At 73.9% G+C, this 55386-nt stretch carries 53 protein-coding genes (2 of these 53 cut by a window edge); 18 read left to right on the top strand and 35 right to left on the bottom strand.

The features are described 5' to 3' along the window. Together ACF1BN_RS24350 and ACF1BN_RS24345 are read left to right on the top strand one after the other, a co-directional pair. Positions 1-159: the final stretch of a DUF885 domain-containing protein gene (locus ACF1BN_RS24350; RefSeq protein WP_392333708.1), read on the top strand. It extends 1542 nt beyond the left edge of the window; the window shows 159 of its 1701 coding nt (coding positions 1543-1701); its start codon lies beyond the left edge, outside the window; its stop codon occupies positions 157-159. A gap of 83 nt (positions 160-242) precedes the next feature. After that, positions 243-689, top strand: coding sequence for an Lrp/AsnC family transcriptional regulator (locus tag ACF1BN_RS24345; protein WP_392333773.1), 447 nt, complete (start codon positions 243-245; stop codon positions 687-689). Between the two features lie 158 nt (positions 690-847). On the opposite strand, the gene ACF1BN_RS24340 is transcribed toward ACF1BN_RS24345, so the two are convergent. The 4 genes from ACF1BN_RS24340 to ACF1BN_RS24325 all read right to left on the bottom strand — a co-directional run bounded on the left by ACF1BN_RS24340 (position 848) and on the right by ACF1BN_RS24325 (position 7498). After that, positions 848-3892 (bottom strand): AAA family ATPase, encoded by a 3045-nt coding sequence (locus tag ACF1BN_RS24340; RefSeq protein WP_392333707.1) that lies wholly within the window; start codon positions 3890-3892, stop codon positions 848-850. Continuing rightward, positions 3889-5064, bottom strand: coding sequence for an exonuclease SbcCD subunit D (locus tag ACF1BN_RS24335; protein WP_392333706.1), 1176 nt, complete (start codon positions 5062-5064; stop codon positions 3889-3891). Before ACF1BN_RS24335 ends, ACF1BN_RS24340 begins: the two co-directional genes overlap by 4 nt. A gap of 346 nt (positions 5065-5410) precedes the next feature. Further along, positions 5411-6037: a YigZ family protein gene (locus tag ACF1BN_RS24330; protein ID WP_392333705.1), complete on the bottom strand. Its 627-nt coding sequence runs from the start codon at positions 6035-6037 to the stop codon at positions 5411-5413. Between the two features lie 9 nt (positions 6038-6046). After that, on the bottom strand, positions 6047-7498 hold the full coding sequence (locus ACF1BN_RS24325; RefSeq protein ID WP_392333704.1) for a PucR family transcriptional regulator: 1452 nt from the start codon (positions 7496-7498) through the stop codon (positions 6047-6049). 186 nt (positions 7499-7684) lie between these two features. On the opposite strand from ACF1BN_RS24325, the gene ACF1BN_RS24320 reads away from it, so the two are divergent. The 3 genes from ACF1BN_RS24320 to ACF1BN_RS24310 all read left to right on the top strand — a co-directional run bounded on the left by ACF1BN_RS24320 (position 7685) and on the right by ACF1BN_RS24310 (position 11548). Next, a complete protein-coding gene (locus ACF1BN_RS24320; protein ID WP_392333703.1) occupies positions 7685-9175 on the top strand; it encodes a long-chain fatty acid--CoA ligase in 1491 nt (496 codons plus the stop codon). 78 nt (positions 9176-9253) lie between these two features. Continuing rightward, a complete protein-coding gene (locus ACF1BN_RS24315; RefSeq protein ID WP_392333702.1) occupies positions 9254-10945 on the top strand; it encodes a carboxylesterase/lipase family protein in 1692 nt (563 codons plus the stop codon). 162 nt (positions 10946-11107) lie between these two features. Further along, positions 11108-11548 (top strand): CoA-binding protein, encoded by a 441-nt coding sequence (locus ACF1BN_RS24310; RefSeq protein WP_392333701.1) that lies wholly within the window; start codon positions 11108-11110, stop codon positions 11546-11548. Positions 11549-11566: 18 nt separating this feature from the next. Here ACF1BN_RS24310 and ACF1BN_RS24305 read toward each other — a convergent pair whose 3' ends face one another. Together ACF1BN_RS24305 and ACF1BN_RS24300 are read right to left on the bottom strand one after the other, a co-directional pair. Further along, complete coding sequence (locus ACF1BN_RS24305; RefSeq protein WP_392333700.1) at positions 11567-12130, bottom strand: YbaK/EbsC family protein; 564 nt, start codon at positions 12128-12130, stop codon at positions 11567-11569. A 191-nt stretch (positions 12131-12321) separates the two neighbouring features. Beyond that, complete coding sequence (locus tag ACF1BN_RS24300) at positions 12322-12894, bottom strand: helix-turn-helix domain-containing protein (protein WP_392333699.1); 573 nt, start codon at positions 12892-12894, stop codon at positions 12322-12324. Positions 12895-13087: 193 nt separating this feature from the next. Here ACF1BN_RS24300 and ACF1BN_RS24295 point away from each other — a divergent pair, with 193 nt between their 5' ends. Beyond that, entirely contained in the window at positions 13088-13951 is an 864-nt protein-coding gene (locus ACF1BN_RS24295) for an EamA family transporter (protein ID WP_392333698.1), read from the top strand. On the opposite strand, the gene ACF1BN_RS24290 is transcribed toward ACF1BN_RS24295, so the two are convergent. Continuing rightward, the gene (locus tag ACF1BN_RS24290; protein ID WP_392333697.1) at positions 13935-14798 is read right to left on the bottom strand and encodes an acyltransferase; all 864 of its coding nucleotides are present in this window, start codon (positions 14796-14798) and stop codon (positions 13935-13937) included. The genes ACF1BN_RS24295 and ACF1BN_RS24290 overlap by 17 nt on opposite strands. 170 nt (positions 14799-14968) lie before the next feature. Here ACF1BN_RS24290 and ACF1BN_RS24285 point away from each other — a divergent pair, with 170 nt between their 5' ends. Then, on the top strand, positions 14969-15496 hold the full coding sequence (locus tag ACF1BN_RS24285; RefSeq protein ID WP_392333696.1) for a gamma carbonic anhydrase family protein: 528 nt from the start codon (positions 14969-14971) through the stop codon (positions 15494-15496). A gap of 188 nt (positions 15497-15684) precedes the next feature. Here ACF1BN_RS24285 and ACF1BN_RS24280 read toward each other — a convergent pair whose 3' ends face one another. Both ACF1BN_RS24280 and ACF1BN_RS24275 read right to left on the bottom strand, forming a co-directional pair. After that, positions 15685-16350 carry a DedA family protein gene (locus tag ACF1BN_RS24280; protein WP_392333695.1) on the bottom strand — a complete coding sequence of 222 codons (666 nt, stop codon included), beginning with the start codon at positions 16348-16350 and terminating at the stop codon, positions 15685-15687. Positions 16351-16738: 388 nt separating this feature from the next. Continuing rightward, entirely contained in the window at positions 16739-17191 is a 453-nt protein-coding gene (locus ACF1BN_RS24275; protein ID WP_392333694.1) for a DUF4442 domain-containing protein, read from the bottom strand. 312 nt (positions 17192-17503) lie between these two features. Between ACF1BN_RS24275 and ACF1BN_RS24270 the strand changes: the two genes are divergently transcribed. Beyond that, on the top strand, positions 17504-18634 hold the full coding sequence (locus ACF1BN_RS24270) for a hypothetical protein (RefSeq protein ID WP_392333693.1): 1131 nt from the start codon (positions 17504-17506) through the stop codon (positions 18632-18634). A 64-nt stretch (positions 18635-18698) separates the two neighbouring features. Then, positions 18699-20114 (top strand): MFS transporter, encoded by a 1416-nt coding sequence (locus tag ACF1BN_RS24265; protein WP_392333692.1) that lies wholly within the window; start codon positions 18699-18701, stop codon positions 20112-20114. On the opposite strand, the gene ACF1BN_RS24260 is transcribed toward ACF1BN_RS24265, so the two are convergent. Together ACF1BN_RS24260 and ACF1BN_RS24255 are read right to left on the bottom strand one after the other, a co-directional pair. After that, complete coding sequence (locus ACF1BN_RS24260) at positions 20076-20921, bottom strand: spermidine synthase (RefSeq protein ID WP_392333691.1); 846 nt, start codon at positions 20919-20921, stop codon at positions 20076-20078. The two genes, ACF1BN_RS24265 and ACF1BN_RS24260, sit on opposite strands and share 39 nt — an antisense overlap. Positions 20922-21085: 164 nt before the next feature. Beyond that, positions 21086-21985 carry a DNA alkylation repair protein gene (locus ACF1BN_RS24255; protein WP_392333772.1) on the bottom strand — a complete coding sequence of 300 codons (900 nt, stop codon included), beginning with the start codon at positions 21983-21985 and terminating at the stop codon, positions 21086-21088. Between the two features lie 47 nt (positions 21986-22032). Here ACF1BN_RS24255 and ACF1BN_RS24250 point away from each other — a divergent pair, with 47 nt between their 5' ends. The 4 genes from ACF1BN_RS24250 (at position 22033) to lnt (ending at position 26365) form a co-directional block, all read left to right on the top strand. Continuing rightward, on the top strand, positions 22033-22854 hold the full coding sequence (locus tag ACF1BN_RS24250) for a TVP38/TMEM64 family protein (protein WP_392333690.1): 822 nt from the start codon (positions 22033-22035) through the stop codon (positions 22852-22854). A 149-nt stretch (positions 22855-23003) separates the two neighbouring features. Further along, entirely contained in the window at positions 23004-23879 is an 876-nt protein-coding gene (locus tag ACF1BN_RS24245) for an undecaprenyl-diphosphate phosphatase (protein WP_392333689.1), read from the top strand. Between the two features lie 72 nt (positions 23880-23951). Then, on the top strand, positions 23952-24398 hold the full coding sequence (locus ACF1BN_RS24240) for a nuclear transport factor 2 family protein (protein ID WP_392333688.1): 447 nt from the start codon (positions 23952-23954) through the stop codon (positions 24396-24398). A gap of 269 nt (positions 24399-24667) precedes the next feature. Beyond that, the gene (gene lnt, locus ACF1BN_RS24235) at positions 24668-26365 is read left to right on the top strand and encodes an apolipoprotein N-acyltransferase (protein WP_392333687.1); all 1698 of its coding nucleotides are present in this window, start codon (positions 24668-24670) and stop codon (positions 26363-26365) included. On the opposite strand, the gene ACF1BN_RS24230 is transcribed toward lnt, so the two are convergent. Together ACF1BN_RS24230 and ACF1BN_RS24225 are read right to left on the bottom strand one after the other, a co-directional pair. Continuing rightward, positions 26310-27215, bottom strand: a complete 906-nt coding sequence (locus tag ACF1BN_RS24230) for a Gfo/Idh/MocA family protein (protein ID WP_392333686.1) — start codon at positions 27213-27215, stop codon at positions 26310-26312. The genes lnt and ACF1BN_RS24230 overlap by 56 nt on opposite strands. Positions 27216-27273: 58 nt before the next feature. Further along, complete coding sequence (locus ACF1BN_RS24225; RefSeq protein ID WP_392333685.1) at positions 27274-28467, bottom strand: FAD-dependent monooxygenase; 1194 nt, start codon at positions 28465-28467, stop codon at positions 27274-27276. A 146-nt stretch (positions 28468-28613) separates the two neighbouring features. Between ACF1BN_RS24225 and ACF1BN_RS24220 the strand changes: the two genes are divergently transcribed. From ACF1BN_RS24220 to ACF1BN_RS24210, 3 genes are all read left to right on the top strand, one after another. Beyond that, positions 28614-29231, top strand: coding sequence for a TetR/AcrR family transcriptional regulator (locus ACF1BN_RS24220; RefSeq protein ID WP_392333684.1), 618 nt, complete (start codon positions 28614-28616; stop codon positions 29229-29231). A 41-nt stretch (positions 29232-29272) separates the two neighbouring features. Continuing rightward, positions 29273-29803 (top strand): DinB family protein, encoded by a 531-nt coding sequence (locus ACF1BN_RS24215; protein ID WP_392333683.1) that lies wholly within the window; start codon positions 29273-29275, stop codon positions 29801-29803. A 115-nt stretch (positions 29804-29918) separates the two neighbouring features. Then, positions 29919-30443, top strand: a complete 525-nt coding sequence (locus ACF1BN_RS24210) for a hypothetical protein (protein WP_392333682.1) — start codon at positions 29919-29921, stop codon at positions 30441-30443. 12 nt (positions 30444-30455) lie between these two features. Here ACF1BN_RS24210 and ACF1BN_RS24205 read toward each other — a convergent pair whose 3' ends face one another. The 8 genes from ACF1BN_RS24205 to ACF1BN_RS24170 form a co-directional block, all read right to left on the bottom strand. Next, complete coding sequence (locus tag ACF1BN_RS24205) at positions 30456-30929, bottom strand: hypothetical protein (RefSeq protein ID WP_392333681.1); 474 nt, start codon at positions 30927-30929, stop codon at positions 30456-30458. A 69-nt stretch (positions 30930-30998) separates the two neighbouring features. After that, on the bottom strand, positions 30999-31682 hold the full coding sequence (gene ung / locus ACF1BN_RS24200) for a uracil-DNA glycosylase (RefSeq protein ID WP_392333680.1): 684 nt from the start codon (positions 31680-31682) through the stop codon (positions 30999-31001). A gap of 90 nt (positions 31683-31772) precedes the next feature. Continuing rightward, positions 31773-33353: an ABC transporter substrate-binding protein gene (locus tag ACF1BN_RS24195; RefSeq protein WP_392333679.1), complete on the bottom strand. Its 1581-nt coding sequence runs from the start codon at positions 33351-33353 to the stop codon at positions 31773-31775. A gap of 149 nt (positions 33354-33502) precedes the next feature. Then, positions 33503-34270, bottom strand: a complete 768-nt coding sequence (locus tag ACF1BN_RS24190) for an SDR family oxidoreductase (RefSeq protein ID WP_392333678.1) — start codon at positions 34268-34270, stop codon at positions 33503-33505. A gap of 36 nt (positions 34271-34306) precedes the next feature. Next, positions 34307-35068 (bottom strand): 3-oxoacyl-ACP reductase FabG, encoded by a 762-nt coding sequence (gene fabG / locus ACF1BN_RS24185; RefSeq protein WP_392333677.1) that lies wholly within the window; start codon positions 35066-35068, stop codon positions 34307-34309. Between the two features lie 176 nt (positions 35069-35244). Continuing rightward, entirely contained in the window at positions 35245-35628 is a 384-nt protein-coding gene (locus ACF1BN_RS24180) for a DUF3037 domain-containing protein (RefSeq protein ID WP_392333676.1), read from the bottom strand. Beyond that, entirely contained in the window at positions 35625-36473 is an 849-nt protein-coding gene (locus ACF1BN_RS24175; protein WP_392333675.1) for a HipA family kinase, read from the bottom strand. The genes ACF1BN_RS24180 and ACF1BN_RS24175 overlap by 4 nt, the downstream gene beginning before the upstream one ends. A 262-nt stretch (positions 36474-36735) precedes the next feature. Beyond that, positions 36736-37887 carry a nuclear transport factor 2 family protein gene (locus ACF1BN_RS24170; protein ID WP_392333674.1) on the bottom strand — a complete coding sequence of 384 codons (1152 nt, stop codon included), beginning with the start codon at positions 37885-37887 and terminating at the stop codon, positions 36736-36738. A 94-nt stretch (positions 37888-37981) separates the two neighbouring features. On the opposite strand from ACF1BN_RS24170, the gene ACF1BN_RS24165 reads away from it, so the two are divergent. Then, positions 37982-38875 carry a LysR family transcriptional regulator gene (locus tag ACF1BN_RS24165; RefSeq protein WP_392333673.1) on the top strand — a complete coding sequence of 298 codons (894 nt, stop codon included), beginning with the start codon at positions 37982-37984 and terminating at the stop codon, positions 38873-38875. Positions 38876-39017: 142 nt separating this feature from the next. Here ACF1BN_RS24165 and ACF1BN_RS24160 read toward each other — a convergent pair whose 3' ends face one another. After that, entirely contained in the window at positions 39018-39593 is a 576-nt protein-coding gene (locus ACF1BN_RS24160; protein ID WP_392333672.1) for a flavodoxin family protein, read from the bottom strand. 24 nt (positions 39594-39617) lie between these two features. Next, positions 39618-40454, bottom strand: a complete 837-nt coding sequence (locus ACF1BN_RS24155) for a class I SAM-dependent methyltransferase (protein WP_392333671.1) — start codon at positions 40452-40454, stop codon at positions 39618-39620. A 210-nt stretch (positions 40455-40664) separates the two neighbouring features. On the opposite strand from ACF1BN_RS24155, the gene ACF1BN_RS24150 reads away from it, so the two are divergent. Then, positions 40665-41582 carry a helix-turn-helix transcriptional regulator gene (locus ACF1BN_RS24150; RefSeq protein ID WP_392333670.1) on the top strand — a complete coding sequence of 306 codons (918 nt, stop codon included), beginning with the start codon at positions 40665-40667 and terminating at the stop codon, positions 41580-41582. Between the two features lie 147 nt (positions 41583-41729). Here ACF1BN_RS24150 and metK read toward each other — a convergent pair whose 3' ends face one another. The 12 genes in view from metK to ACF1BN_RS24090 are tightly spaced (at most 27 nt apart) and all read right to left on the bottom strand, a layout consistent with a single transcriptional unit that may run on beyond the window. Continuing rightward, positions 41730-42935: a methionine adenosyltransferase gene (gene metK, locus ACF1BN_RS24145; RefSeq protein ID WP_392333669.1), complete on the bottom strand. Its 1206-nt coding sequence runs from the start codon at positions 42933-42935 to the stop codon at positions 41730-41732. Next, entirely contained in the window at positions 42932-43747 is an 816-nt protein-coding gene (locus ACF1BN_RS24140) for a thioesterase II family protein (RefSeq protein WP_392333668.1), read from the bottom strand. The genes metK and ACF1BN_RS24140 overlap by 4 nt, the downstream gene beginning before the upstream one ends. Beyond that, positions 43744-44736 carry a 3-oxoacyl-ACP synthase III family protein gene (locus tag ACF1BN_RS24135; RefSeq protein WP_392333667.1) on the bottom strand — a complete coding sequence of 331 codons (993 nt, stop codon included), beginning with the start codon at positions 44734-44736 and terminating at the stop codon, positions 43744-43746. Before ACF1BN_RS24135 ends, ACF1BN_RS24140 begins: the two co-directional genes overlap by 4 nt. Further along, a complete protein-coding gene (locus tag ACF1BN_RS24130; RefSeq protein WP_392333666.1) occupies positions 44733-45800 on the bottom strand; it encodes a MupA/Atu3671 family FMN-dependent luciferase-like monooxygenase in 1068 nt (355 codons plus the stop codon). Before ACF1BN_RS24130 ends, ACF1BN_RS24135 begins: the two co-directional genes overlap by 4 nt. A gap of 27 nt (positions 45801-45827) precedes the next feature. After that, positions 45828-47072 (bottom strand): MFS transporter, encoded by a 1245-nt coding sequence (locus tag ACF1BN_RS24125; protein WP_392333665.1) that lies wholly within the window; start codon positions 47070-47072, stop codon positions 45828-45830. After that, positions 47056-48684 (bottom strand): amino acid adenylation domain-containing protein, encoded by a 1629-nt coding sequence (locus ACF1BN_RS24120; protein WP_392333664.1) that lies wholly within the window; start codon positions 48682-48684, stop codon positions 47056-47058. Before ACF1BN_RS24120 ends, ACF1BN_RS24125 begins: the two co-directional genes overlap by 17 nt. Next, positions 48677-49792 (bottom strand): HAD-IIIC family phosphatase, encoded by a 1116-nt coding sequence (locus ACF1BN_RS24115; protein WP_392333663.1) that lies wholly within the window; start codon positions 49790-49792, stop codon positions 48677-48679. The genes ACF1BN_RS24120 and ACF1BN_RS24115 overlap by 8 nt, the downstream gene beginning before the upstream one ends. A 2-nt stretch (positions 49793-49794) precedes the next feature. Continuing rightward, positions 49795-50808, bottom strand: a complete 1014-nt coding sequence (locus ACF1BN_RS24110) for a 3-oxoacyl-ACP synthase (RefSeq protein WP_392333662.1) — start codon at positions 50806-50808, stop codon at positions 49795-49797. Next, positions 50805-51932 (bottom strand): acyl-CoA dehydrogenase family protein, encoded by a 1128-nt coding sequence (locus tag ACF1BN_RS24105; protein ID WP_392333661.1) that lies wholly within the window; start codon positions 51930-51932, stop codon positions 50805-50807. The genes ACF1BN_RS24110 and ACF1BN_RS24105 overlap by 4 nt, the downstream gene beginning before the upstream one ends. Then, positions 51925-52191 (bottom strand): acyl carrier protein, encoded by a 267-nt coding sequence (locus tag ACF1BN_RS24100; protein ID WP_376601718.1) that lies wholly within the window; start codon positions 52189-52191, stop codon positions 51925-51927. Before ACF1BN_RS24100 ends, ACF1BN_RS24105 begins: the two co-directional genes overlap by 8 nt. Then, a complete protein-coding gene (locus ACF1BN_RS24095; RefSeq protein ID WP_392333660.1) occupies positions 52188-53084 on the bottom strand; it encodes a 3-hydroxyacyl-CoA dehydrogenase family protein in 897 nt (298 codons plus the stop codon). Before ACF1BN_RS24095 ends, ACF1BN_RS24100 begins: the two co-directional genes overlap by 4 nt. After that, positions 53081-55386, bottom strand: partial view of a thioester reductase domain-containing protein gene (locus tag ACF1BN_RS24090; protein WP_392333659.1) — the 3' portion only. 1180 nt of this gene lie beyond the right edge of the window; the window shows 2306 of its 3486 coding nt (coding positions 1181-3486); its start codon lies beyond the right edge, outside the window — the gene reads right to left on this strand; its stop codon occupies positions 53081-53083. Before ACF1BN_RS24090 ends, ACF1BN_RS24095 begins: the two co-directional genes overlap by 4 nt.

Genomic DNA, 55386 nt, shown 5'->3' with positions numbered 1-55386 from the left:
ATCGGCTACAAGCTGGGTGAGCGGGCCTGGCTGCTCGGCCGCGAGCAGGCCCGCGCGGCGCACGGCGACGCCTTCGACGCGAAGGCCTGGCACATGGCGGCGCTGAGCCAGGGACCGCTGGGTCTCGACGATCTCGTGGACGAGATCTCCCGCCTCTGATCGCACCGCGCGACGGCTTTCCCCGGCGGACCGCTTGATCCGCCGGGGAAATCCCTGTTGGCTCTGGTCCCATGAACGGTCCTCTGAACGACTACGCCCCGGACGCCACCGACTGGCGGATCCTCGACGCCCTCCAGGCGCAGGGCCGGGCCAGCTACGCGGAGCTCGCCCGCACCGTGTCGATGTCGCCCTCGGCGGTGACCGAGCGGGTGCGGCGCCTGGAGGAGGCCGGGGTGATCACCGGGTACACCGCCGTGGTGGATCACGAGCGGCTCGGGCTGCCGATCCTCGCCTTCGTGCGGCTCCGCTACCCCACCGGCAACTACAAGCCCTTCCACGATCTGGTCGCCGTCACCCCCGAGGTGCTGGAGGCGCACCACGTCACCGGCGACGACTGCTTCGTCATCAAGGTCGCCGCCCGCTCGATGCGCCACCTGGAGGAGATCGCCGGCAAGATCGGCACGCTCGGGTCGGTGACGACGAGCATCGTGTACTCGTCGCCGCTCCCCCGCCGGGCCGTCAGCCGCTGAGACCGCGAGCCGCGAGCCCGTCGTCCGTTGAAGCCGCGGCCGCCGAGGCCGCGGCATGCGAGGCCGTCGCCCCCGGTTCCGCCCTCCTCCGGATCCGTCGCCCTCCGGATCCGTGAGCCAGGGAGTCGTGAGTTGCGGATCCGTGAGCTGCGGAGTCGTCAGCCGCCGATGCCTTCTCCGCCGGTGCGGAGGCGTACGGCCGAGCCGTGGCGGGACTTGGTGACCTCCAGCTGGGCCGGGATGCGGCGGCGCAGGTCGCCGACGTGGCTCACGATCCCCACGCTGCGGTCCCGTTCACGGAGCGAGTCGAGGACGTCGAGGACCTCGTCGAGGGTCTGGTCGTCGAGGCTGCCGAAGCCCTCGTCGATGAAGAGGGTGTCGAGGCGGACGCCGCCGGCCTCGTCGGTGACGACGTCGGCGAGGCCCAGGGCGAGCGCGAGCGAGGCGAAGAAGGTCTCGCCGCCGGAGAGGGTGGCGGTGTCGCGTTCGTTGCCGGTCCAGGCGTCGACGACGTGCAGGCCGAGGCCGCTGCGCCGGGCTCCGGAGCGTACGTCGGAGTGGACGAGGGTGTAGCGGCCGGAGGACATCCGCTGGAGGCGCGCGGAGGCGGCCGCGGCGACCTGTTCGAGCCGGGCGGCGAGGACGTACGCCTCCAGGCGCATGCGGCGTTCGTTGTCGGCCGAGGTGCCGGCGGTGAGGCCGGCGAGGCGCGCGACCCGGTCGTGTTCGGTACGCAGCGGGCCGAGGCGCCGTACCTCCGTCCCGGCCTGGCGGGCGAGTCCGGCGAGTCCGGTGACGCGTTCGCGCGCGGCGGCGAGTCCCGCTCCGGCGGCGCGCAGGGTGCGCTCGGCGGCCGTGTGGACGGCGTCGGCGGTGTCCGGGTCGGCGGGCGGGAGGGCGGCGGCCTCCTCGATGCCGGGTTCGGCGAGCCGGTCGGCGACGGCGGCGGCCTCGGCCTGCCAGACATCGACGCGGTGCTGGCGCGAGCGGCGGCCGTGGTCGTCGAGGAGGGCCGCGGCCGCTTCGGCGGGGGTGGTGAACCCGGCTCGGTAGGCGGCGTCGGCGAGTTGGGCATCTGCCTTCTTGAGGCGGTCGGCAGCGAGCTCCTCGGCCCGTACGGCTCCGGCGGCGTCGACCAGAAGGGCGATACGGCGCTCCAGACGGTCGGCGTGCTCGGCCACGCTGGCGAACGCGCCGCGTCCCCGGGTCAGCTCCTCGGCGAGTTCGGCCCGCTGCCGGTCGATCCCTTCGCGGTGCGAGGTACGGGCGGCGACGCGCCGCTCAGCCTCACGTTGGGCAGTTGCCCTCTCTTCGTGCTCGCGCTCCGCGCGCGCCAGTGCTTCGCGCGCGGCATGGGTCTGGGCGGCGCGTGCGTGCGCCTCGGCGTGGCGGGCGGTCAGCTCCTCCGTCACTTCAGTGAGTTCCGCGACCGTGGGCTGGGGGTCGGTGTGCTCGGCGGAGGCGAGTGCCCTGACCTCGTCGCAGGCCGCGGCGAGGGCTTCGCGGGTGCCGGCGAGTTCGCGTTCGGCGGCGCGGCTGGTCTCGTCGGCCCGGGTGTAGCGGGCGTACGCGGTCTCCTCGGCGGCCCGGTCGACGTGGTCGGCGGTGGTGGGCGTCGGAGCGGGGTGGCTGGTGGAGCCGCAGACCTGGCAGGGGTCGCCGTCGGTGAGGGTGGCGGCGAGTTCGGCGGCGATGCCCCGCAGACGGCGGGACTTGAGGTCGAGCCAGGTCTCGTGCGCCGCGTTGCGGCGCTCGCGGGCGGCGGCGTACCGCTCCTCGGCCTCGGTCAGCGTACGGGCGAGTCCGTCGCGGCGGCGGGCGGCGGCGAGCCGGTGGCGGAGGGGTTCGAGCCGGCCGGCGAGCTGTTCGGTGCGGGCGGCCGCCTCCTGCGCCGTGTCGATGCGCTGCTGGAGGGCGGCGCGGCGGGGTTCCCAGTCGGCGAGCCAGTCGGCGGCCTCCTGGAGGGCGTCCTCGTCGGCCCGGGCCTCGCGTTCGAGGAGGGTCCGTTCCTCGGCGAGCGCGGCGGCTCGGGTCTCGGCGCGGCGGGCGGCGGCCAGGCCGCCGAGGTCCTCGCGGAGCCGGTTCTCCAGGGTGGACAGCTGCTCGGCCGGGGCCTCCGCGAGGTCGGGCGGCAGCAGGGAACGGGCCGATGCGCGGGCGGCCAGCGCGTCGGCGTGCTCGCGTTCCGACGCGCGGCGCAGGTCGAGGGCGGGGGCGACCCGGTCGGCCTTGAGGGCTTGGGCCAGGGCGTGCTGGTCGCGGTCACGGTCGGGGATCCGGGCGGTGAGCGTCTCGCGCCGGCGCAGGGCCTCGGCGTGGCGCGCCTGGCGGGCGGCGAGGTCCCGGGCGTGTCCCGCCGCGGCGCGGGCACGGGCCTCGGCGTGTTCGGCGGCGGCGAGGCGTACGCCGGCGATGTCGGCGGCCTCGCGGGCCTCGGTGCGGGCGACGGCCGCCCAGCCGAGGACGGCTTCGGCGAGGCCGGGCTCGCCGGGCTTCCCGTCGACGGGGGTGCGCGCGGCGGGGAGTCCGTCGGCGGCCTGGGCCATGCGGTGGGCCAGGGCGAGGAGCCGGGCGTCGCCCTCCTCGACCCGGTGGGCGGCGGCCCGCCGCAGTTCGGCGAGGCGTTCCTCGACGGCGGCGAAGCGCCGGGTGTCGAACAGGCGGCCGAGGAGCTTGCCGCGCGCCTCGGCGTCGGCGCGCAGGAAGCGGGCGAAGTCGCCCTGCGGCAGCAGGACGACCTGGCAGAACTGCTCCCGGCTCATTCCCAGGAGCTGGGTGATCTCCTCGCCGATCTCCTGGTGGGACTTGCTGAGACCGGTCCACGCGCGCGTGGCGGGATCGTACTCGCGCAGGGTGCTCTGCGCCTTCTCGGTGGTGAAACCTCCTCCGCGCTTCTTGGGGCGGAGCTGGGCGGGGCTGCGCCTGATCTCCAGGCGGCGCCCGCCGACGGTGAGGTCGAGCAGCACCTCGGTGAGCGTGCCCGCGGCCGCGTGGTCGCTGCGGAGGGTGGTGCCGGGGGCCTGGCGGGCGCCGGGCACGCTGCCGTACAGGGCGAAGCAGACGGCGTCGAGGACGGACGTCTTGCCGGCGCCGGTGGGGCCGTGGAGGAGGAAGAGCCCGGCGGTGGACAGGGCGTCGAAGTCGACGGTCTGGGTGGCCCCGAAGGGACCGAAGGCGGTGACCTCCAGCCGGTGCAGCCTCATCGGCCCGCCTCCCGCTCGGTGCTGGCGGCGTCGACGCGGACGTCGTCGAAGGCGCCGTACAGCACGATCCGCTCCGCGGCGTCGAGTCCGCCGCCGGCGCGCACATGGCTGACGAAGTCCTCGGCGATCTGCTGGTCGCTGCGACCGCGGAGACGCTGGGCGTAGGAGGCGAGGGAGTCGGTGTCGGCGCGCTCGGGCTCGAAGACGAGGTTGAGGGTGTGCGGGAACCTTTCCGTGAGCCGGGCCATCGGGTCGTGGGGGCGCACCGGGTCGGTGAGGGTGGCCTCGATCCAGGACTCCTGGTGCCGGTCGTGCGCGGGGTCGGCGAGGAGGTCCTCCAGCCGGCCGCGGAGCCGGGCCAGGGGGCGGGGCACCGGGCAGTCGACGCGTTCGGCGGCGGTGACGGCGCCGTCGGCGCCGAGGTCGATCAGCCACGTCGTCTTGCGGTGGTCGGCCTCGGAGAAGGAGTAGGCGAGCGGGGAACCGGAGTACCGCACGCGCGGGGTGAGGGTCTGGGAACCGTGGAGGTGGCCGAGGGCCACGTAGTCGACGCCGTCGAAGACGGTGGTGGGGACGGCGGCGACGCCGCCGACGGTGATGTCGCGCTCGCTGTCGCTGGGCGCGCCGCCGGCGACGAAGGCGTGCGCGAGGACGACGGACCGGGTGCCGGCCGGCCGGGCGGCGAGGTCGGCCCGGACCCGGCCCATGGCGGCGGAGAGCACCGACGCGTGGCCGGACTTCTCGGCGCCGAGCTGCTCGCGTACGAGCGCGGGCTCCAGGTACGGCAGGCCGTAGAGCGCCACCTCGCCGTGGGCGTCGGCGAGGACGACGGGGGTGCCGATGCCGGCGGGGTCGGTACGGAGGTGGATGCCGGCACGGCCGAGGAGTCCGGCACCGACCCCGAGGCGCCGGGCTGAGTCGTGGTTGCCGGAGATCATGACGGTGGGCACTCCGGCCTCGGCGAGGCGATGGAGCGCGCGGTCGAACAGCTCGACGGCGGGCAGCGGCGGTACGGCGCGGTCGTAGACGTCGCCCGCGACCAGGACGGCGTCCACCTCGCGGTCGCGGACGGTGGCGACGAGGTGGTCGAGGAAGGCGGCCTGGGCGTCGAGGAGGCCGACGCGGTGGAAGGACCGGCCGAGGTGCCAGTCCGAGGTGTGCAGGAACCTCACGTCGTCGTCCCACCCCGCATGCGCGTGCCGCTCCTCGCCCCTGGTGTCCGAATCCCCGTGCCGCGCCCACGGCGCGTGCGTGCGCCGCGTACGGGCGCACCGCGTGCGCGCTGCTCGGGCGCGCTGCTGATGCACTGCTTGTGCGTGTGCACTGGGTCCGGGTCTGTTCGTGTGTGTCCACCACGCTAACCCGGCGGGGGTGGTGGGCGGGGCCACACCGGTGAGATACGGGTGGGCGGGGGTGGGTGGACCGGGGGCCTGGAGCGTGGCGGGCGGCCCTGGGCGCCATCGGGTGGCTTCGGGCGGGGTCGGGTCGTGTCGAGGTTGTCCCGTGCGGGGCTGCGGGTCACGCGTCGCCGTACGCCTCGCCGCCGAGTTCCATGGTGGCGGTGCCGGCGGTCACGTCGGCGAGCCAGTCCTGGAAGGCGGGCACGTCGGCGTCGGGGAGACCGATCTCGATGGTGACGGCTTCGGCGTACCGCACGTCCCGCACGGCGCGGCCGGTGGAGCGCAGGTCGTTCTCCAGCTTTCCGGCGCGCTGGTGGTCGACGGTGACGGTGGCGACCCGGTATCGCTGCCTGGTGATGGTGCCGAGCTCGTCGAGCGCTTCGCCGACGACGCCGCCGTACGCGCGGATGAGGCCGCCGGCTCCGAGCTTCACGCCGCCGTAGTAGCGGGTGACGACGGCGGCGACGTACCGCATGTCGCGGCGCAGCAGCATCTGGAGCATGGGGACGCCGGCGGTGCCGCCCGGCTCGCCGTCGTCGCTCGCCTTCTGGACGGACGCGTCGGCGCCGAGGACGTACGCGAAGCAGTTGTGGCTGGCCGTGGGGTGCTCGCGGCGGATCCGTGCCACGAACTCCTGTGCCTCGCGCTCGTCGGCGACCGGTGCGAGTGCACAGAGGAAGCGCGAACGGTTGATCTCGGTCTCGTGGACGCCCTCGCGGGCCGCCGTGCGGTACTGCTCCTGCATTCCGCCAGCCTACGTGCCGTACGCGTCCCACTCCGCGCCGCCCGGGCCGGACGGCTCCGTCACGGTGGAGGCGGGCCCCGGGGCGTCGGGGAGGCCGACGTAAGCGAGCGCGCGGAGGGCAAGTGCCCAACCGAGGCGCGCCTCGCCGGATTCGCTGGAGCGACCCGTGAGCTCGGCGACGCGGCCGATCCGGTTGAGCACGGTGTTGCGATGGCAGTAGAGGAGCTCCGCCGCGCGGGAGGCGGAGCAGCCGTGGTCGAGCCAGACGCGAAGGGTGGCCAGGAGCGCGGCGCGTTCGCCGCCGGTGACGAGGACGGGACCGAGGTTGACGGTGACGATCCTCTCCGCGATGTCGGGACGTCCGCTGAGCAGGACCTCGGCGAGCCGCACGTCGAAGACGGCGGCCTCGCCGCTGCCGGCGGGGAGGGTACGGAGGGTCTGCTCGGCGAGCCGGAGGGCACGGCCCGCCTGGTCGAGGCGTTCGAACTCGGGCGAGACGCCGGCGGTGGCGCCGGTGCGTTCGCGGAGCGTGTCCAGGAGGCGGAGCAGCGGCGGATCGAGCAGGGCGCCGGGCGGGGGCGGCGTCCGGCCGGCGGTCGTGTCACGGCGCGGAAGGCGGACGAGGCCGGCGTACCGCCCGGAACGCGGGCGCCAGAACGACCACAGCCCCTGGGCCTCCAGGACGGGCGCCGGGTGCGGCGGCGCGGCCGGGTCCTGGGTGGCGACCACGACGACGTAGCGGTCCTGGGCGGGCACGCCCAGTGCGGCGGCCGCGGCGGTGGCGACGGCGGGGTCGTCGGCGCGACCTTCGAGCAGCGCCTCGAAGAGCGCGGCGCGGCGGGTGTCCTGGCGGTTCTGGAGTTCCAGCTGTCCGAGTCGGTAGGCGTCGGCCATCGCGACCGAGTAGCGGTCGATGGTCTCCCAGACGGCGCCGGCCATGTCGAGTTCCAGGTCGCGGTTGTCCGTCTCGCGGCCGGCCCGGGTGCGCAGGTGCTCGGCCATGACCTGCCACAGGATCCGTCCGCCGCGCCGGTACGCCTGGAGGACCGTGTCGAGCGGGACGCCCTGCTCGGCCCGGCGGCGGCCGGTCTCGCGGGCCGCGCCCTCGAAGTCGCCGCCGGTGGGGGCGAGCCCGCCGAAGTCCTCCAGGGCCCGCAGCAGGTTGTCGCGGCAGATCGCCCACAGGTCCTCGCGGGTGACGGGGTCGCCCGAGGCGTACGCACCGGAGTGGGCGCGGATGTCGTCGACGGCCCGGTCGGTGAGCCGGTCGACATCGGCGAGGAGCGCGGACGCGAGGGCGCGGCGCAAGGCGCCGGAGTCGCCGGAGTCGCCGGAGTCGCCGGCCGATCCGAGCGGAGTGTGTGTACGGGGCGTGCCCGACGCGTCGGACGGGGGGCGCGACGAGGCGCCGTTCCGAGGATCGGACGAGGGGTCGGGAGCGCCGGGCGGGCGGGGCGTCATGGCTGGCACCGTAGCGCCGTGCTTTGGCGTTTGCCACGGGCCTGAGGCGGCGGAGGGGCTGATGCACAGCCCCAGGACCCACATGATGGGCGTCTGCACATGGCCTCGGGGTGCTTCCACGATCGATTCTGTGCCGTGTCACGGAATGTTGACACGGCCGTCAACACCACGACTCTGGAGCGTGTCATGTCACTGAGCGTCGCCGGCGTGCTGGGCGAGTCCGCCCGTCACTTCCCCGACCGGATCGCCGTCGTCGAGGGCGCGAGCCGGTTCACCTACCGCGAGCTGTGGGACGCGGCGCTGCGCTGCGCCGCCGGGCTGCGCGAGGCGGGGGTGAAGCCGGGCGACCGGGTGGCGGTGCTGCTGCCGAACACGACGGAGTTCCTGCGCGTCTACTACGGCGCGCTCGCCGTCGGCGCGACGGTCGTTCCGGTGCACGCGCTCCTCGTCGCCGACGAGGTGCGTTTTGTGCTGGAGCACAGTGGCGCGGTCGCGATCGTGAGCGGCGGCCCGCTGTGGGCGGTCGCCGACGAGGCGGCGCGGGCGGCCGGGGTGCGGGCCTTCCAGGGCGCGCCGTCGGCGCCGGAGCCACTGGCCGCCGCGGAGCCGGCGGAGCCCTCCGACACGGCGGTGATCCTCTACACGAGCGGCACCACCGGGCGCCCCAAGGGGGCACGGCTGACGCACCTCAACATCGTGATGAACGCCGCCGTGACCTCGCAGGATCTGCTCGGCCTCGGCACGGACGACGTCGTCCTCGGATGTCTGCCGCTCTTCCACAGCTACGGTCAGACGTGCGCGATGAACGGGACGCTGCGCCAGGGAGCCACGCTTGTGCTGATGCCCAGGTTCAGCGGGCCGGCGGCGCTGGAGGTGCTGGCCGACGAGGGCGTGACGGTGTTCATGGGCGTGCCGACGATGTACCACGCCCTGGTGGAGGCGGCGGGGGTGTCCAAGCGGCGTCCCGCGGCGCTGCGCGCGGCGGTCTCCGGTGGCGCGGCGCTGCCGGTCGCGGTGCTGGAGCGCTTCGAGGAGACGTTCCGGACGCAGATCCTGGAGGGGTACGGCCTGACGGAGACCTCGCCGGTGGCGACGTTCAACCAGCCGCACCTCGGGCGTCGCCCCGGCACGGTGGGGCATCCCGTGTGGGGCGTCGAGATCGGGGTGGCGGACGCGGCGCTCGACGGCGCGATCCGGCTGCTGCCTGACGGCGAGGTCGGGGAGGTGGTGGTGCGGGGGCACAACGTCTTCGCCGGGTACCTCGACGACCCGGAGGCGACGGCCGCGGCCGTCGTGGACGGCTGGTTCCGCACGGGCGATCTGGGCACGCGTGACGAGGACGGTTTCCTGCGGATCGTGGACCGGAAGAAGGATCTGGTGATCCGCGGCGGCTTCAACATCTATCCGCGCGAGGTCGAGGAGGTCCTGGTCCGGCACCCCTCGGTGTCCGAGGTCGCCGTGATCGGCGTGCCGGACGACGCGAAGGGCGAGGAGGTGTGCGCGGTGGTCGTACGCCGCGAGGGCCTCGCCCCCGTCACGGAGGACGAGCTCGTCGACTGGGCGCGCGAGCGCCTCGGCCGTCACAAGTACCCGCGGATCGTCCGATTCGTCGACGCGCTGCCGCTGGGCCCGACCGGCAAGATCCTCAAGCGCGCTCTCGTGGCACCGGCCGTCTGATCCCCCTGGCCGACCCGGCCGGCCGCGCCTGCGCGCGGGCCGGGACGCTCGACCCACCCGACGCGGAAGGACACAGCCATGACGACGCGGGACCAGGAACAGGACGGGGAGCGGGACGCCCGGTACGCGCCGGGGGCGGCGCCCGAGGCGGTGCTCGTCGCGGGGCGGGTGAGCGGTGCGTATGTGGGTGACGGGGTGGCCGGCTTCCTCGGCGTGCCGTACGCGCGGGCGCCGTTCGGGCCGCTCCGATTCCGGGCGCCCGAGCCGGTGGCGCCGTGGGAGGGTGTACGGAAGGCCACGGAGTTCGGGGCGACCGCGCCCAAGCGGCCCTACTCTCCGCCCCTGGACACACTGCTGCCGGACCCGACCGTCGAGGGCGACGACTGCCTCAACGTCAACGTCTGGGCGCCGTGGGGTCCCGGCGGTCCCCCGGCCGGTTCCGGCGGCGGAGGGCAGGGCGACCGCGGCAGGCCGGTCATGGTGTGGATCCACGGCGGATCGCTGATCCACGGGTCGAACGCCGTGCCCCTGTACGACGGTGCCGCCTTCGCGCGCGACGGCGTGGTCCTCGTCTCCCTCAACTACCGTCTCGGCGTCGAAGGGTTCGGCGTCTTCCCCGACGCACCCGCCAACCTCGGGCTGCGCGACCAGATCGCCGCGCTCGAGTGGGTGCGGGAGAACGCCGCGGCCTTCGGCGGCGATCCGGGACGGGTCACGGTCTTCGGGGAGTCGGCCGGTGCGATCTCGATCGCCGCGCTGCTCGCCTCGCCGCTCGCGCGCGGATTGTTCCGGCGCGCGATCGTGCAGAGCGGGGCCCCGATGGCACTGCCCCTGGAGCGGGCGCGCCGGACGACGGAGGCGATGGCGAAACGGCTGGGGATCCCCGCGACGGCGGAGGCGTTCGCGGCGGTGGACCGGGAGCGGTTGCTCGCGGCGCAGACCGAAGTGACGGCGAAGGGCTCGCCGTTGACGGGCGGCGGGCACACGTTCCAGATCGCCGTGGACGGGGAGGTCGTACCGCGCGATCCGGCGGAGGCGCTGACGGCCGGGGGGTCGCGTCCGGGCGTGGGGGCCGGCGCCGGAGCCCGGGCCGGAGCCGTGGCCGGCCCGGGGGTGGGACGTGGGCGAGAGGCCGCTGGGCAGCTGCACAAGGGCGGCACCTCCGCGCAGGCGTTCGCAGACACCAGCGTGGAGGCGGGTGAGGTGGACCTGCTGATGGGGACGACCTCGGAGGAGTACCGGCTCTGGTTCGTACCGAGTGGGCTCGTCGAGCGGTTGTCGCCGCTGATGTTGCGGCTGGCCCTGTGGAAGACGCGGGTGCCGTCGCGTACGGCGCGCGTCTATCGGGCGAACCGGCCCGGGGCGCGGCCCGGCGAGGTGCTGGGGGCGCTCGCGACCGACAAGTTGCTGCGGGTGCCGTTGAACCGCGTCGCCGACGCGCGGCTGCGATCGGGGGCGGCGGCGGGTCGGACGTATCTGTACGAGTTCGGGTGGCCGTCGCCGGTACTCGGACTGGGCGCCTGCCACGCGCTGGAACTCGGGTTCGTCTTCGACACCCTGGACACGCCGGAGGCGGAGGCGATGACGGGTCCGGGCGCGCCGCGCGAGCTGGCGGCCTCGATGCACGCGGCCTGGGTGGCCTTCGCGGCGGACGGCGATCCCGGGTGGCGGGCGTGGGACGCCGAACGGCCCGTGATGGCCTTCGGCCCGGGCCGCCCGGCCCTCGTCCTGGCCCCGCGGGAGGACGAACGGCACGCCTGGGACGCCTGATCCGGCCCCCGGGCCCCCGCCCCGGCCGCCGCGCCCCGGCCCCGTCCGCCGGGCCCAGGCCATTCGCCGCGCCCCGGCCGGCCGTCGGAACGGGAAGGATCCTGGACCGCGGCGGGTTCCTATCGGTGAAGGCAGCGGACGGAACGAAGGAAGGCACCAGGGATGAGCGTCGACACCACGACCACCGAAGCGACGGAGCGTTCCGAGGAGGAGACCGTCCGCCGGATCCTGACGGGCACGGGTGACACCTGGGCGATCGTGGGTCTCTCCTCGAACCGGGCGCGTGCCGCGTACGGGGTGGCGGCCGTGCTCCAGCGCTTCGGCAAGCGGATCGTGCCGGTCCACCCGAAGGCGGAGACGGTCCACGGTGAGCCCGGTTACGCCTCCCTGGCCGACATCCCCTTCCCGGTCGACGTCGTGGACGTCTTCGTCAACAGCGACCTCGCCGGCTCGGTGGCCGACGAGGCGCGGGAGATCGGCGCGAAGGCGGTCTGGTTCCAGCTAGGCGTCGTGGACGAGGACGCCTACGCCCGCACCACGGACGCCGGACTGGACATGGTGATGGACCGCTGCCCCGCCATCGAGATCCCGCGTCTGGGCTGATGCCCAGGGTCCCGCTCGTCAGGACGCGGGACGGCCCAGGTCCTCCAGCACCACGGCGTTCGGGAGTTGGGCGAACGCCTTGCCCGGCATGATGATCTTGCCTCGGCGGCGGCCGCTGCCGATCAGGACCCAGGGGGTGTCGACGACGGCGGCGTCGACGAGGAGGTTCCAGTCGGCGGGGAGGCCGAGGGGCGTGATGCCGCCGTACTCCATGCCGCTGTCTCCGGTCGCCGTTTCCATCGAGGCGAAGCGCGCCTTGCGCACCCCGAGGTGCTTGCGTACGACGCCGTTGACGTCGACCCGCGTCGCCGACTTCACCACACAGGCGGCGAGGGTCGTCGTCTCGCCCCGCTTGCCCGCGACGACCACGCAGTTGGCGGACTGGTCGAGCAGGTCCGGGCCGTAGTGCTCGACGAAGACGGCCGTGTCGGCGATGGCCGGGTCGGTGTCGACGTACAGGATCTGGTCGGCCGGGACCGGGCCGGTCCAGGCGCGGACGGCCGCGGCGACGGGCGCGGTGAGGAGGTCGAGGCTGTCGGGGGCGGGCAGGGCGTCGTCGAAGTCTCCGATGGGTGCGCGCATGCCGTCACGCTAGCCGCTCCCGCCCGCCGCACGGCCGGGCGTCTCAGCGTGCGGGCGACTCGACGCGTGGGTGACGGGTGACGGGTGACGGGCGATAGGCGGCAGGCGACTCACCGTACGGGGCGACTGAGCGCACGAGCCACTCAGCGTACGAGCCACTCAGCACACGGGCGGCTCAGCGCACGGGCGGCTCAGCGCACGGGCGGGATCGAGACGGCCATCGTCATCTCGACCGTCTCGTCACCGTCGTTGCGGTAGGTGTGCGGCGCCGCTGCCTCGAAGGCGACGGAGGTGCCGGCCGGGACGGTGTGCTCGACGCCGTCGACGACCAGGGTGAGCACGCCCGCGACGACGTGGAGCAGCTCGGTGGTGCCCTGCGGGTGCGGGTCGGAGGCGCTGCCCTCGCCCGGCACGAGGGACCAGGACCAGAGTTCGAGGGGGCCGCGGGCCTCGGTGCCGACGAGCAGGGTGGTGTGGCTGCCGGCCGGGGTGGACCACATGCGGACGGCCTGCTCCGGCGGGACGAGCCGGACATGGGGGCCCTGCTCGTGGTCGAGGAGGGTGGTGATGGAGACGCCGAGGGCGTCGGCCAGCTTCACCGTGGTGCCGACGCTGGGGTTGGTCCTGGCCTGCTCGATCTGAATGATCATGCCGCGGCTGACCCCGGAACGGGCGGCGAGCGCGTCCAGGGTGAAGCCTCGTTCGTTGCGCCAGCGCTTCAGGTTACGGGCGAGCGACTGGGTCAGCTGGTCGAGGTCCGACACATTCCGTCCAATATCCTGGATGACATAGTTCAACAGACTGCACTACGGTGGGGTGTACCCGACTGTGCACTGCACTGTACTGCCCCACTCCGCCCCGAACCGGCCCTCTGCCTGCTGCTCGTCCGCCCTACCTGCCTGCCTGTCTGCCTGTCTGCCTGTCTGCCTGTCTGCCTGTCTGCCTGCGAGGAACCCCATGACCGCCGTGTTCGCCCTGGCCACCGCCCTCCTCTGGGGCTTCGCCGACTTCGGGGGTGGACTGCTCACGCGACGCATCCCGGCCCTCACCGTCGTCGTGGTCTCGCAGTGCATCGCGGTCGTGGTCCTCGGCACGGTCGTCGTCGCCACTTCGGCGTGGACCGAGGCCGGGCCCGGGCTCTGGTATGCGGTCGGCGCCGGCGTCGTCGGCCCCGCCGCCATGCTCGCCTTCTACAAGGCCCTCGCGCTCGGCCCGATGGGCGTCGTCTCGCCGCTCGGTTCGCTCGGCGTCGTCGTCCCGGTCAGCGTCGGCCTGATGCTCGGCGACCGGCCCGGCCTGTTCCAGATCGGCGGCATCCTCGCGGCCGTGGTCGGCATCGTCCTCGCGGGCGGGCCCGAACTGCGCGGCGCGCCCGTGCAGCGACAGGCCGTCCTGCTCACCCTCTTCGCCGCGTTCGGGTTCGGCGCCGTCATGGCGCTCATCGCCGAGGCGTCCACTACGGTCACCGGCCTGTTCCTCGCGCTCTTCGTGCAGCGCGTCACCAATGTGGCCGTCGGCGGCGGCGCGCTCTACCTCTCCGTACGGCGCGGCGGCCGCGCGCTGCCGGCGGAGGGCTTCGGAGTGATCCGCGGCGCGCTCCCGGCGCTCGCCTTCGTGGGCCTCGCCGACGTCGCCGCCAACGGTACGTACGCGCTGGCCGCGCAGCGCGGGCCGGTCATCGTCGCCGCCGTGCTCGCCAGCCTCTACCCGGTGGTGACCGCGCTCGCCGCCTTCGGCGTGCTCCGCGAACGCCTGCGCGCGATCCAGGCGGCGGGCGCGGGCCTCGCCCTCGTCGGCACGGTCCTCATCGCGGGCGGCTGACCCGCACCGCCGCCTCCACCACTTCCGCGACTTCCGCCGTGCCCACGGTTCCCACCACTCCTGCGGCCTCCACTGTTCCCGCCGCTTCCCTCGCTTCCGCCGCCTCCGCCTGCTCGACCTCCCAGGCCGCCAGCGCCGCCAACTGCTCGGGCGTGACGTGCTCGGGGATCGGCTTCGGTGCGGGGGTGCGCAGCGGCGGCTGCCAGCCCTGCTCGGGATCCCAGCGCCGTACGACCCTGGCCGGTGCGCCCGCCACCACCGAGTGGTCCGGCACCTCGCCGCGCACCACCGCGCCGGCCGCGACCACGACGTTGCGGCCGATCCGCGCACCCGGCAGGATCACCGCCCCCGTTCCCAGCCAGCAGCCGGGGCCGATCGAGACCGGCTCGGAGCGGGGCCACTGGCGGCCGATGGGCTCGTGGGGGTCGTCGTAGCTGTGATTGGTCGACGTGATGTAGACGTACGGCCCGCAGTACGTGTCCGAGCCGATGGTGATGGTCGTGTCGGCGATGACGTGGCTGCCGCGGCCGAGCACGACGCCGTCGCCGAGGGTGAGGACCGTCTCCGTGCCGAGGTCGAGTCCGGGCAGCATCCCGGCGGTGAGGGTGACCTGCTCGGCGATGATGCAGCACTCGCCGATCTCGATCCACGGCTCGCCGAAGACCGTGGCCTGCGGGAAGGCCAGCCGGGTGCCCGCCCCGAGCCGTCGGAACCGGAGGCGTCCGGGGTGCTCCGCCGTGACCGCGCCCGCCTGCTGCGCCCAGCGCCAGCCGCCCTGGAGGGCGTGGGCGACGACCCGGCGCCGCCAGGCGGCGAGCGATGAGAACGTGTTTCCGTTTCTGGGCACCCCGATACCGTAGTCGGCGGCTTCGTGGCTGATCAGTGCGGTCCCCTGTGATGTCCGTCATGGGGTCGGCATAGGGTGCGGGCAGACAACCGGAAGGCGCGACACCGTCACGGTCGCGCGGGCCGTGCACCACGGCCCGCGCGCGCCGTAGAGACCCTCAGGAGTGACCCATGGCAGAGGCGTTGATCCAGGCCGTCGGCGGCAAGGAGCCGGCCGTCGACCCGACCGCCTTCACGGCCCCGACCTCGGTGGTGCTGGGCGACGTCACGCTCGGCGCGCGCGCCGGCATCTGGTACCACGCGGTGCTGCGCGCCGACTGCGGCCCCATCACCGTCGGCGAGGACTCCAACATCCAGGACAACTGCACCGTCCACGTCGACCCCGGTTTCCCCGTCTCCATCGGTGACCGGGTGACGATCGGGCACAACGCGACCGTGCACGGCTGTGTCATCGAGGACGACGTCCTCGTCGGCATGGGCGCGACGGTGCTCAACGGGGCCCGGATCGGCGCCGGATCGCTGATCGCGGCGCAGGCGCTGGTACCGCAGGGCATGGAGGTGCCGCCCGGTTCACTCGTCGCCGGCGTCCCCGCCAAGGTGCGCCGGGAGCTGACGGAGGAGGAGCAGGCCGGCATCCGGCTGAACGCCGAGATGTACCTCCACCTGGCCAAGAGCCACGCCGAGGCGTACGAGGGCTGACCGCCGGCGGACGGCGGTACGTGAGAGAGGGCGGCACCCGGACTTCCCGGGCGCCGCGTGACGGAGGGCGGCACCCGGAACGGCTCCCGGGCGCCGTGTGACAGAGGGCGGCACCCGGAACGACTCCCGGGCGCCGTCCTCCTTCGCGTACGGCCGACGGCTCGGGCGCGCTTGCGCCAGGTCGTCGCTCAGTCCGCCGCGACCGGCTCCAGCGGGGCCTCCGTGCGGTGCTGCGCCTGCTGCGCCTCCGCCGCGGCCTTCTTGGCGCGGTTCTTGATGATGAGCATCGAGGCGACGCCGATGAGGACGGCGAGCACCAGGCCCAGCCAGGAGAACCGCTTCAGCCACGCCTCGGCGACGATGCCGACCGAGTAGATGACGGCGGTCGTGCCGCCCGCCCACAGGATGCCGCCGAAGACGTTGGCGACGAGGAACTTCCAGTACGGCATCTGGAGGACGCCCGCGAGCGGCCCGGCGAAGATCCGGAGCAGGGCGATGAATCGGCCGAAGAAGACCGCCCACATGCCCCACTTCTGGAAGGAGCGCTCGGCGAGCGCGATGTTCGCCTCGCTGAAGTGCTTCGGGAATCTGCCGCCGAGCCAGGCGAGCAGCGGACGGCCGCCCCTGCGGCCGATCGCGTACCCGATCGAGTCTCCGATGATCGCGCCGGCGGTGGCACAGCCACCGAGCACGTACGGGTTGATGTCGCCGTGCTGCGAGGCGAGCAGGGCCGAGCTGACGAGGACGATCTCGCCGGGGAGCGGGATGCCGAGACTCTCCAGGCCGATCACCACCCCCACCAGGGCGTAGATGGCGACGGGCGGGATGGTCTCCAGCCACTCCTGGACGTGCAACGCGGGTTCCTCCCGTTGTGCGGGCGCGGCCCCGGTCACGGGTCGCTGCGACGGCGCGCCCCGCGTCGGGCACGCCGCCGAACAACCTACCTGCTCGATTCGACCGGACCCCGCCCCAGAGGCGAGGGGAGGAAAGGGGGTGACAAAGGGGTGGCAAAGGGGTGGCAAAGTCGATCGGCCGACCTTCGCCCGCCGGACGGGAAGCGCCGCGGAAACGGCCGCAGGAACGGCTGCGGAAGCGGCCTTGAAAACGACGGTCGGGGAGCGCCGCGTACACGGCACTCCCCGACCCGGCCCCGCCCCATCCGATCCGCTACGACCCCGATCCGACCCGATCCGTTTCGACTCGGCCTGATCTCATCCGATCCGATCCGATCCGATGCGGAAGCTACGCGTTCGGCCTCAGGGTCCACAGGACCGTCATCTCGCCGGTGACGGCGCCGTCCTCGCGGGTGATGTCGATGCGGACCGGGAACTCGGGGCGCTGCCCGGCGTCGAGGTCGGCGACGACATCGGCGATCGGGCGGCCGAGCGTGGCGGTCGCGGTGACGACGCCCATGGCCAGCTTCTTGTACGCGATCTCGGCGTTGACGGCGAGCGGTACGGCCCGGCCGAGCTGGTCACCGAAGGCGGCGAGGACGATGGCGCCGCTGGCGGACTCGGCGAGGGTGAACATGGCGCCGGCGTGCGGGCCGCCCACGTGGTTGTGGTAGGCGGGCTGGTCGGGCAGGCGCACGACGGCGCGCTCGGCGGTGGTCTCCAGGAACTCCAGGTTGAGGGTTCCGGCCATGGGGACCGTGGCGGCGAGCATGTCGCCGATGGACTTCTGGTCTGCGCTCATGGCCCGGGATGTTACCCGTGAGTAGATGTCTTGGCCATGCCCTCTGCCCTGCCGATCCCTCCCCGGACTCCCCCGGGACTTCCCCGGGACTTCCCCAGGGCTTCCCCAGTGAACGCGCGAGGACTTCCCCGAGGCCTCCCCCTTCCTCCCCCTCCCCCAGCCCTTCCCTGACAGATCCCCTGACGGATCCCCCGAGTCATCCCGCAGACTCCCTCGTGGACCACCGAGTCCCCTCGACGACTCCCCCACCGCCTCACGGGAGCAGGGGCCGGGCATGGCCGGGCCATCCGCACCCCTCTATCGTTACGGCCCATGTGGCCAGGACAGCAGCCGCCCGGAGGCGAGCAGAACCCGCAGGACCAGAATCAGAACCCGTACCAGCAGCCGGGGTACCAGCAGCCGAACCCGTACCAGCAGCCGACACAGCCGGGGTACCCGCAGCAGGGCGGTTGGCAGCAGCAGCCGCAGCAGCAGCCGGGCTACCCGCCGCAGGGGTACCCGCAGGGACAGCCGCAGCACGGATACGCGCAGCCGAACCCGTACCAGCAGCCGACCGTGCCGCAGTACCAGGTGCCCGGGCCCACCCCGCCGCAGGGCTCCGGCGGCGGAGGCGGCCGGAAGACGCTGATCGCGATCGCGGCGGCCACCGCCGTCGTCGTCGCGGCGGGCGTGACCACCTTCCTCGTCCTGGGCGACGACGAGAAGAACGTCGCCGACAAGCCGGGTACGACCACGTCCGCCCCGCCCACCGGCACGGAGTCGACGGGCTCGACCGCGCCGGCGGAGCCGACCGACGGCGCCACGACCGAGCTGGACAACCCGCGCGACGGCAAGACCTTCGAGCCCACGATCCCCGGCTGGAAGGTCGTCCACAATCCGACGTACGGCACCCTGTTCGACGTCCCGCCGGAGTGGGAGGTCCTCAAGCCCACCATGAGCAGGGGCTACAGCGACGCCAAGAAGGGCGACGGCTCCCCGCTCGTCGTGATGTCGGGCTCCACCGACTTCAAGAGCGAGTGGTGCTCCTTCGACAAGGACAAGAGCGGCTCCCCGGACACCTGGGGCCTCGCCTCCGCCGGGTCGAAGGGCCTCCAGGGCGCGAAGGACACCGCCTCCGCCGCGCGCAACCAGGCCGGGGTGTGGGTGTGGGCGGCGTTCGCCCAGCACATGCCCGAGAAGAGCATCCAGATCACCAAGGCCGTCCCGTACACCACGGCTTCCGGGCTCCAGGGCAGCCTGGCCACGGCCACGGCCCCGAAGGTGACGAAGCGGAACAAGTGCGAGACCGACGGCAAGTCGGTCGCCTTCGCCTTCAAGAACGCCGCGAACGACTACGCGGCCTTCGTGCTCTACGGGGTCGACGGCGTGAAGGACGAGCTCCCGGACGTGACGATCAAGAAGATCCTCTCCACGGTGCGGCTCACCGAGGAGCCCGCGTCCTGATCCCGCCCGGCGCCGTCCGGTTATCGGTTTGGCAGGAAGGGGAGGAGGCGGGGATAGTCCCGGGGTGACGAAACGCTCCGCCTCCTCCCCCGGCACCCGCCGCCCCGAATGGGCCGGGCGCAACTACGTGCTGCTCACCGCCGCCACCATCGTGACCAGCCTCGGCGCGAACGGCGCCCTGATCGCCACCACCTGGGCCGTCTTCGAGGCCGGCGGCGACGCCGGCGACGTGGGCCTGGTCGCGATGGCGCGCTTCCTGCCGCTCGTCGTCTTCCTGCTCATCGGCGGCGCCGTGGCGGACCGCATACCCCGGCACCGGGTGATGGTCGCGGCCAACACCGTCAACTTCGTCTCCCAGGCGGTCTTCGCCGTCCTCGTGCTCTCCGGCACCGCCGAACTCTGGCAGATGATGGTGCTCACCGGACTCTGCGGCGCCGGGCAGGCGTTCTTCAACCCGGCCGCAGAGGGCATGCTCATGTCCAGCGTCACGGGGGAACAGGCGAGCCGCGCCTTCGCCTTCTACCGGATGGCCATGCACGGGGCGGGCATCGGCGGTGCCGCGCTCGGCGGCGCGCTCGTCGCCTTCGTCGGGGCGGGCTGGGTGCTCGCCATCGACGCCGCCGCGTTCGCCGTGGCGGGCTCCCTGCGGGCCTTCCTCGACGTCAGCGGCATCCCGGAGCGCAAGCCCGGCGGCGGCCTCCTCTCTGATCTGCGTGAGGGCTGGCAGGAGTTCATCGGCCGCCCGTGGCTGTGGTCGATCGTCGCCCAGTTCTCGGTCGTCGTCGCGCTCATCGGCGCGGTGGAGTCGGTGTACGGGCCGCTGGTCGCCCGGGACGAACTCGGCGGCGCCCGCCCCTGGGGCATCGCGCTCGCCGGATACGGCGTCGGAACCGTCGCCGGCGCGATCCTGATGACGCGGTGGAAGCCGCGCCGGCTGCTCCTCGTCGGCACGCTCGGCGTGTTCCCGATCGCGCTGCCCTCGGCCGCGCTCGCCGTCCCGCTGCACCCGGTGGGGCTCACTGCGGTGATGTTCGTCAGCGGCGTGGCGATGGAGATCTTCGGCGTCTCATGGATGACGACGATGCACCAGGAGATCCCGGAGGAGAAGCTGTCCCGGGTCTCCGCCTACGACTGGTTCGGCTCGACCGCGCTGCTGCCGCTGTCGACCGCGCTCGCGGGCCCCGCCGAGGCCGCGTTCGGCCGGAAGGAGTCGCTGTGGGGCGCCGTGGTGCTGATGACCCTCGTCACCGCGCTCGTCCTGCTCGTCCCGGACGTGCGCAACATGACCCGGCGTCCGCACGGTGCACCGGCGGCGAAGGGCGACGGGGGCGGGCAGGCGGACGGTGACGCGAGAGGCGAGGGAGTCGCGGGCCTCGGCGCGCCGGTGGCGCCCGCGGGCGGACCGGTCGGGGCGGCGGGCGCGGTGCCCGCGCCCGGCGTGTCAGCCGATGCCGAAGGCGCCTTCCGGCGGAACGGGTGACCCCACGGCCTCGGCGTCGTCCACCGGGGCCGCGTCCCCGGTGAACCGGGCCAGCGCCTCGCCGTGCTCCACGCGCGCGGGGAAGGCGTCCCCGGCGGCGCGGCGGCTGAGGCCGGGGATGTCCAGGGGCGTGTCGGAGGCGACGAGGATCGCGTTCCCGAACCGACGGCCGCGCAGCACCGCCGGTTCGGCGATCAGCGCCAGCTCGGGGAAGACGGCGGCGAAGGTGGCGAGCTGGCCGCGGAGGAAGCCGAACGGCGCCCCGTCGGCCAGGTTCGCCGCGTAGATCCCGCCCTCGCGCAGCACCCGCCGGACCTCGCGCGCGTACGTGAGGGAGGTCAGGTGCGCCGGGACGCGCGAGCCGCCGAAGACGTCGCCGACGATCAGATCGGCCGAACCGGCGGGCGCCGCCTCCAGCCACGCGCGCGCGTCGTCCTCGTGCACGGCGACACCCGAGCCCTCGGGCAGCGGCAGATGCTCGGCGACCAGCGCGACGAGCCCCCCGTCGGCCTCGACGACGTCCTGGCGGGAACCGGGCCGGGTGACGGCGACGTACCGGGGCAGCGAGAGCGCCCCGCCGCCGAGGTGGAGCACGTCCAGAGGCGCGCCCTCGTCCGCGGCGCCGTCGACCACGTGCCCGAGCCGGCGGGCGTACTCGAACTCCAGGTGCTCCGGGGCGTCGAGGTCCACGTACGACTGCGGGGCACCGTCGACCGTGAGGAGCCAGGCCCGCTCCCGGTCGACGTCGGGCATGAGGCGCGCGGTGCCGTGGTCGACCGCGCGCAGGACGGGGATCTGCTCGTTCACCCCTTCATTGTGCAACCGCACAGAGAATGCTCGCGCCCCTGCCGGTGAGGCCCACCCGCCCCTCGCTGTCGCGCTCCCCCGCTCCCTGAGGCACCGCGCGCACGGGGTTGAGCGCGCGTGCACGGGGTTCAGCGCGTGCACAGGGCTCAGCGCGTGCACAGGGCTCACAGATGCTTGAGCGCCTCGCGGACGGAGAGCGGGGAGAAGAGGGAACGGTTGCCGGCGACGAACGCCCGCACCTCGCCCGGGGCGGTCTTGGCGTATTCGCGCAGGCTCCAGCCGATCGCCTTCCGGAGGAAGAAGTCCGTGTCCGCGGCGCGCCGGAGGCAATAGGCGAAGAGCCGGTCGGCGTCCGTGTCCTCCTTGAACCGCAGCTGGTGGAGGAGGGCGGTGCGGGCGAGCCACAGGTCCTCGTCGTCGATCCAGGCGTCCATCTCCGCGGCGAGCGCGGGATCGGCGGCGACGAGTCCCCCGACGACGTGGGCGGCGAGGTGGTCGACGGTGTCCCACCACGAGACCGTGGTCACGAGCCGGCGCGCGACCGGCAGGAAGTCGGACGAGCAGCGCTTCACGTGCCGGCGGAGGTAGTCGACGGCGAAGTAGTGGTACTCCCGCTCGGGGAGCGCGAAGCAGCGCAGCGCGACGGCCGCGCAGTCGTCCTCCCCGGGGCGGGGCGTGCCGGCGAGGACCGTACGGGAGAGGGCGCGGCGTTCCGGTGTGCGGATGCCCAGGAAGGGCGCGACGCCCTTCATGTACGCCACCATCTCCTGCGCCCGGAAGGGGTTCCCGGCCGCCGGGTAGAGCGTGGTGAGCCGGTCCAGGACGGTGTCGGCGAGCGCGCTGTCCGGGATCCCGGTGCCCCGGAGCCCGCCGTCCGGGAGCCCGCTGCCCGGGAACCCGCCGTCGAGGAGTTCGGCCTCGGGCGACGCGGCCTCGGACGGCACGGCCTCGGACGGCGCGGCCTCGGGGGTGGCGGCGTGCGACGGCGGCACGGCGGGGGCCGGGGCGGGTTCGGGGCCGGGCACGGGACCGGAGGGGGCGGCGGGTTCCGGGGCGGCGGACATGGCGCACATTACGGCGATCATACGGAGGTGTCCGTTACTCTCCCGGGATGCTCGCTCCCGTGCCCCGGCCGACGGACCCGTTCGCCGTCCGCTGCTCCCGGGCCCTGCTCTCGCCCCGGTCCCGGCTCTCGCTGCTCGCGCTCGTCCTGCTGACCGCGGGGAGCCTGGTGCTGCTGTACGAACCGCAGCGGCTGCTGGCCTCGGGGTGGCCGCAGACGGGCGGCGCGGGCGCGGTGCTGCTGTTCGCCCTGGCGTACGGGCTGTGCACGGCGGCGTTCGTGCCGCGGCCGGTGCTGAACCTGGCGGCGGGCGCGCTCTTCGGCACGGCCGCCGGACTGACGGCGGCGGTCGCGGGGACGGTGCTGGGCGCCGGCATCGCGTTCACGCTGGGCCGGGTGCTGGGGCAGGACGCGCTGCGGCCGCTGGTCAAGGGGCGGTGGCTGCGGGCGGCGGACGGGCAGCTGAGCCGGCACGGCTTCCGCTCGATGCTGGCGGTCCGGCTCTTCCCGGGTGTGCCGTTCGCCGCCGCCAACTACTGCGCGGCGGTCTCCCGGATGGGGTACGTGCCGTTCCTGCTGGCGACCGCGATCGGGACCGTGCCGAACACGGCGGCCTACGTGGTGGCCGGGGCGCAGGCGGGCGAGCCGGGATCTCCGGCGTTCCTGATCTCGGCGGGGTTCATCGTGGTGTCGGGGCTGGCCGCCGCGGTGGTGGCCTGGCGCAAGCGGCACGCGCTGCGGCGCCCCGCCGCCGACGCCACCGCCGCTGTCGCCGCCACTGTCGCTGTGGCTACCACCGCCGACTCGGCGCCCGCTCTGGTGGCCACCTCCGGCTCCCCTGCGGGGCGTGAGCCCGTACCGGCTCCGTAGAAGTCGCCGCCGGCCTTGGCCCGGCCTCGACGGCCTTCGCACGGGCGGCCCGCCGCCGACACCGTCTGATCACGAACACGTCACCTTGGGGCGGTACAGTGCGCTCGACCTGCTGACGCACTCGTACATATCGGGACGGCCCAAGCCCCATGAGTTGGTTCGAATCGTTCATCCTGGGACTCGTCCAGGGGCTGACGGAGTTCCTTCCCATCTCCTCCAGCGCGCACCTCCGGCTGACCGCCGCCTTCGCGGGCTGGGAGGATCCGGGCGCCGCCTTCACGGCGATCACGCAGATCGGTACGGAGACCGCCGTCCTGATCTACTTCCGCAAGGACATCGGCAGGATCGTCACGGCATGGTTCCGTTCGCTGACGGACAAGACGATGCGGTCCGACCACGACGCCCAGATGGGCTGGCTGGTGATCGTCGGCTCGATCCCGATCGGCGTCCTCGGCGTCACGCTCAAGGACCAGATCGAGGGCCCCTTCCGCGACCTGCGGCTCATCGCCACGACGCTCATCGTGATGGGCATCGTCCTCGGCATCGCCGACCGGCTCGCGGCGCGCGACGAGGTCGGCGGCCGGCACCGCGCGATCCGCGAGCGCAAGACGCTCAAGGACCTCAACGTCCGCGACGGCCTGATCTACGGCTTCTGCCAGGCGATGGCGCTCATCCCGGGCGTCTCGCGCTCCGGCGCGACGATCTCCGGCGGTCTCCTGATGGGGTACAACCGCGAGTCCGCCGCCCGGTACTCGTTCCTCCTGGCGATCCCCGCCGTGCTCGCCTCCGGCGTCTACGAGCTGAAGGACGCGGGCGAGGGCGGGCACGTCTCCTGGGGGCCGACGATCTTCGCGACGATCGTCGCCTTCGGCGTGGGCTACGCGGTGATCGCCTGGTTCATGAAGTTCATCACCACGAAGTCCTTCATGCCGTTCGTGATCTACCGCATCGCGCTGGGCATCCTGCTGTTCATCCTGGTCGGCACGGACGTCCTGAGCCCGCACGCGGGCGAGTCCGGCCACTGACGCGCGGCCCCGGGGGCGGACCGGGGGCGCGCGCCTCTTGGCGGCGCGCGCCCGCTGCCCGACACTGAGGCGATGACGCAGCGCGTGGACCTCGCGAACGTGATGGACCGGCTCGCCGTGGAGGACCTGGTCACCGGCTACGCGGTGGCCGTGGACGACGCCGACTGGACCGCCTACCTGGCCCTCTTCACCCCCGACGGGCGCGCCGACTACACCGGCTCCGGCGGCATCGAGGGACCCGCGGCCCGGGTGGCCGACTGGCTGGCGGAGACGATGACGCTCTTCCCGGTGCGCCAGCACCTGATCGTCAACCGGCGGGTGACCTTCCACCGGCCCGGCGGCTACGCCGAGAACGGCGACGCGGCCGATGTGCGCGCCGACTACGTCAATCCGATGCGGATGACCTCGGGCGAGGACTTCGTCTGCGGCGGCCGGTACGCCTTCGCCGCCCACCGCACCGCCGACGGCTGGCGGCTGCGCTCGGTCGTGGTGGAGGAACGCTGGCGCCGACTCCCCTGAACCCGGGCCGCGGCGCCGACTCCCCTGGCCCCAGGCTGCGGCGCCGACTCCCCTGGCCCCAGGCCGCGGCGCCGCGCTCCGACCTGCCGTCGCCTCGGCCCGGAGCGGCCCTCGACGGGACCCGGCCCCACAGCCCACCACGCCCCGGCCCGCCCCGCCCCGGCCCGGCCACGTCCTGGCCCGGCCCGCCCCGGCCCGGCCACGTCCTGGCCGGGCCCGGTCCGGGCGCGCGGCGCAGACTGGAGGCGACGGCCAGCGGGAGGCAGCCCATGCAGAACCCCTTCGGACGCGCCGAGCCGGACCCCCGGCCGCGCGCGGAACCGTCCCCCGGACCGCGCGCGGAGCCGGAGGCCGGCCGACGCGCGGCGCCGGGCTCGGCGCCGGGCTCGGGGCCGGGCTCGGGGCCGGGCTCGGGGCCGGGCTCGGGTCGGCGTGCTGCGGGGCTGCTGCGGTCGCTGCTCGCCGTCGTCCTCGGCGCGCTGCCGGTGCTCGCGTTCCCCGTGCCGGGGCTGTGGTGGTGGGCGTACGTCGCGCTGGTGCCGTGGCTGCTGCTGGTGCGGACGGCGCCGGGCGTGCGGCGGGCCGCGCTGGACGGCTGGTGCGGGGGCATCGGGTTCCTGGTGGCCATGCACCACTGGCTGCTGCCGAGCGTCCATGTGTTCCTGCTGGTGATGGCGGTGCTGCTGGGGCTGCTGTGGCTGCCGTGGGGGGTGCTCGTACGGGCACTGCTCGGCGGGGCGCCGACCCCGGCGCGGGCCGCCGCGGCGCTGTGCGCGGTGCCGTCGGGGTGGCTGCTGATCGAGCTGGTGCGGTCGTGGGAGGGGCTGGGCGGGCCGTGGGGGCTGCTCGGCGCGAGCCAGTGGGAGGTGCCGGCGGCACTGCGGCTCGCGTCGGTGGGCGGGGTGTGGCTGGTGAGCCTGCTGGTGGTGGCGGTGAACACCGCGCTGGTGCTGCTGATCGCCGTGCCGGGGTTGCGGGCGGTCGGGGTGGCGGGGCTGGCCGCGTGCGCGGTGATGGCGGGAACGGTGGCGTGGGGCGTCGGGGCGCCGCGCCCGTCCGGCACGGTGCGGGTGGCGATGGTGCAGCCGGGGGTGCACGGCGGGACGGACGGTGCCGAGCGGCGGCTCGCCCGGGCCGAGGAGCTGACGCGCGGCCTCGCCGGACAGCGGCTCGATCTGGTGGTGTGGGGCGAGAGCGGGGTGGGCCGGGATCCGGCCGCCGATCCGGCACTGACCGCGCGGCTGACCGCGCTGGCGCGGACGGTCGGCGCGCCGCTGCTGGTGAACGTGGACGCGCGCCGGGCGGACCGCCCCGGCATCTACAAGAGCGCGCTGCTGTTCGCGCCCGACGGACCGACCGGTGACCGGTACGACAAGATGCGGCTGGTGCCGTTCGGCGAGTACGTGCCGGCGCGGGGGCTCCTCGGCTGGGCGACCTCCGTCGGCAAGGCGGCGGAGGAGGACCGGCGCCGGGGCACGGCACCGGTGGTGATGCGATTGCCCGGGGGCGAGCGCCCTCTGACGGTGGGCCCGCTGGTCTGCTTCGAGTCCGCCTTCCCCGACATGAGCCGCCGCCTGGCCTGGGACGGGGCCGATCTGATCGCGGTGCAGTCCGCGACCAGCACCTTCCAGCGGAGTTGGGCACCCGCACAACACGCGTCGCTGGCGGCGCTGCGGGCGGCGGAGACGGGCCGCCCGGTGGTGCACGCGACGCTGACCGGGATCAGCGCCGCGTACGGCCCCGACGGCCGGCGCGTCGGGCCTCCGGTCGGCACGGACGCGAGCACCGCCGTCGTACGCGAACTGCCTCTGTCGGAGTCGACGACGGTCTACGCCCGCTGGGGCGACTGGCCGCTGTACGGGGCGTTCGTGGTGATCGGCGCCGTGTGCGCGGCGGCGGGTGCCGGGGCCTTCAGGCGGACCGGAGCAGGGCGTCCCGGACGACGCGCTCGCACAGTTCGTGGGTGAGCAGGGCGTCGCGGGCGCTGAGCACCTGTCCGTCGCGGACGGCGTCGAGGAAGGCGAGCACGGACTGTTCGATGCCGCGCTGCCGGGCGACCGGGACCCAGTCGCCGCGGCGGCGGACGGTGGGCTGGCCCTTGTGGTCGACGACCTCGGCGAGGTTGAGGACCTGTCGCTTGGTGTCCTGGCCGGAGACCTCCAGGACCTCCTCGGTGGAGCCGTTCATGCGGTTCATCATGCCGATGGCGGTGAAGCCGTCGCCGGAGAGCTGGAGCACCACGTGGTGCATCAGGCCGTCGATGACCCGGGCGCGGACGTCGATGTGGTCGGCCTCGCCGGGGAGCAGGAAGCGGAGGGTGTCGACGACGTGGATGAAGTCGTCGAGGACCATCGTGCGCGGGTCCTCCGGGAGCCCGATGCGGTTCTTCTGCAGCAGGATGAGGTCGCGCGGGTGGTCGAGGCACTGGGCGTAGCCGGGGGCGAGGCGCCGGTTGAAGCCGACGGCGAGGGAGACGGCCCGCTTCTCGGCGAGTTCGACGATCCGCTCGGAGTCGGCGTAGTCGTAGGCGAGCGGCTTGTCGACGTAGGTGGGGACGCCGGCGTCGAGGAGGCGGGTGGCGATCTCGGCGTGGGCGGCGGTGGAGGCGTGCACGAAGGCCGCGTCGAGTCCGGCGGAGAGCAGCGAGTCGAGGTCCCGGTGGCGGCGGGTGGCCGGCAGGTGGAGGGTGTCGGCGACCCGGTCCAGGGTGGCGGGGGTGCGGGTCTGGAGGTGGAGCTCGACCCCGGGGAGGGTGGCGAGGACGGGCAGGTACGCCTTCTGGGCGATGTCGCCGAGTCCGATGCAGCCGATCTTCACGGGGTCTCTCCCTCTGCGGTGGTCCGACGGCCCGGGGCACGGGGGCCGTTCGCGCCGGTCAGCTTACGCGGGAGGGCTCCGGGGCGACCGGCGGGTGCCAGTCGGCGATGCCGTCGAAGCCGCGGAGGACGAAGCCGGGGCCGAGGCGCGAGACGGTCCGCACGAGCGTGTCGCGCAGGAGGACGGCGGGGCGGGCCCGGACGAGGGTGAGGGCTCCGGTGCGGGCCGCCTTGCGGACGAGGGCGGTGGTGCGGGGCAGCCGGTCGGCGGTGTACGCGGCGAGGGCGGGTCCCGGGTCGAAGGCGGCCGGGGTGCGGGCGTGGTGGGCGAGGACGACGGCGTCCTCCACGGCCTGGTTCCCGCCCTGTCCGAGGGTGGGCATCATGGCGTGCGCCGCGTCGCCGAGGAGCGCGGTACGGCCCTGGTTGTAGGCGGGCAGGGGGTCGGTGAGGTGGTGGACGTCGTGCCGCAGGATCCGGTCGGGGTCGGCGGCGGCGAGGAGTTCGGGGACCGGGTGGTGCCAGTCGCCGAAGAGCCTCAGGAGTTCGGCGCGCTCGTCGTCGGGGGCGTGGGCGCCGGCGGGCGCGGCGGCCATGGCGTACGCGTAGATCCGGCCGTCCTTGAGGGGCTGGGTGCCCCAGAGGCGTCCCGCGCCCCAGGTCTCGTGCGGGGCGAAGGGCCGTTCGGGGGCGGGGACGACGAGCCGCCAGGTGGTGCAGCCGGAGTAGCGGGGGCCGGGGTGGGCGGGGAAGAGGGCGGCGCGGGCGGCGGAGCGGATCCCGTCGGCGGCGACGACGAGTTCGGCCTCGGTGACGCCGTCGGGGGTGGTGACGCGGGCGGGGGTGCGGGCGTCGCCGGGGTGGTCGAGCGCGGCGGGCGTCCCGGTGCGGACCGTGCCGGCGGGGAGGGCTCCGGCGAGGAGTTCGACGAGGGTGGCGCGGTGCAGGAGGACGAGGGGATCGCCGAAGCGGGCGGCGGCGGCGCGGGCGTCGGTGCGGGCGAGCCAGCGCCCGTCCGGGGAGCGCATCCCGCCGTCGCCCTGCCAGGCGGCGAGCGCGCGGACGCGGTCGCCGAGGCCGATCACGTCGAGGGCGCGGAGGGCGTTGGGGGCGAGGCCGATACCGGCGCCGGCGGGGGCGAGGTCGGCGGCGCGTTCGAGGACGGTGACGTCCCAGCCGCGCCGATGGAGGGCGACGGCCGCGGTGAGGCCGCCGATGCCCGCTCCCAGGACGACGGCACGGTGCTGTGTCATGACTGCTCCCTCGGTTCGGACGGGTCGGGCCGGTGGCGGGCCGGCGGCGTGCGAGCGGCGACCGCCACCTTCACTACAGGTGTAGTCGACCTGACACGACACCGTACTACAGATGTAGTTCGGAGGCGATGGGTAGGTTGTCCCCCATGACCGCGCGCACCCCCGCCCAGGCCGCCCCCGCTCCGCAGAACCGCGCCGAGCGGATCGGCGACGCGGCGCTCGACCTGCTGGTGGAGCGAGGGATGCGCGGGCTGACCCACCGCGCGGTGGACGAGCGGGCCGGCCTGCCGCAGGGCTCGACCTCGAACCACGCCCGCACCCGCCAGGCCCTCCTGGAGACCGCCGTACGGCGGCAGGCCGAGCGCGAGGCCCAGGTCCTGACTCCGGACGAGCTGCCGCCGCGCGGCGCGGGACCCGGGGTGCTCGCGGACGCCCTCGCGCTCGCCCTGCACCGCTATCTGACCGACCACCGGGCGCTGCTCGTCTCCCGCTACGAACTGGCCCTGGAGGCGACCCGCCGCCCCGAGCTGCGCGGCTTCTTCGACCGGACCGGCTCGGCCTTCCACGACCCGGTGACCGCGATGATGCGCGGCGCGGGCTCGCCCGCCCCGGAGCGGCACGCGCTCTCCGTCATCGCCTGGTGCGAGGGGCTGATGTTCTCCTGCGCGGCCGGCTCCTTCCACGCGGCCGTGCCGAGCCGGACGGAACTTCGTACCGGTTTCGACGAGTTGCTGCGCGGCATGCTCACCGGGCCGGCGCGGTGAAACACCGGCGGGGAACCTGGCGGTCCGCCACCATGCTGTACATGACGACCGATCGCACCGAAGCGCCCGAGCGCGTCTGGCCCGACCCCACCGCGGGTGAGCGGCAGGCCCTGGAGCAGTGGCTCGAATTCCATCGCGCGACCCTCGCGATGAAGTGCGCGGACCTCACCGAGGAGCAGCTCCGCACCGTCTCCGTCCCGCCCTCCGCACTCAGCCTGCTCGGCCTGGTCCGCCACATGGCCGAGGTCGAACGCGGCTGGTTCCGGAAGATCCTCGGCGGCGAGGAGGTCCCCTGGCTCTACGCCGACGCGGAGGACTTCGACCGGGACATCCGCTTCTCCGACCGCGACACCTACGAGGACGCGTACGCCGTCTGGCAGGCGGAGATCGCCCACGCCCGCTCGCTCGCCGCCGACCGCGCCCTCGACGACCTCGGGGCGGCCGCCCACCGGCGCAGCGGCGACTTCGTCAACCTGCGCTTCGTCTACCTCCACATGATCGAGGAGTACGCGCGGCACAACGGCCACGCCGACCTCATCCGCGAGCGCATCGACGGCGCCACCGGCGACTGACGCCGGAAACGCGCCCCGGGCCCGGTCAAGGCGGGTGACGTGGCGCTCACCCGTGCGGGGCATTCCCCGCCGGTAGGGGTTCGAAGATCGGCGCGGGACCACCAGAGTGGCGCGGGTGCACAGAACCCGAACCTCCGCGCGCCTCCTGGCCGGGGCGGCCGTCACCGCCGCGCTGACCGGGTGCGTGGCCGTCGACGGGCCGCCTCCGGCGCCCTCGCCGGCCCCCGCTCCCGCCGTCGATCCGGTACGCACCGGCCAGGACGTGGAGCCGCAGATCGTCCTCCAGGGGCCGGCCAGGGAGGCGCTCGAAGCGGCCCTGCCGTCCCCGGCGTCCACCACGGCCGCGCCTCGCGGCGAGACCCGCCGCGCCGACGGTCGCGCGGCCCCGTCCCGTACCCCCTCGCCCGAGCCGTCCGCCCCCGCCATCCGGCGCGCCGCGCCGGTGCCCGAGGTCCGGGTCCCGGCTTCCCCGGCCGTTCCGGTCGTGCCCGGGGCGCGGGAGGCGGCGCGGCTCGCCGAGCGGCTGCCGCAGGCGCCGCCGGTCTCCCGGACGGACGTGTGCGAGCTGGGCGAGCGGTACGGCGGCTGGGACCCCGGGAGCGCGCAGGCTGGGCTCTGCCGGGAGGTGTACGGGCGCTGAGGCGCGCCGTCCTCACCCCTCGCGGAGCCGCCGGTCGAGCCGTTCGATGGCGGCCCGGACGCCCATGCCGTACCGGTCGTCGTCGAGGGCCTCGGAGGCGGCGCGGGCCCGGTCGAGGTGGGCCCGCGCCGCGTCCGGCCGTCGCAGCTTGGCGTAGTCGGCGGCGAGGTTGAGGTGCAGCGAGGGGTAGAGGGCCCGGAGGGCGGCGGCCGAGTCGTGCGCGGCGAGCCTCCCGTCCTCCAGGCCCTCGGCGGCGCTCAGGGCGCGCAGGTCCCAGGCCAGCTCGGTGTCCGGGTCGTCCTGGGCGTCCGCCAGGTAGTGGGCGAGGGTGCAGCGGTGCAGGGGGTCGCCCTCGGGGTCGAGCTGCTGCCACAGGGCGCCCAGGCGGTTGCGGGCCTCCTCCCGGTCACCGCCGTGCAGCAGCATCCTGGCCTGCCCGATCCTGGTCAGGACCTCCTCGTCCGACGTCCGCTGCTGCTCGGTCACCGCGGCCTCCCGGCGCTCGCACTGTGGAGCTCCGACGCTAACCGGCCGCGGCCCCGATCCCGCCGAGGCTCAGCCGAGGTCGGGGATGCGCCAGTCGATCGGCTCGTGGCCCTGGGCGGCGACGGCCTGGTCGATCTGGGTGAACGGCTGCGACCCGAAGAACTTCTTCGCCGACAGCGGCGACGGGTGGGCGCCCTTCACCACGATGTGCCGCTCCTCGTCGATGAGGGGCAGCTTCTTCTGGGCGTAGTTGCCCCAGAGGACGAAGACGGCCGGGTCCGGCCGGGAGGCGACGGCCGTGATGACGGCGTCGGTGAACTTCTCCCAGCCCTTGCCCTTGTGCGAGTTCGCCTCGCCGGCGCGGACGGTGAGGACCGCGTTGAGCAGCAGGACGCCCTGCTCGGCCCACGGCATCAGGTAGCCGTTGTCCGGGACCGGGTGGCCCAGCTCGGCCTGCATCTCCTTGTAGATGTTCCGCAGCGACGGCGGGGTCTTCACGCCGGGGCGGACGGAGAAGCAGAGGCCGTGGCCCTGGCCCTCGCCGTGGTAGGGGTCCTGACCGAGGATCAGGACCTTGACCTTGTCGTAGGGAGTGGCGGACAGGGCCGCGAAGACCTCGTCCTTCGGCGGGTAGACCGGCCCGGCGGCCCGCTCCTGCTCGACGAACTCGGCCAGCTGCGCGAAGTAGGGCTTGTCCAGCTCGTCGCCGAGGACGCCCCGCCAGGACTCGGGCAGCATGTTGATGTCGGTCACGGTCCACAACCTCCGGTGGTTCGGCAGTTCCGTCACGGAACCTACCGGGACCCACTGACAGCGGGTCCCGGCGGCCTCCGGTACGGGTGCCTACCAGCTGGCCCGGCGGTGCAGCTCCCACAGCTGCATGACGGTCTGCGGGTCGAGCGCGCGCTCGCCGCCGCCGATGTCGTCACGGGCCGCGATGTACAGCTTGCCCTGCCAGAGCGGCAGCAGCCGGACGTCCTCGACCATGATCGACTGGGCCTCGACGAACTCGTCCGAGACGGCCCCCCGGTCGCTCTCGCGGCGGGACTTGGGCAGCAGCTCGTCGGTGATCCGCGGGCTCAGGTAGGGGGTGCCGAGGACGTTCTTCTTGCCCAGGAAGGGGGCGATGAAGTTGTCCGGGTCCGGGAAGTCCGGGAACCAGCCGCGGCCGAAGACGGGGTACTCGCCCTGCTGGTAGGCGGCCTGGTACTCGGTCCACGGCTTGCCCTGGATGGTGACCTTGAAGAGGCCGGACTCCTCCAGCTGGCGCTTCAGCTCGGCGAACTCGGCGGCCGTGGAGGAGCCGTACCGGTCGGTGGTGTACCAGAAGCTCAGCTCGACCTTCTCGGTGATCCCGGCCTTCTCCAGGATCTTCTTGGCCTTCTTCTTGTCCGGGTGGCCGTAGGTGTCGAAGAACTTGGTGGTGTGAGCGGCGATGCCCTTGGGCACCATGGAGTACAGCGGCTCGGCGGTGCCGCGGTAGACCTTGCTGACCAGTTCGTCGCGGTTGACGAGCTGGGCGATGGCGCGGCGGACGGCCGGGTCGGCGACGGACTCGTCCTCGGTGTTGAAGACCAGGTAGCGGATGTCGGCCCCGGTGGACTCGACGAGCTGGAGGCCCTTGTTCGCCTCGGTGTCCTCCTCCAGCGAGGTGACCTCCTCGGCGGTCAGACCGCGGTAGGTCGCGTCGATCTCGCCGGCGCGCAGCGCCTTGACCATCGCGTCCGAGTGGTCGAAGTACTTGATGGTCACGCCGCCGTTCTTGCGGTCGGCGAAGCCCTTGTAGGACGGGTTGCGGGTCAGCTCGGCCTGCTTGCGCACCTCGTAGCCGTCGAGGACGTACGGGCCGGAGCCGACGAGCTTGCCGTCCTTCTTGCGGAGCGCGTCGGCCGGGTACTCCGCCGGGTCCACGATCGACATCGCCGGGGTGGCGAGGACGAAGGGGAAGGTGGCGTCGGCCTTGTTGAGCTTGAAGACGATCGTGCGCTCACCGACGGTCTCGACGGAGTCGAGCGAGCCGAGCATGCCGTTGGGGCCGCCCTCGGCGTCGATCGTGCGGATGCGTTCGATCGAGTGCCGCACGGCCGCGGCGTCGAGCTTGTGGCCGTTGGAGAACTTGAGACCCTCGACGAGCGTGCACTCGAAGACCCTGCTGGACGTGTCGGTGAATTTGCATTCGGCCGCGTCCGGCTTCGGAGTGGTGCTTCCCGTCGGGAAACTCAGGAGGGTCTGGTAGACGTTCCTGAAAAGCTCCCAGGAATTGTCCCAGGAAGCCGCGGGGTCGAGAGTCGTCGGGGAACTCGTGGTCCCGATGGTGATCCTCTGGTCCCCGGCGGACTCGGTATCCGAGAAAACACCGCATCCGGATACCAGGGATATGGACGCAAGGGCTGCAGCGGCCTGCAGACTCGTCCGGTTGAACACGTGCACGCTCCTCGTTCAGCCTGGGGTCGGCCGACGATACCGCAGTACCCCGCCAGGTCAATGGGCGAGCCCGGCGGGGCACTTGAGGGCATTCGAGATGCAACCGGGGCCAATCCGGACAGGGAATCCGGAAAGTGTCCGGTAATCGGTCACCCGACTCCGGCGTTCAGGAAAATGCCCCCGTCGACGACCAGCGTCTGACCGGTGATCCAACCCGACTGCTCCGAGGTCAGGAAGGCCGCGGCGCCCCCGATGTCCTCCGGCACGCCGAGCCGGCCCATCGGGTAGGCCGCCGCCGCCTCGGCCTCGCGACCCTCGTAGAGGGCCTGGGCGAATTTCGTCTTCACCACGGCAGGCGCGATGGCATTCACCCGGACCACCGGCGCGAATTCATGCGCGAGCTGCTGGGTCAGATTGATCATCGCGGCCTTGCTCACCCCGTACGCCCCGATGAACGGGGAGGCGGAGATTCCGGCGACGGAGGCGATGTTCACGATCGTGCCGCCGTTCTCCTTCTGCCAGGCGTGCCAGGTCCGCTGCGCGAATCCGAGCGCCGAGACGACATTCGTCTCGAACACCTTTCGGGCGACGTCCAGGTCCAGATCCGCGATGGGGCCGAAGACCGGGTTCGTACCGGCGTTGTTCACCAGGTGGTCGACGCGGCCGAAGGCGTCCATCGCGGCCTCGACGGCGGCGACCTGGTGGGCGGTGTCGTGGGCCTTGCCCGCGACCCCGACGGCCCGGTCGGCCCCGAGCCGCTCCACGGCCTCCTTGAGGGCGTCCTCGCCCCGTCCGGTGATGACGACCCGGTCGCCGCGGGCGACGAGCGCCTCGGCGATGCCGTAGCCGATGCCCCGGCTGGCGCCGGTGACGAGCGCCACCCTGCCGGACAGCTCCGGCGGCTGCTGTGCGGTCATCCCGCTCTCCTCACTCTCGACTCTCGTCGTGCCGGTTCAGTTGAGCGGGCCGCCGGCCACGTACATGACCTGGCCGGAGACGAAGCCCGCGTCGTCGCCGGTGAAGAAGGCGATGGCGTTCGCGACGTCCTCGGGGCGGCCGACGCGCTGGACCGGGATCATGGAGGCCGCGGCGGCCTGGAAGTCCTCGAAGCCCATGCCGACGCGCTCGGCGGTCTGCGCGGTCATCTCGGTGACGATGAAGCCGGGGGCGACCGCGTTGGCGGTGACGCCGAACTTGCCGAGCTCCTTGGCGAGGGTCTTGGTGAAGCCCTGGAGGCCGGCCTTGACCGCGGAGTAGTTGGCCTGGCCGCGGTTGCCGAGCGCCGAGGAGGAGGAGAGGGAGACGATCCGGCCGAAGCCCGCGTCCACCATGTGCTTCTGACACGCCTTCGCCATCAGGAACGCGCCCTTGAGGTGCACGTTCATCACGAGGTCCCAGTCGGACTCGGACATCTTGAAGAGCAGGTTGTCGCGGAGGACGCCGGCGTTGTTGACGAGGATGGTCGGCGCGCCGAGCTCGGCGGCGACGCGGGCGATCGCGGCCTCCACCTGGGCTCCGTCGGAGACGTCGCAGCCGACCGCCAGGGCGCGGCCGCCGGCGGCGGTGATCTTCTCGACGGTGTCCTTGCAGGCCGCCTCGTCGAGGTCGAGAACGGCGACGGCGCGGCCCTCGGCCGCGAGGCGGAGCGCGGTGGCGGCGCCGATGCCCCGTGCGGCACCGGTGACGACGGCTACGCGCTGCTCGGTGGTGGACATGCTTGCTTCTCCTCGCCCTCAGGGGTCCCGGGCTCTCCCCGGGCTCATGAGCGACCGCTTAGTATCGCCCGCAGAACGAGACGCTAGAAGCCCTGGCACCCGGTGTCAACGGCCCACCGGGTGCACCCCGTCACTCGGCCGTCACCCCGTGCACGGACGGCGGAGGGCGCGGCGGGTCACCGCACGAGGAGGTCGAGCAGACGTTCCACCTCGGCCTCGGGGTCGCCGGTGAGGCCGGTGTGGACCGGACCGGGCTGGACCACCGTGGAGCGCGGCGCGATCAGCCAGCGGAAGCGCCGGCCGGGGTCGTCCCCGGCGGCCTGTCCCGCCGCGTCGCCGCCGAGGCAGACGCCCTCGACGGCCCGCAGGGCGGCGCGGACGCCGGTGACGTCGGCCGCCGGGTCGAGCGCGGTCAGCTTGGCCTCGTCGAGGTGGGTGCGGGCGGCGACGAAGGAGCGGGCGCGGCAGTAGACGACCACGCCGGCGTTGAAGCACTCGCCCCGCTCGACGCGCGGCACCACGCGCAGCAGCGCGTACTCGAAGACATCGCGGTCGGTCACGTGGTGCTGTCCTTCTCGGGGGCGTGCTGCGGCCGGGGGGCGAGGCGCTCGGCGAGCCAGCCGGGCGGCTGCTGCGGGCGGCGGTCGGTGCGCGGGCCGAGGGTGATCCGCTCGTGGATCGTGGCGGCGCGGGGCAGCAGCGCCTCGACGTAGGCGGCGCGCAGGGCGTCGGTGGAGTCGAAGCCCGGCTCGTCCACCAGCCACTCGTCGGGCACGTCGGCGGCGACCTCGTCGAGCAGCTCGCGGGTGACGAGCGGGGCGAGCTCCGCGGCGGCCGCGGCGACGTCGGGCGCGAAGGGGGCCAGCGCGTGGTCCGAGGCGTCGTACGGCTTGGCCGCGGAGGCGGCGGCGCCCGGCCAGTTGTGGTGCCAGATCATGGTGGCGCCGTGGTCGATGAGCCACAGGTCGCCGTGCCAGACGAGCATGTTCGGGTTGCGCCAGGACCGGTCCACGTTGTTGATGACCGCGTCGAACCAGACGACCTTCCCCGCCTCGGCCGGATCGACCTCGTACGCGAGCGGGTCGAAGCCCAGCGAGCCGGGGAGGAAGTCCATGCCCAGATTGAGCCCGCCGCTCGCCTTGAGCAGCTCCTGCACCTCCTGGTCGGGCTCGGACAGCCCGATGACCGGGTCGAGCTGGATGGCCGCCAGCTCGGGCACGCGCAGCCCGAGCCGCCGGGCGAGCTGCCCGCAGATCACCTCGGCGACGAGGGTCTTGCGCCCCTGCCCGGCACCGGTGAATTTCATGACGTACGTGCCGAGATCGTCGGCCTCGACGATCCCGGGGAGCGATCCGCCCTCACGCAAGGGCGTGACATAGCGGGTCGCTACGACCTCTTTCAGCACTTTCCCAGGCCACCCATCTCTTCAGCCCTACCGACCACGGACGACGTGTCCGGAGCGTGGAGGGAGGAGTCGCGGGTCGACGGCGCCGGGGAGGATCGGGGAGTCACGGCCGGTGAGCCGGTCTCCCCCGGTCCCCCGGCGGACCGCCGACGGTGCCGCGCCCCTCGCCGCCGGCTTCCGGCACGAAGTGACCATGGTAACCGGGGGTGACCGTCGGCGAGGGGGCCGGAGCCGCCGGGCCGGGCGGGTGCCCGCGGGGCGGTCAGGTGTGGCGGTGGTAGGCCTTGTTCGCGATGCGCCAGGTGTCGTCGGTGCGGACCAGGAGGAAGACGTCGGTGAAGGTGTCGGGGCCGTGGAACAGGGACATCGTCGCGGTGGCGACGGTGCCGTGGACGGTGACCGCGTCGACGCGGCGCAGGCGGGTCGGCTCGTCGGGGGCCGGCGTGCCGTGGAAGAGCGCGCAGTAGGTGTCCAGGGGCCAGGAGGTGAACACCCCGTCGCGGACGCCCTCGACGTGGGCGGTGGGGAGGAACGCGTCGCGGAAGTGGGCGGGGTCGCCGGTGGCGTGGCCGCGGACGTAGGCACGGAGCGGTTCCAGGACCTCGTCCGGGACGGCGGGCTCGGTGGCGGCGACGGCGAAGTCGTCGTCGGGTCCCGCGGCGCCGTCGGTCAGGCCGGCGGCGCTGCGCAGCGGCAGCCGCGACGCGTCGGCCAGCAGGTCCGAGTCCTTGGCCAGGGCGCCGAGGGTGAACTCGGCCGCGCGCCGCTCGCCCAGGAGGTAGGGGCGCTTGCGGGTGACGAGACCGCCGAGCTGGCCCAGGCCCAGGACGTCCAGGGCCTGTTCCCGGGGGAGGCCCAGCGCGTCGGCCTGGCGCAGGGAGTCGCGCAGGGCCAGGACCGCGCCGGCAAGGCTGTTGTTGGCGATCAGCTTGAGGGCGGCGGCGGTCTCCGCGTCGGCGGTCTCCCGCACGGTGCCGAGCGCCTCCAGGACCGGCCGCGCCCGGTCGAGCGCGGCCTCGCCGCCCGCGGCGAGGATCTGCAGGGTGCCGCCGGCGACGGCCGGTACGGAGCCGAGGACGGGCGCGTGGACGGCGTCGGCGCCGACCAGAGCCGCCAGTTCGGCCGCCTCGGCCGGGGCGACGGTGCTGGTGTTCACCACCGGCGCGCCGGCCGGCAGGGCGTCGCGGACGGCGGCGAGGACGTCGCGGCAGGCGGCGCCGTCGAACAGGGACAGCAGGACGAGGTCCGCCCCCGTCACCGCCTCCAGGGGGTCGGCGGCCGTCTTGACGGCGTCCGGGGTGCGTCCGGAGCGGGTCCAGCCGACCACGTCGTGGCCCTGGTCGGTGAGGCGGGTGGCCATCGCCTCGCCCATGCGGCCGAGGCCGAGGACGGCGATCTTGCGCGGTGCGGTCATACGGCCACGATCACCCACCCCGAGGGTTGCGACAAGCGCAGATCCGGCAGACCTGCTCTGCGCGCGGCGCATATCCGCCGGTCATACTGGGCGGATGGACCTGCGGTGCTGGCGGACCTTCGTGACCGTGTGCGGGCTCGGCTCGCTGTCGGCGGCCGCGACCGCCCTCCACCACACGCAGTCGGCCGTCTCACGGCAGATCGCCGGGCTGGAGCGGGAGCTCGGCGTCGCGCTGCTGGACCGGCACGCGCGCGGGGTGCGGCCGACACCGACCGGCGAGGTGTTCCTCCGGCACGCCCGGGCCACGCTCGACGAGGCCGACCGCGCCGTGCGCGCCGCGCGGGAGGCGCGCGACGGGACGGCCGCCCGGCCCCTGGCGGTCGGCGCGACGCCCTCCCTGGCGGCGGGGGTCGTGCCCCAGGCGGTCCGGGTGCTGCTGGAACGGTCGGGACCGCTGCCGTGGAGCCTGCTGCCCGGCCTCAGTGCCTCCCTGTACGAGCGGGTGCTGGTCGGCGACCTCGATCTCGCCGTGGTCACCGACGCGCCGCCGGGGCTTCCCCATGTGCCGCGGGTGGAGCGGCGCTTCCTGGGGCTGGACGAGATGGTGGTGGCGCTGCCCGCCGGCCACCCGCTGGCGGGTGGGGGCCCGGTGCCGCTGCGGGCGCTGGCCGGGGAGAGCTGGGTGGAGGACGACGACGGTTCGGAGGCGCTGCTGCGGCAGCACGCGGCCCGGGCCGGGCTGGTCGCGCGGATCGACCTCGCCGCGGCCGATCTGCTCGGCAAGCTGGCGCTGGTCGCGACCGGGCACGCCGTCGCGCTCGTGCCGGGGGTGCTGACCCGGGCGCTGCGGACCGACGTCACCACGGTGCGTCTGGTGGATCCGCCGACCCGGGGCATCTACGCCGTCACCCCGCGCCGTGACCCGCATCCGGCCGCGGCTCCGCTCCTGGACCTCCTGGCCGCGCACCTCGCCGCGGACCCGAGCTGACCCGGGGCTCCCGAACCGGCCGCCCCGGACGCCGACCACCCCGCCCTCGGGCACCGGCCCGCCTCGCGCCGCCCCGGGAGTCCCGCGCCGCCCCGGGCGTGCCAAGGCTCCCCCCACCGTCCCAGGGTTCCCGTCCGTTCCCCTATCCCCTGCGGGCCCCCTCCCCCGCCGGGTCGAAGAAGGCCGTCGCGCGGGCCATCGCGGCCGGGTCGGCCTCCAGGTCGCCCGCGCGGTGGGCGCGGGCGAGGAGGGCGCCGCACCAGCGCATGCCGAGGTAGTCGGCGGTGCGGCGGAGCATCCCGGTGAGCGGTTCGGCGTCGGCGTCGTCCCCGCGGGCGTACGCCGTGACGGCCCACAGGTTCTTGCCGCGCATCCGGTCCCGGAAGCCGACGTCCGGGAGTCCGCTCCAGCGGGCCCAGTAGTCGAGGTAGAGCTTGGTGGCGGCGGAGACGCTGTACCAGTGGAGCGGGGAGGCGACGACGATGTCCGTACTGTCCAGCGTCGCGTCGAGCAGCACCTTCTCGGGGCCGTCCGGGAAGGGCCCCTCCGGGGTCGCGGGCAGCGGCAGCTCGCTCAGGCTGAGCCAGCTGGCGGCGGTGTCCGGCGGGAGGCCCCCGGCGGCGTACCGGGCCAGGGCCTCGGTGTTGCCGCCGCCCCGCGGGCTGCCCAGGATGAAGGCGAAGTTCCTGCTCCGTACCGATTCGAGCGTGGCAGTCACGGCAGTCCTCACGGCTCGTCGTGGTCAGGCGGACCGGTCGGCGACCAGCCGCAGGTGCTCGCGGGCGTCGCTGTGCAGCTGGTCCGAGTAGTCGATGCGGCCGCCGGGGCCGGCGTAGCGCGGCGCGCGGTCTCCGGAGGTGCGGCGCAGGATGGTGACGCTGTTCTGCATCAGCTTCTGCGACTCCAGGAGGCTCACGACCTCCAGTTCGCCCGGGTGGCGCTCCTGGAACTTGGCGATGTAGCGGCGGACGGCGTCGCCCTCCGGGTAGGTCATCAGGTAGTGCATGACGACGAGGCCGCCGTCGGGGTCGATGAGGGGCCAGAAGTGGTCGAAGAACCACAGGCACTCCCAGGCGTCGACCCAGGCGAAGTCGATGGGGGTGAGTTCCTCGGGGAGCTTGTCGAGGGAGTCCTTGAGGTCGGCGTTGACGACGGTCACCCGCTCGTCGAGGCCGAGTTCGGCGAGGACCTCGCGGACCCGGCCGGCGGAGGACTCGGCGATGGAGAGGTTGTCGACGGCGGCGAGGACGGGGCGGTACGGCTCCAGGTGGAGCGAGGGGGTGACGAGGGGCGGCTCGGCGAGGAGCCAGCTGTCGTCGAGGGCGTGTCCGGCGTCGAGATGGGCGCGGGTCTTCTCGGCGAGCGCGAGGGACTCGGCGGCGACGGTCCGCTCCGCCTCGGCGAGCGCGGCCGCGAGGAAGGGAGTGGTGTACCCCATCCCCACCTCCAGCACGCGCCGGGGCCTCAGCAGCTGGACGAGGTTGGCGAGAAGCGGGCCCACCACTTCTGTGCCCATTCCGGGAACCGACAGCCGGGCGACCGCCGCGCGGAACTCTTCGCTGTGAATCGAATGATTCATTTCCATCCTTTGGTAAATGCCTGGTCGTAGCGGGTGGGAGTGCGGTTCGCTCATGGTTTCCGGCGGATCGTTGCCGCAACAACGCTCTGGCCTAACATGGATGCGCGAGCGCTTGATCACTCAGGGGGGAAAATGTCGCAAACAGGTTGTGAGGACTCGGAGTGCGGTCCCGGGCTGTGCGCGTCCGGCCTGCGGCGCTACGAATGCGCCGTGGCGAACGGGACGGCGCCGGCCGATCCGCCCGTCGCCTGCGCCACCGGGCTGGGGCTGCTGGTGCCGGTGCCGGGCGAGCCCGGTCTGCTGGCGCCCGTCACGCCGACGATCGCGGCGGGCCTGACCCTGACCCCGCTGTCGCAGATCCTGACGGAGGGGCAGCTGCGGCTCGAAGCACTGACCGAGTCGTTCGCTACGGCGAAGGCCGTGTACACCGAGGCCAGGCAGGGGGGCCCGCAGAACTCGCGGGTGCTGCGGGGCGCCGGGGAGATCGCGGAGACGATCGACACGGCGGTGGCGCTGTGCAAGGCGGAGCTGCTGACCGCCCAGCCTGGCGGTCGGCGTCCTCCGGAGATCCTGGAGACCGTGGTCCGGCGCAACCTGGACCTGCTGGCCCGGGGCGTGGCGCAGCGGACCCTGTATCAGCACGCGGTGTGGAATCACCCGCCGACCGCGGATTACATTCGCACCGTCGCGGAGGCCGGCGGAAACATACGGACCGTGGACGAGATGTTCGACCGGGTGATCATCTGCGACCGCGCGGTGGCCTTCATTCCCACCCTTTCCCATTCGCCCGACGAGGCACTGGAAGTCCGTGACCCGCATGTCGTCCGTTATCTGGCCAACGTCTTCGAATGCACGTGGGCGCGCGGAACCCTGGTGGATCCGGCCGCCGGTAAACGGCCGGAAATCGTCGTTTCGGAACTGGAACAGAGCATCGTCCGTTTCCTTGTCGCCGGTCACACCGAGGAGAAGATCGCCCGGGGGCTCGGCATCAGCCGACGGACCGTGGCCGAATACATCAGCCGGATCTCGCGCCGGCTCGGCAGCGTGAGCAGGGCCCAGCTCGGCTATCTGATCGCGACCAAGGGGCTGCTGCCCGAGCCGGAGCTCGAGGAGTCCTGCCCGCCCTGACGCCTCGCCCGTGCCGGCCGGGGCGGGAGACTCCCCCGCTCCCGCCCGCCGCCGGGACGGCTCACCGGCCACCGTCCGCGCCGAGGGGGCGCCCGGTCCGGGCCGCGCGGCCCGTCTCCCGGGCCCGGCACGCCTCACGCCGCGTTCCTAGCGGGCCGCGGCGCGCAGCGCGCCGGCCCGGTCGGTGCGCTCCCAGGTGAAGTCGGGCAGTTCGCGGCCGAAGTGGCCGTAGGCGGCGGTCCGCGCGTACACCGGGCGCTTGAGGTCGAGGTCGCGGATGATCGCGGCCGGCCGCAGGTCGAAGACCTGGGTCACCGCCCGCTGGATCCGCTCGACGGGGACGCTCTCGGTGCCGAAGGTCTCCACGAAGTGGCCCACCGGCTCCGCCTTGCCGATCGCGTACGCCACCTGCACCTCGCACCGGCGGGCGAGCCCGGCCGCGACGACGTTCTTGGCCACCCAGCGCATCGCGTAGGCGGCCGAACGGTCCACCTTCGACGGGTCCTTGCCGGAGAACGCGCCCCCGCCGTGCCGGGCCATCCCCCCGTACGTGTCGATGATGATCTTCCGGCCGGTCAGCCCCGCGTCACCCATCGGCCCGCCGACCTCGAACCGGCCCGTCGGGTTCACCAGCAGCCGGTACCCGTCGGTGTCGAGCTTGATGCCGTCCTCGGCGAGGCGTCCGAGGACGTGCTCCACGACGTGGGCGCGGACGTCCGGCACCATCACCTCGTCCAGGTGGACGTCCGGGGCGTGCTGCGAGGAGACGACGACCGTGTCGAGGCGGACCGGCCGGTCGCCGTCGTACTCGATGGTGACCTGCGTCTTCCCGTCGGGCCGCAGGTACGGCACGGTGCCGTCCTTGCGGACCTCGGTCAGCCGGCGGGCCAGCCGGTGCGCGAGGTGGATCGGCAGCGGCATCAGCTCGGGCGTCTCGTCGCAGGCGTAGCCGAACATGAGGCCCTGGTCGCCCGCCCCCTGCGCGGCCATCGGGTCACCCGCGCCGTCGACCCGGGACTCGTACGCCGTGTCCACTCCCCGGGCGATGTCGGGAGACTGCGTCCCGATCGAGACCGACACCCCGCACGAGGCGCCGTCGAAACCCTTCGCGGACGAGTCGTAGCCGATCTCCAGGATCTTCTCCCGGACGAGCCGGGCGATCGGGACGTAGGCCGTGGTCGAGACCTCGCCGGCGACGTGCACGAGTCCGGTGGTGATCAGGGTCTCCACCGCGACCCGGGCCTGCGGGTCCTGGGCGAGGAGCGCGTCGAGGACGGTGTCGCTGATCTGGTCGGCGATCTTGTCGGGGTGGCCCTCGGTCACGGACTCCGAGGTGAACAGACGATGGGTCATGACGGTCGCTCCAGGAGGGGGTCGCGCACGGCGGAGACGTCCCGGGCGATGCCCCGGCCGACCGCAGCCGCGTGCTCGAAGAGGTAGAAGTGGCCACCGGGCCAGGAGTGCCGTGCGGTCCCGGCGGTGGTGCGGTCGGCCCAGGGTGCGGCGAGCGCCGGGTGGGCGACCGGGTCGTCGTCGCCGGTGAAGAGCGAGAGCGGCGCCGCCAGCGGCGGGCCCGGGTGCTCCGCGTACGTGTCGACGATCGCGAGGTCGCCGCGCAGCACCTCCACCATGAGTCCGACGAGTTCGGGGACGGCGAGCACCTCCTCGGGGGTGCCGCCGAGCTGCCGCATCAGGTCGATGAGCCGCTCGGTCGGCCACAGGTCGCGCCGGTCCCGGTCCGGCCGGTGGCCGGGCGCCGGGGCGCCGGAGAGGCCCACCCAGGCGGGCGGCAGGCCGCCCCGGGACAGTTCGCGGGCCAGTTCGTACGCGACGAGGGCCCCCATGCTGTGGCCGAAGACGCCGTACGGCCCGTCCAGCACCCCGCGGGTCACCGGGGCCAGCCAGGAGACCGCCTCGCCGGTCGAGCGCGGGCCCCGCTCGTCCGGCGCCATCATGCGGCCCGGCAGGTCGAGCGAGAGCAGCCGCCACTCGGCGGGCAGGTGCCGCAGCAGCGGGGCGAACGCCGCCGCCGAGCCGCCGGCGTGGTGGAGCAGGAGCAGGGTGAAGGGGGCGCCGGACGGGCCCGCGGAGTCGGGTCCGGTGACCGGGGAGAGGTAGCTCCGCAGGTCCTTCCAGCCCGCGTACGGCTGCGTGGCGGCGGTCATCGGCCCCGGTACTCCAGAGCGGTGACACTCCAGCTGAAGCCCATGCCGCTGGCGGCGACGAGCACCAGGTCCCCGGGGGTGAGGCGGCCCGCCGCGCGGAGGTCACCGAGCGCGAGGAACGGGTCGGAACCTCCCATGTGCCCGTAGCGGTGGTAGTTGAAGACGCTCTTCTCCGGCGGGATCCCGAGCCGGGCCAGGAGCTTCTCGTGCATCCCCTTGTCCCCTTGGTTGATGAGGAAGCGGTCGACGTCGCCGATGCCCTTGCCGAGGGCGGCCAGCACGTCGTCGACGCGGGCCGGGAAGTTCTCCAGGTAGGCGTCGCCGAGCCCCTGCCGGCGGCCGCGGCGTCGCATGAGCACGCGGTCGTCCTCGATGTCGCCGGAGTAGTAGTCGGCCCACGAGGGGTCGGTGCGCGCCGAGGAGGCCACCACGTCGAAGAGGCAGTCCTCCCGGCCGAGGAGGAGCGCGGCGGGCGCGTCGCCGAAGTTGAACAGGGCCTTGGACTCGGGGTCCTCGTGGTCGACGAGCCGGCTGAGCCGGTCGCCGATGAGCACGAGGGCGTGCGGCGCGCCGCCCAGGGCGAGTTCGGCGAGCGCGGTGCGGACCGCGGTCATGCCGCCGTTGCAGAAGTTGGCCACTTCGTAGCAGTGGGCCCGCCGGATGCCGAGCACGTCGGCGACCTTCGCGGCCGGCGACCAGAAGGGCAGGTCCCACTCCCCCGACCCGGCGTACAGGACGAGGCCGACGGTGTCCGGATCCGTGCCCGTGCGCTCCAGGACGGTGCGCCCGGCGGCCGCGGCGAGCTCCCAGGCGGTCTCGTCCTCGTCGAGGGCGGGGAACCGCTCGGTGTGGGTGATGGCGAGGATGTCGGCGACGGGCACGCCGGAGGACGCGTGCAGCTCGTGCGCGTCCACGGCCGAGGAGGGGAGGACGACCTCGAAGTCGACGATGCCGCCGGCGGGGCGGGCCCGCGGGATGCGCTCGGTCATGCCGGGACGCCCTCCCCGTCTCGGGCGGTGCGCTCGCGGAGCCGGTTCAGGTGCTCCAGGCTCGCGAGGACGGCCGGGGTGGGCAGGCCGAAGTCGATGAGGCAGGCGATCTCGTCCACGCCGATCGCGCGGAACCGCTCCACCATGCGCTCCGCCTTGTCGACGGTGCCGAGGAGGCCGCCGTCGTCGAAGTAGCGGTCGAAGGACCGGGCCACGATGAAGTCGATGTCCTCGGGCGCGAGCCGGGAGGCGTCGATCCGCCGCCCGTCGAGCCGGGAGCCGAGCAGCAGGCCCAGGGAGCTGCGCAGGTAGTCGCCGAGCGGGGCCCGTACGGTGTCCCGCACCACGTCCTCGTCCGGGCCGAGGAAGGCGTGCACCATGAGGGCGACGTGGCCGGTCCAGCCGTCGGCGCGGCCGAGTTCCGCCACGGCCTTGCGGTACTCGGCGATCTTCCCGGCGAGGTCGTCGAGGTCCTGGCCGAGGAGGTGGGTGAGGAGCCCGGAGCCGGAGCGGCCCGCGTTGCGGAAGGTCTCGACGCCGCCGGCGCTCGTCACCCAGACCGGGAGCTCGGGCTGGACGGGCGGCGGGTAGATGCCGAGCCGCTGCTCGCCGCCGACGCCGTCGGTGACGGTGATCTTCTCGCCGCGCCACAGGGCGCGGACCTGCTCGACCTGCTCCAGCAGGATCGCGCGGCGGTTCTCGTAGTTCTCCGGGCGCAGCGCGAAGTCCGTGGCGTGCCAGCCGGAGGCGAAGGAGAGGCCGACCCGGCCGTCGGAGAGGTTGTCGACGACCGACCACTCCTCGGCGATGCGCAGCGGGTGGTGCAGGGGGGCGACGACGCTGCCGGCCCGGATGCCGATCCGCTCGGTGACGGCGGCGAGGGCCGCGCCGGTGACCGACGGGTTGGGGTAGAGCCCGCCGAAGGGGTGGAAGTGGCGCTCCGGGGTCCAGACCGCGCTGAAGCCGTTGCGGTCCGCGAACTTAGCGCCCTCCAGCAGGAGTTCGTACCGTCCGCTGGTGGACTCGGTGCTGTCGTTGGCGAAGTAGAAGAGGCTGAAGTCCATGGAGTGCGTTCTCCGATCGGGCCGCGGTCAGGTGGCGACGGCCGGCTCGGCGCCCGTCTCGGGGGCCGGCTTGCGGGTGCGTTCCGCCCAGGACGCCACCGCGGGGGCGGCGAGGCCGGCGGCGAGGAGGAGGGCGGCGAAGACGATCCAGGCCGGCCAGCCGAGCTTGACGATGAGCAGGGTGGCGAGCGCGGGGGTGACCATCGAGCCGAGCTGGGTCGACATGCCGAACATGCCCTGGTACTGCCCCTGGGCGTGGTCGGGGGCGAGGCCGTAGGCGAGCGACCAGGAGCCGGCGCTGTAGAACATCTCGCCGACGACGTGGACGAGGGCGCCGGCGAGCAGGGCGACGACGGCGATCCAGACCGGGCGGTCGGCGGCGAGCGCGAACAGGGCGCAGCAGAGGGCGAGCAGGACGCCGCACCTCCGCAGGGTCCGGGCGCCGCCGCGGACGGTCTCGCTGCCCTTGCCGGCCCGCACCTGGAAGGTGACGACCACGATCGTGTTGAGGATGAGGATGACGGAGTAGAGCCACTTCGGCGCGTCGGTGTGGCCGGTGATCCAGATCGGCAGGGCGACGGTGAGGATGGCGACGTTCATCACGAGGACCGAGTTGAGCAGGGCGACGGCCGCGTACGGGAGGTCGCGCAGGACGATCCAGGTGCGGGCGGCGCGCTCCTTCGGTACGGGGGCGACGGAGGGGACCGTCATGTAGGCGGCGCCCGCGATCAGGAACATCGCGCCGCCGGCGATGAGGAGGCCGACGTAGGCCGGACGGTTGTCGAACCAGAGGGCGACCGCGCCGGCGGCGGCGCCGAGGGTGACGCCGAGATTGCTGACGGCCCGCATGTAGGACCAGGCGCGGACCCTTTCCTCCTGCGGGATGAGTCCGGCGATGAGGGCGCCGCGGGCGGCGTCCGTGGACGACTCGGCCATCAGGGCGAGGCTGGTGACGACGACGAGGGCGGCGAAGCTCTCGACGAAGGCGTAGGCGCCCACGAAGACGCCGAGCAGCAGGAGGAAGCCGACCGTGGTGTTGCGGGGCCCGACCGCGTCGGCGAGCCGGCCGGCCGGGATGCTGGCGGCCATGGCCATGGCGGCGCCGATGCTGAGGGCGAGGCCGACCTGCTCGGCGGGGATACCGACGGTGCGGGTGAAGAAGAGGACGCTGACCGCCATGAGGACGCCGTGGCCCGCCGTCTTGGCGAAGTTGCTCAGGCACAGGGTCCGGACGATGCCGGGCGGCGGGATGATGTCATCGAGAAGCGCCATGGCGGCCTCCGTCGGCGTCGGCCGGTCCCGCCGCGGCGAGGTCGGGGTTCTGGAGGTCGGCGGCGATGCGCGGGCGGTCGATCTTGCCGTTGGGGTTGAGCGGCAGGGAGTCCAGGTGCCGGAACCGCCGGGGCACCATGTGGACCGGGACGCGCTTGCGCAGCCAGCGGATGAGCGGCTGGGACTCGACGGGGGTGCCGGTGAGGCAGCCGACGAGTTCGATCTCGTCGCCCCGGCCGAGGGCGACGACGACGGCCTGGTCGATGTCGGGGTGGCGGCGGAGCGCGGCCTCGATCTCGCCGAGTTCGACGCGGTAGCCGCGGATCTTCACCTGGTTGTCGAGCCTCCCGAGGTGGACCAGCAGGCCGTTCTCCCAGCGCACCCGGTCGCCGGTGCGGTAGTAGTGCTCGGCGGTGAGGGGGCCCTCGCCGTCGTACGGTACGGCGCCGCGCTCGTCGTGGGAGAGGAAGCGGCCCCGGTCGTCGGCGGGGTCGAGGTAGCCGTCGAAGCGCTGCGAGCCGCGCACGACGAGTTCGCCCTCGTCGGCGGGCCGGCCGTCCTCGTCGAGCACCAGATGGTCGAGGAAGGGGTACACGGGCCCGACGGGGACGGTGTCGTTGGAGGTGGCGGGCCACTGGCCGGGGTCGGCCGGGAGGGCGAACTCGGTGCAGGCGACGGTGAGTTCGGTGGGCCCGTAGACGTTCTCGATGGCGGCGTGCGGGGCGACCGCGTGCCAGGCGCGGGCCTGGTCGTAGGAGAGCTGCTCGCCGATGAAGACGCTCGACCGCAGGCTCGGCGCGCGTCCGGCGGGCAGGTTCCCGAGCTGGGCGCTGACGGAGACCACGGACGGCACCGAGAACCAGTGGGTGATGGCGCGGTCGGCGATGTGGTCGACGGGCGAGAGGAGTTCGGCCCGGCCGGGCACCACGAGGGTGGCGCCGCCTCCCCAGGTGACGAACAGGTCGAAGACCGAGGGGTCGAAGGTCAGGTCGAAGGTGTGCGAGGTGCGGCAGCCGGGTCCGATGCCGTACCGGGCGATGTTGTGCGCCAGGTAGGGGGCGAGGTTGCGGTGCCGGATCGGCACCCCCTTGGGCCGGCCGGTCGAGCCCGAGGTGAACAGGACGTACGCGACGTCGTCCGGCCCCGCGGTGTACGCCGGGAGCTCGGCGGCCGGGTCGGTCGCGGCCTGCCCGGCGGCGGCGACCTCCGCGGAGTCCAGGCGCAGCTCGGTGGGGACCGCGCCCGCCAGGTCGCCGTCCAGCTGGACGGCGTCGGCGGCGTCCACGACGAGGGCCTCCGCGCCCGACAGTTCCACGATCATGCGGTTGCGCCGGGCCGGGAAGCCGGGGTTGACCGGAGTGACGGTCGCGCCGAGCCGCTGGCCCGCCAGGTAGGCGGCGAGGACCGCGACGGAGCGGGTCGCCATGACGGAGACGCGGCGGGGCGCGCAGCCGTGCGCCGCGACGAGGCGGGCCGCGACGTGCTCGGCGGCCCGGCGCAGCTCGCGGTAGGTGAGGGTGGTGCCGTCGGCCTCCAGCGCGGGCTCGTCCGGGTGGCGCGCGGCGGTCCGGTCGAACCACGCCCAGAGGGTGGCGGGGGCGGCTTCAGTCACGTGCCACCGCCGGGGCGGCCGCGACGGCCAGGTCGGGGGCGTCGAGCCGCATGGTGGTGGGCGGGTCCTGGCGGGCGGGCTCGATGTGCAGCAGTTCGATGCCGTCCCGGTCGGGGCCGGTGACCGCGGCGGCGCAGGGGCAGGCCTCGTCGGAGAAGCCCGCGAAGCGATAGGCGACCTCCATCATCCGGTTGCGCTCGGTGCGGCGGAAGTCGGCGGCGAGGTGGACGCCCGCGGCGGCGGCCCGGTCGGTGAGCCAGCGCAGGATGACGGTCCCGGCGCCGAAGGAGACGACGCGGCAGGAGGTGGCGAGGAGCTTGAGGTGCCAGACGCCGGGGAGCCGTTCCAGGAGGACGATGCCGACGGCGCCGTGGTCGCCGAAGCGGTCGCGCAGGGCGATGACGAGGACCTCGTGGCCGGGGTCGGCGACCAGTCCGCGCAGTTCGGCGTCGCCGTAGTGGACGCCGGTGGCGTTCATCTGGCTGGTGCGCAGGGTGAGTTCCTCGACGCGGGCCAGGTCCTCGGCGGCGGCCCGCCGGATGGTCATCACGAGGTCGAGGGTGCGCAGGAACTCCTCGTCGGCGCCGGTGAAGTCCTGGCGGGCGGCCTCGCGGCGGAAGCCCTCCTGGTACATGGCGCGGCGGCGGCGCGAGTCGGCGGTGGCGACCGGGCTGAACTCCGGTCGCCCGGTCAGCTCCAGGACGTCCTCGGCCGGATAGCAGCGCACCTCGGGGAGGTGGTGGGCGACCTCGGCCCGTTCGGCCGGCTGGTCGTCGATGAACGCGATCGTCGTGAGCGCGAAGTTGAGCCCCTCGGCGATCTCGCGGACGGAGCCGGACTTGGGGCTCCAGCCGATCCGCGGGTGCACGAAGTACTCGGCGACGCCCAGCTTCTCCAGGCGCTCCCAGGCGTGGTCGTGGTCGTTCTTGCTGGCGACGGCCTGGAGGATGCCGCGCTCGTCGAGGGTGGCGATCACCGCGCGGACCTCGTCGGAGAGGACGACCTCGCCGTCCTCCAGCAGGGTGCCCTGCCACAGGGTGTTGTCGAGGTCCCACACCAGGCACTTGACGGTCGGGGCGGCCTCGGCGGTCCCGGGCTGCTCGGTCATGGTCACACCTCCCACAGGGTCACGGCCCAGGCCGCGACGGGGCTGTTGTTGAGGACGAGCACGAGGTCGCCCGGGGCGAGCCCGCCGGTCGCGAGGAGCCGGTCGAGGTTGAGCACGACGTCCATGGCGCCCAGGTGCCCGTAGGCGGCGAGGTGTTCGCCGCAGACGGGGTGGAGGGGCAGGCCGAGGAGCGTCTCGTAGAACTGGTAGGCGCCGGCGGTGACGTTCTGCATGAGCGTCGTGGTGACGGCCGACCTGTCGACGCCGGCGTCCGCGAGGACCTCGTCGACCATCCGGGAGAGCCGCATCCGGCTGTTCATGGCCAGTTCGAAGCGGTACCGGTCGGGCGAGGCGCACTCCTCGCGCCACTCGTACGACGGGACCTGCTTGTAGTCGACCCGGAAGAGGTCGTGGAAGGTGCCGTCGGTCTCCTGGCGGTGGGCCCTGAGCACCGGCCGGCCGCCGCGGACCAGGGTCATCGCGTAGGCGCCGTCGCCGATGACGGTGACGGGGTACCGGACCCGGTCGTAGCCGGTGGGGCGGCTGCCGTGGGCGATGAGGACGCTCTGCCGGGCGGGGTCGGCGAGGAGCAGGTCGCGGCCGAGGGCCCAGGCGGCGCTGGAGCCGGTGCAGCCGAGGCCGTCGAGGGTGAAGGCGAAGGTGCCGTCGAGCTTCGCCTCGGCCTGGACGCGGCAGGCGTCGGAGCCGAGCAGGACGTCGGGGGCGCGGGGACCGACGAGCATGAGGGTGTCGGGCCGGACCGCGCCGGGGTCCTGTTCGCCGAGCCGGTCGAGCAGGCCCCGGACGGCGAGGGCGGCGAGGTCGCCGGCGGTGGTGTCCTCCAGGACGCCGACGGTCTCGATGCCGCTGCCGCGCGCGAACTCCGCGGTCTCCGGGTCGAGTCCGGGGAACTCGGGAAGGTCGGCGAGGGGGGTGCGGACGGTGGGCAGCACGGTGTGGACGAGGCCGATGCCGATGCGGGTGTCGGTGCCGGAGCCCGTGGTGGTGTCGGTCATGACCACACCGCCGCGGCGTGCTTGCCGAGCAGCAGCTGGCTGATCTCGTTGCTGCCCTCGATGATCTCCATCAGTTTGGCGTCCCGGTAGGCGCGGGCCACCGGGCCGCCGTCCCGGGCGCCGGCCGAGGCGAGCACCTGGACCGCGGTGGTGGCGCCGCGGGCGGCGTGCCCGGCGGCCAGGTGCTTGGCGGTGACGGCGGAGACGACGAGCTCGGGGCTGTTCCCGTCCCAGCACCGGCTCGCCTGCTCGCAGCAGCGCAGCGACGCCTCGTGGGCGACGAACAGCTCGGCGAGGTGCCGGGCGACGAGCTGGTGGTCGGCGAGCGGGGCGCCGGACTGCCGCCGGGTGGTGGCATGTCCGGCGGCGGCCCGCAGGCAGGCCCGGAGGATGCCGACGCAGCCCCAGGCGACGGAGACCCGGCCGAAGGTGAGCGCGGAGGTGACCAGCCAGTCGACGGGCAGGCCGGCGCCGCCGAGGAGGCGGTCGGCGGGCAGCCGTACCTGGTCGAGGGTGATGTCGGCGTGGCCGGCGGCCCGGCAGCCCATCGGGTCGGGCACGCGCCGCACGGTCACGCCGGGGGCGTCCGTGGGGACGACGACGGCGCCGGCCCCGGAGCCGTGCCGGCCGAAGACGACCAGCAGGTCGGCGTAGGCGCCCACGGTGATCCAGGACTTCCGGCCGTCGACGACGACGGTGTCGCCCTCGGTGCGGATCGTGGTGGCCATCGCGCCGAGGTCGCTGCCCGCGCCGGGCTCGCTGAAGGCGACGCCGGCGAGCCGGCCGGAGGTGAGCTCGCCCAGGTGGACGGCCTTCTGCTCGTCGCTGCCGAGCCGCTCGACCGTCCAGGCGGCCATGCCCTGGGAGGTCATGACGCTGCGGACGGAGGAGCACAGGGAGCCGGCGTGCGCGGTCAGCTCGCCGTTGTCGGCGCTGCTCAGGCCGAGCCCGCCGTAGGCGGCGGGCACCTGGGCGCAGAGCACTCCCTTGCCGCCGAGCTCGCGCAGCAGCCCGTGGGGCAGTTCGCCGGCCCGGTCCCAGGCGTCGGCGTGGTCGCCGATCAGCCCGGTGGCGAGCTGTTCGGCGCCGGTGCGGGCGGCGTCGGCCGCGGTGGGCTCACTCATCGCCGCCCCGCAGTCGCAGGACGAGCGCGGTCATCGCGTCCACGCTGCGGAAGTTGTCGAGCGTGAGGTCGGAGCCGCCGACCTGGACGCCGAACGAGCGCTCGACGTGGACGAGCAGTTCCATGGCGAACAGGGAGGTGACGAGACCGGTGCCGAAAAGGTCGAGGTCGGGGGCGACGGCGGTCTTCGTGCGCTGCTCCAGGAACTCCGTGAGCGTCACGCGGATGGCGGTGTCGTCCTGCTGGGTGGGGGTGCTCACGAGGTGCCTCCGTAGGCGAAGAATCCGCGGCCGGTCTTGCGGCCGTGGTCGCCGGCGGCGACCTTGTCCAGGAGCAGGGCGCAGGGCTCGTAGCCCGCGTCCCCGGTGCGTTCGTGCAGGACGCGCAGGGAGTCCACGACGTTGTCGAGGCCGATCAGGTCGGCGGTGGCGAGGGGGCCGGTGGTGTGGCCCAGGCAGCCCTCGAAAGCGGCGTCGACGGACTCCGGGTCGGCGATCCCCTCGGCGACGATCCGGGCGGCCTCGTTGATCATGCGCTGGAGGATCCGGTTGATGACGAACCCGGGTCCGTCGCCGACCAGGACGCCGTGCTGTCCGAGGGCGTCCAGCAGCTCCCGGGCGGCCTCGACGGCGGCGTCGCCGCTGCGCGGGCCGCGGATCAGTTCGGCGGTCCCGATGAGGTAGGGCGGGTTCATGAAGTGGATGCCGACCAGGTCCTCGGGACGGACCACCGCGTCGGCCTGCTCGTCGATGGGGACGGCCGAGGTGTTGGAGATCAGCAGGGTGCCGGGGGCGACCGCGGCGGACACCTCGGCGAGCACCTTGGCCTTGAGCGGGGCCAGTTCGGTGACGGCCTCGACGACGGCGGTGGCGTCGGCGACGTCCGCGATCCGGGTGGTGGTGACCAGATCGCCGGTGGCGCCCTCGCGGGGCAGCTTCCCCATCATCCGGGCCAGGCGCAGCTGGCCGGTTACGGCGTCGCGGGCCTTGTCGAGGAGTTCCTCGGAGACGTCGACGAGGATCACGTCCACGTCGCGGCCGAGGGCCAGGGTCGTGATGCCGGTGCCCATGACGCCGGCGCCGATGACCGCGAGGCGGTGCCGGCGGGCCGGGGCGCCGTCGTCGGGGCGGATGTCCCGCTGTGCGTCGTTCACTTCTCCCCCTCGACGGCCGCCGCCTCGGCCGCGAGGGCCGGGAGGAGCGAGCCGATGTCCTCGGTGCGGGCGGCCAGGAAGGCCAGTCCGTTGCGCAGCTGCTCGCCGGTGACCAGCGGGGACAGTCCGGCCTTGCGGAGCCAGGGCTGCCAGCCGCGGGCCTGGACGCCGGCCTCGTCGAGCTCGTGGCCCTCCATCTCGTAGAGGGCGGTGGCGGACAGGACCTTGCTGCCGGTGGCGGTGGCGCGCTCGGCGACCAGGCGCTGCCACTCGGTGAGCGGCACGGTGCGGGTCGGCAGCCCGGCCTCCTCCAGGGCGGCGAAGAGGTCCTCCAGGCTGGGGGAGATCTCGTCGACGAGGTGGTAGGCGCGGCCCACCGACTTGGTGGAGAGGGCGAGTTCGGCGACGGCCCGGGCGAGGACGTCGACCGGGGAGACCGGCATGCCGCGGTCGTCGACCGGGCGGGCGCCGACGACGAGGCCGCTGGTGAGCAGGAACCAGATCAGGTCCTTGTCGTTGCACGCGCCGGTGGCGCTGGAGGCCATGATCAGGCCGGGGCGGAAGACCCGGACCCGCATGCCGTCCTGGTCGGCGCGCTCCAGGATCCGCTCGCCGACCCACTTGCTGACGCCGTAGCCGCCGAGCTGCGGGTCGAGGGGCTGCTCGCGGGTCTCCATGAGCCGGCCGCCCGCCGTGGCGGGGGCCGTGGCGGCGACGGTGGAGATGAAGCTGACGTCGCGGATGCCGAGCGGGCGCATCCAGTTGAGCAGGGCGACCAGCGGGAGGACGTTGTCGTCGCGGAGCATCCGGTAGGGCTCGGTGAAGACGACCTTGGCGGCGCAGTGCACGACGTGGCCGACGCGGGCGGCGAGTTCGCCCCCGCGGTACGTCGCGCAGACGGCGGCGATGTCGCGGAGGTCGCCGGGGACGGCGTGGACGCGCTCCGGGTCGGGCTCGGTCAGGCCGAACTTGGCGGCGGCGGCGCGGAGCCGGTCCATGCCCTCGGCCTCGTCGGCGGCGCGGACGACGCAGTAGACGCGGCCCTTGGAGGCACGGACCAGTTCGTCGAGGAGGAAGGCGCCGAGGTAGCCGGTGGCGCCGGTCAGCAGGACGTCCTTGCCGGGGGCGGGGGTGGCGGCGAGCGGTTCCAGGGGGAGCTGGAGGTCGGCGTCGACGAGGGCGCCGTCGCCGTCGGCGGCCGGGTCGACCTCCTCGTCGCCGAGACCGGCGCCGTTCAGCAGGCCCTCGACGATGACCGTGAGGCGGCGGACGGTGGCCTGGCTGCCCCCGGCCCGGTGGATGTTGACCAGGACCCCGAAGCGCTGCTGGATCTCCAGGACGAGCTGGACGGAGAGCAGGGAGGTGCCGCCGAGTGCGGCGAACTCGTCGTCGAGGCCGATGGTCTCGTGGCCGAAGAGGTCCTTCCACAGCTGGACGAGCCCCGCCTCGACGCTGCCCTCTGCGGCATCGGAGACACCACCGGTCCCGGGCGCGGCGGGCGGTGCGGCGACCGGGCCGTCGTACACGAGCCGGTCGAGGGCCCAGTGGCGCTTGCGCGTGAAGGGGTACGTGGGGAGGGCGAGGCGGCGGCCGGCGGGGCCGGCGAGCGCGGTCCAGTCGGGGTCGGCGCCGTGCAGCCAGGCGGTGGTGACGATGTCGTCGAGGACGTCGGCGAGGGAGTCCGCGTCGGCCGGGTCGGGCAGGGCGGCGACGTGGTGGCCGCGTGCGGGCGCGCCGTGCCCGAGGAGGATCGGGAACCGGCCCTCGGGGAGGGCGTCCGTGCCGGCGGTGAGGGGCGCGCCGAGCGCGGGGAGGGCGTGGCGGAGGGCGGCGAGGAGCGCGGCGGGCGGCTGCGGCTCACCGGTGGCGGGCAGCACGAGCACGGGGCCGGCGCCGGTGGCGCGCTCGGTGCGGACGGCGGGCGGCCGGGGCAGCCGCAGCGCGGCGGCCAGCCGCTCGGGGGCCGCGGCGACGACGCGGCGCTCGGCGAAGGAGGCGCGTCCCACCCGCAGGGTGTGGGCGACGTCCCCGGCGTCGGGGGCGGCCTCGTCGAGGTGGTCGGCGAGCCGGCGGCAGGCCTGGTCGAGTTCGGCGCGGGTGCGGGCGGAGACGACGAGGCGCACGGTGGCTCGGTGCGGGGCCGGGGTGCGGACCGGCTCCGGCGGGGCGGCGAGCACGATGGCCGCGTTGGTGCCGCCGACGCCCATCGAGTTGACCAGGACGTGCCGGTCGGCGTCCTCGCAGGTCTCGCCGGTGGTGGTGACGAAGAAGGGGCTGTCGTCGAGGATGTCGGGGTCGCGCG

It is taken from the genome of Streptomyces sp. NPDC014861 (assembly GCF_043081625.1).
GTDB lineage: Bacteria > Actinomycetota > Actinomycetes > Streptomycetales > Streptomycetaceae > Streptomyces.
Note: the sequence above shows the minus strand (reverse complement) of the source record. Positions and strands in the feature narration are given on the sequence as shown.

Bases quoted from the DNA above. Each gene is read 5' to 3' on its own strand.
- fabG (WP_392333677.1), bottom strand. From the start codon at position 35,068: ATGTCCACCACCGAGCAGCGCGTAGCCGTCGTCACCGGTGCCGCACGG.
- ACF1BN_RS24110 (WP_392333662.1), bottom strand. From the start codon at position 50,808: ATGACCGACACCACCACGGGCTCCGGCACCGACACCCGCATCGGCATC.
- ACF1BN_RS24140 (WP_392333668.1), bottom strand. From the start codon at position 43,747: ATGACCGCCGCCACGCAGCCGTACGCGGGCTGGAAGGACCTGCGGAGC.
- ACF1BN_RS24245 (WP_392333689.1), top strand. From the start codon at position 23,004: ATGAGTTGGTTCGAATCGTTCATCCTGGGACTCGTCCAGGGGCTGACG.
- ACF1BN_RS24225 (WP_392333685.1), bottom strand. From the start codon at position 28,467: ATGACACAGCACCGTGCCGTCGTCCTGGGAGCGGGCATCGGCGGCCTC.
- ACF1BN_RS24125 (WP_392333665.1), bottom strand. From the start codon at position 47,072: ATGGCGCTTCTCGATGACATCATCCCGCCGCCCGGCATCGTCCGGACC.
- ACF1BN_RS24240 (WP_392333688.1), top strand. From the start codon at position 23,952: ATGACGCAGCGCGTGGACCTCGCGAACGTGATGGACCGGCTCGCCGTG.
- ACF1BN_RS24285 (WP_392333696.1), top strand. From the start codon at position 14,969: ATGGCAGAGGCGTTGATCCAGGCCGTCGGCGGCAAGGAGCCGGCCGTC.
- ACF1BN_RS24220 (WP_392333684.1), top strand. From the start codon at position 28,614: ATGACCGCGCGCACCCCCGCCCAGGCCGCCCCCGCTCCGCAGAACCGC.
- ACF1BN_RS24270 (WP_392333693.1), top strand. From the start codon at position 17,504: ATGTGGCCAGGACAGCAGCCGCCCGGAGGCGAGCAGAACCCGCAGGAC.
- ACF1BN_RS24135 (WP_392333667.1), bottom strand. From the start codon at position 44,736: ATGACCGAGCGCATCCCGCGGGCCCGCCCCGCCGGCGGCATCGTCGAC.
- lnt (WP_392333687.1), top strand. From the start codon at position 24,668: ATGCAGAACCCCTTCGGACGCGCCGAGCCGGACCCCCGGCCGCGCGCG.
- ACF1BN_RS24340 (WP_392333707.1), bottom strand. From the start codon at position 3,892: ATGAGGCTGCACCGGCTGGAGGTCACCGCCTTCGGTCCCTTCGGGGCC.
- ACF1BN_RS24310 (WP_392333701.1), top strand. From the start codon at position 11,108: ATGAGCGTCGACACCACGACCACCGAAGCGACGGAGCGTTCCGAGGAG.
- ACF1BN_RS24320 (WP_392333703.1), top strand. From the start codon at position 7,685: ATGTCACTGAGCGTCGCCGGCGTGCTGGGCGAGTCCGCCCGTCACTTC.
- ACF1BN_RS24295 (WP_392333698.1), top strand. From the start codon at position 13,088: ATGACCGCCGTGTTCGCCCTGGCCACCGCCCTCCTCTGGGGCTTCGCC.
- ACF1BN_RS24325 (WP_392333704.1), bottom strand. From the start codon at position 7,498: ATGACGCCCCGCCCGCCCGGCGCTCCCGACCCCTCGTCCGATCCTCGG.
- ACF1BN_RS24155 (WP_392333671.1), bottom strand. From the start codon at position 40,454: ATGAATCATTCGATTCACAGCGAAGAGTTCCGCGCGGCGGTCGCCCGG.
- ACF1BN_RS24255 (WP_392333772.1), bottom strand. From the start codon at position 21,985: ATGTCCGCCGCCCCGGAACCCGCCGCCCCCTCCGGTCCCGTGCCCGGC.
- ACF1BN_RS24275 (WP_392333694.1), bottom strand. From the start codon at position 17,191: ATGAGCGCAGACCAGAAGTCCATCGGCGACATGCTCGCCGCCACGGTC.
- ACF1BN_RS24315 (WP_392333702.1), top strand. From the start codon at position 9,254: ATGACGACGCGGGACCAGGAACAGGACGGGGAGCGGGACGCCCGGTAC.
- ACF1BN_RS24215 (WP_392333683.1), top strand. From the start codon at position 29,273: ATGACGACCGATCGCACCGAAGCGCCCGAGCGCGTCTGGCCCGACCCC.
- ACF1BN_RS24115 (WP_392333663.1), bottom strand. From the start codon at position 49,792: ATGACCGAGCAGCCCGGGACCGCCGAGGCCGCCCCGACCGTCAAGTGC.
- ACF1BN_RS24170 (WP_392333674.1), bottom strand. From the start codon at position 37,887: ATGACCGCACCGCGCAAGATCGCCGTCCTCGGCCTCGGCCGCATGGGC.
- ACF1BN_RS24130 (WP_392333666.1), bottom strand. From the start codon at position 45,800: ATGGACTTCAGCCTCTTCTACTTCGCCAACGACAGCACCGAGTCCACC.
- ACF1BN_RS24305 (WP_392333700.1), bottom strand. From the start codon at position 12,130: ATGCGCGCACCCATCGGAGACTTCGACGACGCCCTGCCCGCCCCCGAC.
- ACF1BN_RS24250 (WP_392333690.1), top strand. From the start codon at position 22,033: ATGCTCGCTCCCGTGCCCCGGCCGACGGACCCGTTCGCCGTCCGCTGC.
- ACF1BN_RS24190 (WP_392333678.1), bottom strand. From the start codon at position 34,270: ATGACCGCACAGCAGCCGCCGGAGCTGTCCGGCAGGGTGGCGCTCGTC.
- ACF1BN_RS24105 (WP_392333661.1), bottom strand. From the start codon at position 51,932: ATGAGTGAGCCCACCGCGGCCGACGCCGCCCGCACCGGCGCCGAACAG.
- ACF1BN_RS24330 (WP_392333705.1), bottom strand. From the start codon at position 6,037: ATGCAGGAGCAGTACCGCACGGCGGCCCGCGAGGGCGTCCACGAGACC.
- metK (WP_392333669.1), bottom strand. From the start codon at position 42,935: ATGACCCATCGTCTGTTCACCTCGGAGTCCGTGACCGAGGGCCACCCC.
- ACF1BN_RS24165 (WP_392333673.1), top strand. From the start codon at position 37,982: ATGGACCTGCGGTGCTGGCGGACCTTCGTGACCGTGTGCGGGCTCGGC.